The organism is Arenimonas sp., assembly GCF_047602345.1.
Taxonomy (GTDB): Bacteria; Pseudomonadota; Gammaproteobacteria; order Xanthomonadales; family Xanthomonadaceae; genus Arenimonas.
The window spans coordinates 55299-110673 of sequence record NZ_JASGHN010000001.1 but is presented as its reverse complement, the minus strand read 5'-3'; the positions used below and the strand labels follow the sequence as shown (position 1 = coordinate 110673).

The window sequence follows — 55375 nt, the reverse complement described above, 5'->3', positions numbered from 1 at the left end:
GAAGGGCAGCATGCGGTGCTGCGCGAGCGCGGCTGCGACCAGGGGCAGGGTTTCTGGCTGGGTCGGCCGATGTCCTCGGACGAATTCGCGAAAAGGCTGAGGGCGTGATGCGATCGTTTCCTGTCTCAGGCGCTGCGCGCGGGAGGCAGGATCATCGGCACGAACCAGTGCGGGCAAACGGAGAAGTTTGAGTGGCCAAGGCGAAAACGGCCTATGTCTGCGCCGAATGCGGCGCCGACCACAACAAGTGGCAGGGCCAGTGCGGCGAGTGCGGGGCCTGGAACACGCTTTCCGAGATCGTGGTCGAACCCGCGAATGCTGCCAAGACGAACGCACGCGCGACGGGCTATGCCGGTCGCGTCGATTCCGCGCGCATCGTCGACCTGAAGCAGGTGGGACAGGCGGAGGAAGTCCGCGTCGGCACCGGCATCGGCGAGCTCGACCGCGTGCTCGGCGGCGGATTGGTCGAAGGCTCGGTGGTGCTCGTCGGCGGCGACCCGGGCATCGGCAAGTCAACATTGCTGCTGCAGGCCTTGGCCTCGATGGGCAGGAAGCTGCCGGCGCTCTACGTCACCGGCGAAGAAAGCCTGGCGCAGGTCGCCGGGCGCGCGACCCGTCTCGGCCTCGATGTCGAAGGGCTGCAGGCATTGGCGGAAACCGGCGTCGAAAGGATCTTGGCGCAGGCAGCGCAGGCCAGGCCTAAGCTCATCGTCGCCGATTCGATCCAGACCCTATGGTCCGAATTGCTGACAGCGGCACCGGGTTCGGTGAGCCAGGTGAGGGAGAGCGCGGCGCGACTGGTGCGCTACGCGAAGGAAACCGGCACGTCGGTTTTCCTGGTGGGGCATGTGACGAAGGAGGGTGGTATCGCCGGACCTCGCGTTCTCGAGCACATGGTCGATGCCGTGCTGTATTTCGAAGGCGAGGCCGGTAGTCGATTCCGCGTGCTGCGCGCCTTCAAGAATCGGTTCGGCGCGGTGAACGAGCTCGGCGTTTTCGCGATGTCCGACAAGGGATTGAAAGAGGTGCCGAACCCTTCGGCGATTTTCCTTTCCGGCTCGAATGGACCCACGCCCGGCAGCGCGGTGATGGTCACGCGCGAGGGCACGCGGCCCCTGCTGGTGGAAGTGCAGGCTCTGGTCGATCAGAGCCCGCTGGCGAACCCGCGCCGCGTGACCCTGGGCCTGGAGCAGAATCGCCTGGCGATGCTGTTGGCGGTGCTGCACCGGCATGGCGGCGTCGGCGTGTACGACCAGGACGTGTTCGTGAACGTCGTCGGCGGCATCCGCGTGCAGGAGACGGCGGCCGATCTCCCGGTACTGCTGGCGGTGCTCAGCTCGCTGCGCGACCGTCCCTTGCCGGACAAGACCGTCGCGTTCGGCGAGGTCGGCTTGTCCGGCGAGATACGACCGGTACCCAACGGCGAGGAACGCCTGAAGGAAGCGGCGACGCATGGGTTCCGCCGCGCCATCGTTCCCAAGGCCAATGCGCCGAAGAAAGGGCGCATCGGCGAAATGGAAGTGATCGGCGTCGAGCGCTTGTCCGAAGCCTTGAACGCGCGCGAGGAATAGGCGCCTTACCTACCGGCCGTGCGGGCATCCCGCAGCGCGGCGGCCAACGCATTGGCTTTCGCCAGCGCATCGTCCGATCGCATCGGCAATTCGACGTCGGGCGCCAGCCCTTCGATCTCGTTGCGTCCGTTGTCGAGGTAACGCGCGCAGTTCGGCATTCTCGCGTCGAACGGGCTGGCGCGGAACTGCGTGCGCGTGCCGCCGTTGATGTAGCCGCAACCCGCGCCTGCCGTGCGTTCGCCGATCACCGTCGCGATGCCGTTCTGTTGCAACCAGGCGACGAAATCCTCGGATGCCGAGCCCGTATTGCCGTCGACCAGGATCGTTACCGGGCCGGTCCAGACCCCTTGGCCTTGCAGGGTCGCGCGTTCTCCGACGGGTTCCAGAACAGGGCAGGGCTTCTCTCCGCGCCAGACGCCGCTGCGATCGCAGCGCGCGTCGATGAGGCGCGCGTTCTGTCGCGACATCGGCTTGTCGGTCATCAGTACGATGGCTTCCGACACCCATTCGGTACCACCGCCGTTGCCGCTCAGGTCGATCAGCAGTCGCGTCGCGCCCTTCTCCTGCAGCGCTCTGATCTTCGTCGTCAGCTCCGCCTGCAAGCGGGCACGCACGGCCAATCGCAACGCATAGGAGCCAATGCCTGCTTTGAACGCTTGCGTGCATTCGCCGAGATAACGGTCTTCGCCGAACTGGGCGATGCGCAGCACGCCGATCCTGCCGATCAACGCGGTAGGGAAGTTGCCGCCGCTCACGGTCTGGAAACCCTCGATGCGATCGAAGGGGAAATCAAAGGCGTGATCCTCTTCTTCGTAGCCGGCAGCGGCACAATCGGCACCGGCAGGAGGATCGATGGACTCGCTGTCGTCCGTGGCTTCGGCGGCAAGGCTCGAGGCCGTCACCAGTTGCGCGTTTTCGTCTATCGGGCGATCGCCGATCTTCAGGCGGAAATGCGGATCCCTGAAGGCCTTGATGAAGCGGCGGATCGCCAGGAAGGCGCGGACACGGGAGTGCGCGTTGTCGATTGCCGCGCTGGTCTCGCGGTCGAGCCGGGGCAGGTCGAGCTTGCGTTGTTCGACGATCCAGTCGAGGTTGGCATAGCCCTGGGCCATGTCCTGCTTGAGGCGCGAATAGTCGGCTTGCCAGGCCTTGGCGTCGTACGTCAGTACGTCCCAGGCGACGACGAGGGCCAGCAGGGAGGCGAGGACGAAGAAAGATCGGCGCAGGAACTTGAACATCGCGATGGCCAGGTGGCTAGGTAGATGTCAACACTAGGCGCTCAGCGGCCTTAGCTGAATAGGCTGGACGTCATCGGGCCCTACGGCCTAGATGCCAGCGCATTACGACCCGCGGCGAAGCACCAGTTCCAGCACCGCCTGGCTGCCGAAGAAGGCCAAGGCCAGCAGTGTCATCGCGATCAGCGTCAGTTTCACCGCGCGTCGCCCGCGCCAACCGTAGCGCCAACGACCGAACAGCAGGACCAGGAGTACCAGCCAACTGAGGATCGACAGCACCGTCTTGTGCCAGAGGTGCTGCTGCAACAGGTCCTGGACGAACAGCACGCCGGTGATCAAGGCCAGCGTCAGCAAGACGAAGCCGGCGCCGAGCGAACGGAACAGCAGTATTTCCAGTTGCGTCAGCGGCGGCAATGCGCGAAGCCAACCGTGGATCTGGCGCTTGCGCAGCGCTTTTTCCTGGAACCACAACATCAAGGCGATCAGCGCCGAAACCGCCAATGTCGCGTACGCCAGCAGTGCGAGCAGCGCATGCAACTGCACGCGCCAATCGCTATCGGAGGGCGCGCCATGTCCGACGAAGTGATAGAGAAGGAGAAAGGCCGCTGCGAGCGGATAGGTGATGACGCCGAGTGCCGCGAGGCGTTGGCCTTGCGCGGCGATCGTGCTCAGTGCGGCCATGCCCAATCCGACCAGCGACAAAGCCGCGAAAAAATGCAGGTCGGGTGCATTGAGCCGCATCCAGCCCATGCCGTGCGTGGCGGCATGCAGGAACAGCGCGGGCAGCACCAGCCAGGCTTCCGGCCGATGCGACGGCAGGTCGCCGCGCAGCGCGCGCATCAAGCGCGCGCTCGCCGCGAGATAGGCGAGCGCGGCGAGCAGCGGGATCAGGCTGGCGGCTGAAAACGACGGCATGACGGCAGTTTGGCACAAAGGCGAAAAGATGAGAACGGTTCTCAAGTGAGGGCCGCTCTGGCCTGCGGCAGGCTATACTTCGCGCCCCGAAACGTCCCGCAGATTCCCTCATGTTCGAGTCGCTTACCCAGCGTCTTTCCGGCACCCTGCAACGCCTGCGCGGTCGCGGTCGCCTCAGCGAGGACAACATCCGCGAATCCCTGCGCGAAGTCCGTGTCGCGCTGCTCGAAGCTGACGTGGCCTTGCCGGTCGTCGTCGCCCTGATCGAGCGCATCAAGGCACGCGCGATCGGCCAGGAAGTCCTGCAAAGCCTCACGCCCGGTCAGGCGCTGATCAAGATCGTGCACGACGAGATGGCGGCGGTGATGGGTTCGCAGGCCAGCGACCTGAATCTCAACGTGCCGGCCCCCGCCATCGTGTTGATGGCCGGCCTGCAGGGCGCGGGCAAGACCACGACCGTCGGCAAACTCGCCAAGCACCTGAAGGAAAAGCGCAAGAAGAAGGTGATGGTGGTCAGCTGCGATGTCTATCGTCCCGCGGCGATCCAGCAGTTGGAGACCTTGGCCAAGCAGGTCGACGTGCTGTTCTTCGCGAGTTCGCCGAATCAAAGTCCGGTGGACATCGCGCGTGCGGCGATCGACGACGCGCGGCGTAGTTTCGTCGATGTGCTGCTGGTCGATACCGCCGGTCGCCTCGCCATCGACGAAGCGATGATGACCGAGATCAAGGCCCTGCACGGGGCGATTTCCCCGGTCGAAACCCTGTTCGTCGTCGATGCGATGACCGGCCAGGACGCGGCGAACACGGCCAAGGCCTTCAGCGAAGCCTTGCCGCTGACCGGCGTTGTGCTGACCAAGACCGATGGCGATGCCCGCGGCGGTGCGGCGCTGTCGGTGCGTTACATCACCGGCCAGCCGATCAAGTTCACCGGCGTCGGCGAAAAGCCCGATGGCCTCGACATCTTCCATCCCGATCGCGCCGCCAGCCGCATCCTCGACATGGGCGATGTGCTGTCCCTGGTCGAGCAGGTGCAGTCCCAGGTCGATCAGGACAAGGCGGCGAAGCTCGCCGAGAAGGTCAGCAAGGGCAAGCGCTTCGATCTCAACGACATGCGCGACCAGCTCGAGCAGATGCAGAACATGGGCGGCCTGGCCGGCCTGATGGACAAGCTGCCGGGCATGGGTCAGGTGCCCGACAGCGTGAAAGGCAAGGTCACCGGCAAGGAAGTGCCGCGCATGATCGCCATCATCAACTCGATGACCAAGAAGGAGCGCCGGAACCCGGCGGTCCTGAACGGCTCGCGCCGGGCCCGCATCGCCAAGGGCGCCGGCACCACCCCGGCCGAGGTCAACAAGCTGATCAAGCAGTACGACCAGATGGAAGGCATGATGCGCAAGCTCAGCCAGGGCGGCCTGAAGGGCATGATGCGGGGTATGAAAGGCCTGATGGGCGGGGGCGGCTTCCCCCCGGGCGGCGGCTTCCGCCGCTAGGTCAGGGCCGCCGGGCGGTTTTCTTAGGCCGCCCAAGCAGTTATACTCTCCAGCTCCCCGCGTGCCTCAGGCGCCGGACTTCACCCAGAACTACAGAGCAAACAGCAATGGTCAAGATTCGCCTGACCCGTGGTGGCGCCAAGAAGCGCCCCTTCTACCACATCATCGCCACCGATCATCGCAACAAGCGCGATGGCCGTTCGCTTGAGCGCCTCGGTTTCTACAACCCGGTCGCCAAGGGCAACGAAAAGCGCGTCGAACTGAATGTCGAGCGCGTGAAGCATTGGGTTTCCCAGGGCGCGCAGCTGAGCGACAAGGTCGGCACGTTGCTCAAGGAAGCCTCGAAGGCTTCGGCCTGACGTCCGTCCTCGCGCCCGTCGCGAGGAACCGCGCATGATCGATCAAGAGCGCCGAATCCTGCTGGGCAGGATCCTCGGCGCTTTTGGCGTTCGGGGCGAAGTGAAGATCGACAGTTTCACCGATCCCGCCCGCGCACTGCTGAAGTATCAGCCATGGGTGTTGTCGCATCGCGGCGTCGAGCGCGAAATCGGCCAGGCCAGCGGCCGCGAAACGCCGAAGGGCCTGATCGCCTTCCTTCCCGGAGTCGAAGACCGCGATGCTGCCGAAGCATTGCGCGGTGCGGAGCTATGGGTGCCGCGCAGTCGACTGCCCGCACCGAAGCCCGGCGAACACTACTGGGTGGATCTCGAAGGCCTCGACGTCGTCAATCGCGAGGGCTTTGCTTTCGGCAAGGTGTCGCATCTGTTCGACACCGGCGCCAACGACGTGCTGGTGGTGCAGGGCGAGCGCGAGCGCCTCATCCCGTACGTGCCTGAGCAGTTCGTGCTCGACGTCGATTTCGATGCCGGCAAGATCACCGTCGATTGGGATCCGGAGTTCTGATCGCATGCGCATCGACGTGCTCAGCCTGTTTCCCGACTTCATCCACCAGGCCGCGAAGGTCGGCGTGATCGGTCGTGCGCAGGAGCGCGGGCTGATCGAGGTGGAGGCCTGGAATCCGCGCGATTACGCTACCGACAATTATCGCCGCGTGGACGAGCGTCCCTTCGGCGGCGGGCCCGGCATGGTCATGCTGCCCGAGCCGCTGGGTGCCTGCCTCCGGGCGGCGCGCGCTGTGACCGATGCGCCGGCGAGGGTGATCTATCTCAGTCCACAGGGCGTTGCGCTGACGCAGGCGAAGGTCCGTGAGCTGGCTTCGCTGCCGCGGCTGATCCTCGTCTGCGGTCGTTACGAAGGGCTGGACGAGCGTTTCATCGAGCGTGAGATCGATGAAGAGATTTCGGTGGGCGATTACGTGCTGTCCGGCGGCGAACTGGCCGCGGCCGTGGTCATCGATGCGGTGGGCCGGGTCCAGGACGGTGCGCTGAACGATGCCGAATCCGCCACCCAGGACAGCTTCGAGAACGGTCTGCTCGACTGCCCCCATTACACCCGTTCCGAGTCCTGGGGTACGGAGGGCGTACCGCCGGTGCTGCTATCCGGAGACCACGCCCGGATCGCGCGCTGGCGTCGCCAGCAGAGCCTAGGCCGGACCTGGCTGCGACGGCCGGATCTGCTGGCCCGACTGGAACTGGACCGCCGGGACGCCGAGCTCTTGGCGGAATTCCAGGCCGACTGGCTGGCCAAGCAGACTGCCCCGGGGACCTAAACGCTTGAAACCCCTAGCCAATCCGGAACTCCGCCGGCTATAATCGCCAACTCACTGCCGCCCGGCAGCCCAAGAACTACAGATCGAAACGATCCGGTGCAACCATGAACAAGCTCCTCCAGCAATTCGAAGCCGACCAGATGACCCGCCAGCTGCCGGATTTCGGCCCGGGCGATACCGTCGTCGTCAACGTCAAGGTCAAGGAAGGCAATCGCGAGCGCGTGCAGGCGTACGAGGGCGTGGTCATCGCCAAGAAGAACGCCGGCCTGAACTCCGCTTTCACCGTGCGCAAGATTTCGCACGGCGTCGGCGTCGAGCGCGTCTTCCAGACCCACAGCGCCGTCATCGATTCCGTCAGCGTGAAGCGCCGCGGCGACGTGCGTCAGGGCAAGCTGTATTACCTGCGCGCCCTGGAAGGCAAGAAGGCCCGCATCAAGGAAGACCTGTCCGCCCGTTCGGCCGACTGATCGAGTCGCAGGATTCCATCGAAACGGCCGCGAAAGCGGCCGTTTTGCTTTCCGGGCGTAACCTAACGCTACATACCGCAAGACGTCCTACACATGCAGGCAGAGGAACAAGCGACCGTACGCATCGACATCTGGCTGTGGGCGGCGCGCTTCTACAAGACGCGCTCGCTGGCCAAGCAGGCGATCACCGGCAGCAAGGTCGAGGTGGACGGCCAGCCGGCGAAGCCCTCGCGCTCGCTGCGCGGCGGCGAAACCCTGCGCATCGCGCGCGGCGAGGAAACCTTCGAAGTGCTTGTGCTCGACTTGAGCGATACGCGTGGCCCGGCGAGCGTGGCGCAGAAGTTGTACCGCGAAAGCGAGGAGTCGATCGCGCGCCGTGCCGCCGAGCGCGAGCAGCGCAAGCTCGAACGTGCCGGTTACCGCGCGCCGCTGAGCAAGCCCGACAAGCGCGCACGCCGGCTTATCCAGGCCCTGGGCGACATCGACGCGTTCTAGACGAGGCGCTTCAGCCGGTACAGGGCCTCGAGCGCCTGTTTCGGCGTCAGTTCGTCGGGATCGATTTGCGTCAACGCTTGTTCCGCCTGCGATGGCGCCGAGAAAAGGCCGAACTGCTGCGGCTGGTCCAGCGCGACCGGCGCGAGTTCCATCGCGTGCGATGCGCCACGTTGCTCTAGTTCGGTCAGGGTTTTGCGCGCCTGGTTCACGACGGCACGGGGTAGGCCAGCCAGCGCCGCGACCTGCAGGCCGAAACTTCGATTGGCGGGGCCTTCCTTCACCGCATGCATGAAGACGAGCTGGTCGCCGTGTTCGATGGCGTCGAGGTGAACGTTGGCGATGCCGTTCGCCGGTTCCGCCAGCGCCGTCAGCTCGAAGTAGTGCGTGGCGAAAAGAGTGTAGGCACGATTGGCGTGCGCTAGATGGCGCGCACAGGCTTCGGCGAGCGCGAGGCCGTCGTAGGTCGAGGTGCCGCGCCCGATTTCGTCCATCAGCACCAGCGAATGTTCGGTCGCGTGGTGCAGGATGTAGCTGGTTTCGCTCATTTCGACCATGAAGGTCGACTGGCCGCGGGCCAAGTCATCGCCCGCGCCGATACGGGTGAGTATCCGGTCGATCGGTCCAATTTCGGCGTTGGCCGCGGGCACGAAGCTGCCGATGTGCGCGAGCAGCACGATCAGCGCGTTCTGTCGCATGTAGGTCGATTTGCCGCCCATGTTCGGACCGGTGATCACCAGCATGCGGCGATCGGGATCGAGCCGGAGGTCGTTGGGCTCGAAGGGCTCGCTGCGCACCGCTTCGACGACCGGATGGCGCCCGCGTTCGATGCGGATGCCGGGCGCGTCGCTCAGCGCCGGCCGCGACCAGTCCAACGCCTGTGCCCGCTGCGCGAAGCTGCCGAGCACGTCGATTTCCGACAAAGCCAGCGCGCAGCGCTTGAGCGCTTCCAGGCGCAGGTTCAGGACATCGAGCAACCCATCGTAAAGCTGCTTCTCGCGCGCCAGCGAACGTTCGCGCGCCGACAGCACTTTGTCTTCGAATGACTTCAGTTCCTCGGTGATGTAGCGTTCCGCCCCGGTCAGGGTCTGGCGACGGGTGTAATGCGCGGGCGCCCGTTCCGCCTGGCCCTTGCTGATCTCGATGTAATAGCCGTGTACGCGGTTGTAACCGACCTTCAGCGTCGGGATGCCGGTCGCCGCCTTCTCGCGTGCTTCGAGGTCGACCAGGAACTGGTCGGCGTTCTCCGACAGCGTGCGCAGCTCGTCGAGTTCGGCATCGAAACCGCCGGCGATCACGCCGCCGTCGCGCAACAGTACCGGGGGCTGCTCGTTCAGCGACCGACGCAGGAGGTCGGCGTTATCGCCGTGTTCGCCGAGCTCGTCCGACAGCGCCAGAACGCGGGGCGAATCCATCTCGGCCAGTTGCAGGCGGATGGCAGGCAGCGAAAGCAACGCGTCGCGCAGGGTAGACAGGTCGCGCGGGCGCGCCGAGCGCAGGGCTACGCGTGCCAGGATGCGCTCGATGTCGCCGATGCCGCGGAATGTTTCGCGCAGGATGCGGGCGTTGCCATCGTGGTCGATCAGCGTTTGCACCGCGTGCAGGCGTTGCCCGACGACGCGGCGATCGCGCAGCGGCCGGTTCAGCCAGCGTCGCAGCAGGCGCCCGCCCATCGGCGTGACGCTGGAATCGAGCACGCCGAGCAAGGTGTGTTCGATGCGTCCGTCGGTACGCGCGTCCAGCTCGAGATGACGGCGCGTCGCCGCGTTCAGCGCGATGGCCTCGTCGGCTGCTTCCACCGCGATCGCGCTCAGGTGCGGCAGTCGTTGCTTCTGCGTTTCCTCGACGTAACCGAGCAGGGCGCCGGCAGCGCCGATCGCCAGCGGCATGTCCTCGATGCCGAAGCCGCGCAGATCGTGCAGGCCGAAAAACTTCAATAGTTGGCGGCGGCAGGCTTCGGCGTCGAAATACCAGGGTGCGCGACGGCGCAGTCCTGTCAGCGTTCCGACGCATTCGGGCCAGCCGTCTTCGTCCGCGATCAGCGTCTCGGCCGGCGCAAGCCGGGCGAGCTCGGCGGCGAGAGCGTCTTCGCTGCCGACTTCGTTCACGAGGAAGCGGCCGGCGGCGAGGTCCGCCCACGCGAGGCCATAGCCATGCTTGCCGCGTGCGATCGACAGCAACAGCGTTTCGCGACGCTCGTCGAGCAGGGCTTCGTCGGTGACGGTGCCGGGCGTGACGATGCGCACGACCTTGCGTTCGACCAGTCCTTTCGCCAATGCCGGATCGCCGATCTGTTCGCAGATCGCGACCGATTCGCCCAGCGCGACGAGCCGCGCGAGGTAACCTTCGACCGCATGCACGGGCACGCCAGCCATCGGGATGGGTTGCCCTGCGGATGCCCCGCGCTGGGTCAGCGTGATGTCGAGCAGGCGCGCAGCCTTGCGCGCGTCGTCGTAGAACAGCTCGTAGAAGTCGCCCATGCGGAACAGCAGCAGGATGTCCGGATGCTCCGCCTTCGCGGCGAAGAACTGGCGCATCAGGGGCGTGTGCTGGGCGGAATCGCTGGACGACATCGTGACAGGCTGGGACGCGGCCCTATAGTCTAGCCGGCATGGACGAACTCTCCGCGCTGGCGACCGCCGATCACGACGACACCACCCTGCACCGGCTGGCGGAAGAAGTCGGCGAATCCCTGCGGCTGAAGCGCCAGACACTGTGTACGGCCGAAAGCTGCACCGGCGGCTGGATCGCCAAGATGATCACCGATATCCCGGGCTGCTCCGATTGGTTCGACAGCGGCATGGCGGCCTATAGCTACGAAGCCAAGCAGGCGCTGCTGGGCGTGCGCCCGGAGACGCTGATGCAGCATGGCGCGGTCAGTCGCGAGACGGTGCTCGAAATGGTCTCGGGCGCGCTGGTGACCTCGGGCGCCGGTGTCGCGGTCGCGGTGACCGGTATCGCCGGCCCGTCTGGCGGCATGCCCGACAAGCCCATCGGCACGGTCTGGATCGCCTGGAAGCGGCGCGGGGGTTACCCCTTGGCCCAGGTATTCCATTTCCCCGGCGATCGCGAAGCCGTTCGTCGGCAGACCGTCGCCGCCTCCCTGCTGGGCTTGCTCAAACTTGCCTGAGGCTTGCCATCGCCAATCGTTAGTAGTATTACTACTAACAACCCGGCGGGAGCAGCCCCATGAAGGTTTCGGATACGCAGCAGGCCATCCTGGATTTCATCGCGGCACGTATCGAAGCCGAGGGCGTGCCTCCTTCGCAGACTGAGATCGCCAATGCCCTGGGTTTCCGGGGCGTGCGCGCCGCTCAGTACCATCTGGACATCCTCGAGCAGGCGGGCCTGATCCGGCGCGTTCCCGGGCAGGCGCGGGGCATTCGCCTGTGTACGCCGCCAACCGAGTCGGCCGAGGACGTCGAGATTCCCGTTCCGTCGCGTCGCGATTCCATAGAAAACGAAGCGCTGCGCCTGCCGGTGCTGGGTCGCGTCGCGGCGGGTTTGCCGATCGGCGCCGATATCGGTTCCGACCAGGTCGTACTGCTCGATCGAAACTTTTTCTCGCCGGCGCCGGATTACCTGCTGAAGGTGAAGGGCGATTCGATGCGCGACGACGGTATTTTCGACGGCGACCTGATCGGCGTGCACCGTACGCCCGATGCGCATTCGGGGCAGATCGTGGTGGCGCGCATCGACGACGAGATCACTGTGAAGCTGCTCAAGGTCAGCAAAGGGCAGGTGCGGCTGTTGCCGCGCAATCCCGATTATTCCCCGATCGAGGTCGGTCCCGACCAGGACTTCGCCATCGAGGGCCTGTATTGCGGCCTCGTGCGGCCCAATCGTTGAACCATACGTGGATTTCCGACCCGCCCGCATGAAAGTTTCCGACCGTGATCCGCGCGATCAGCGACTGCCGAACGTTCTTGTCGCGACAGATATTCAAGACCTGGAATGCATCGTCTCAACCGGTGCGATCCGGGCCTCCTAAGCTCCCCGCCATTCCAACACCCTCCGAGGACATCCGCATGGACGACAACAAGAAGCGCGCTCTTACCGCAGCCCTGGGCCAGATCGAGAAGCAGTTCGGCAAGGGCGCCGTCATGCGCATGGGCGACCGCGTCGCCGAACCGACCGAAGTCGTCGGCACCGGCTCGCTGATGCTGGACATGGCCCTCGGGATCGGCGGGTTGCCGAAAGGTCGAGTGGTCGAGATCTACGGTCCGGAATCCTCCGGCAAGACCACGCTCACGCTGCAGGTCATCGCGCAGTGCCAGAAGGCCGGCGGCACGGCCGCTTTCGTCGATGCCGAACATGCGCTCGATCCGACCTACGCGCAGAAGCTCGGCGTCAAGGTCGACGATCTGCTGGTGTCGCAGCCCGACACCGGCGAGCAGGCGCTGGAGATCGCCGACATGCTCGTGCGTTCGAATGCCGTGGACGTGGTCGTCGTCGACTCCGTCGCCGCGCTGACCCCGAAAGCCGAAATCGAGGGCGAGATGGGCGAATTGCAGGTCGGCCTGCAGGCGCGATTGATGAGCCAGGCTTTGCGCAAGCTCACCGGCAACATCAATCGCTCCAACTGCATGGTCATCTTCATCAACCAGCTGCGCATGAAGATCGGCATGATGATGCCCGGCCAGAACCCGGAAACCACCACCGGCGGCAATGCGCTCAAGTTCTATGCTTCGGTGCGTCTGGATATCCGCCGCATCGGCTCGGTGAAGAAGGGCGATGAGATCATCGGCAACGAGACCAAGATCAAGGTCGTCAAGAACAAGCTGGCGCCGCCCTTCAAACAGGTGATCACCGAGATCCTGTATGGCGAAGGCATCTCCCGTGAAGGCGAACTGATCGATCTCGGCGTGGACCACAAGATCGTCGAAAAGTCCGGCGCCTGGTACAGCGCATTGGGCGAACGCATCGGGCAGGGCAAGGAAAGCGCCCGCCAATACCTCAAGGACAATCCGTCCGTGGCCGCGGAAATCGAATCTCGCCTGCGTGAGAAGCTGATGCCGGCCGCGTCGCGCCCGGCTGCGGCTGCCGATACCGCAGAAGCCTGATGTCCGAATCGGATGGGAGTTCCTCCAAGTCTCGGGCACCTCGTCGTCCCGAACCTTCCGCCTACCAGCGAGCCCTCGGGCTGCTGGTACGGCGGGAGCACTCCCGTCGCGAGCTAAAGCGGAAACTGGGGGCGCGCGGGATCAGTCAGGAGGAGACCGAAACCGCCCTGTCCGTGCTTGCCAAACAGGATTTCCAGAACGACCAGCGTTTCGCCGAGGCTTTGGTTCGCAGCCGGGCCCTGGCTGGCTATGGTCCTCTTAGGATTCGTGCGGAGCTGTCCAGCCACGGCATCGACCGCGGCAGTATCGAAACAGCCCTGGGATCGGTCGATCACGACTGGCTTGGCAGCGCGCGGGCGCTGGCACGGCGACGATTCTCTTCCTGTCACGACGATCCGGCCCAGCGGCGCAAGGCGGTAGATTTCCTGATGCGTCGTGGCTTCGACCAGGGTATGGCCAGGTCGGCTATCGGCTGGGCAGTGGCCGGGGACGATTCGGACGACTGAGCCAGCCCGATCTTGGGCCTGCGGGCGGCAATCTAGTACCCTAGAAGCCTTCGGATTCGATTGATGGCTCCAACTCCGACCCCATCGTTTGGGGGAGGGCTCCGGGCTGGAATCGGCGTCCGCTTCGTTCAGGCCAAAGATTCTTACCCATGACTGCCAGCGCCATCCGTTCGAGTGCGCAGATCCGCAAGGATTTCCTCGACTTCTTCGCTTCCAAGGGCCACACCATCGTGCCCTCCAGCCCGCTCGTTCCGGGCAACGACCCGACCCTGCTGTTCACCAACGCCGGCATGGTGCAGTTCAAGGACGTATTCCTCGGCGCGGAAAAACGCAGCTACAAGCGTGCGGTCAGCTCGCAGCGGTGCGTACGCGCTGGCGGCAAGCACAACGACCTCGACCAGGTGGGTTATACCGCGCGGCATCACACCTTTTTCGAGATGCTGGGCAACTTCAGCTTCGGCGACTATTTCAAGCACGACGCCATCGTCTTCGCCTGGGAGCTGCTGACCGGCATCTGGCAACTTCCGAAAGACAAGCTGCTCGTGACCGTCTATCACACGGACGACGAAGCCTTCGACATCTGGAACAAGGTGGTCGGTTTGCCGGCGGACCGCATCATCCGCATCGGCGACAACAAGGGCGCACCCTTCGCGTCCGATAATTTCTGGCAGATGGCCGATACCGGCCCCTGCGGCCCTTGTACCGAGATCTTCTTCGACCACGGCGCGCACATCCCGGGTGGGCCTCCGGGCTCGCCCGATGAAGACGGCGACCGTTTCATCGAGATATGGAACAACGTGTTCATGCAGTTCGATCGCCAGCCCGACGGCACGCTGTTGCCCTTGCCGGCGCCGTGCGTGGACACCGGTATGGGGCTGGAGCGCGTGTCGGCGGTGCTGCAACACGTGCACAGCAATTACGAGATCGACCTCTTCCAGCACCTGATCAAGGCCGCCGCGAGGCTCACGGAAACGCAGGACCTGGATAACAAGTCGCTGCGCGTGATCGCCGACCACATCCGTGCCTGTTCCTTTCTGATCGTCGACGGCGTACTGCCCTCGAACGAAGGGCGCGGTTACGTGTTGCGCCGGATCATTCGTCGTGCCGTACGCCATTTCTGGAAGCTCGGCAGCCTGAAGACCGATGGCCTTTTCTGGCGCATGGTGCAGCCCCTCGTCGAAATGATGGGCGAGGCCTACCCCGAATTGCGCGCGAAGCAAGCGCTCGTGGAGCAAGCGCTCAAGGCCGAGGAAGCGGCGTTCGCCGCTACCCTCGACGCCGGCATGATGCGATTGGAGTCGGCGCTCGCGGCCGGTGGCGGCAGGATCGACGGCGAGCAGCTTTTCCAGCTTCACGACACCTACGGATGCCCGCCCGACTTGATCGTCGACATCCTGCGCGAGAAGGGAACCTCCCTGGCCGACGGGGCGGAGAAGCAATACGAAGCGTTGATGGAACAGCAGCGCGAGCGCGCCCGCGCGGCCAGCAAGTTCGCTGGCGGCACCGCCTTGCCCGCCGACCTCGTGGCTTCCCTGCACGCCACCGAGTTCCTGGGCTACGAGACATTGGAGGCCGATGGTTGCCGTATCGTCGCCCTGCTCAGGGACGGCAAGCCCGTGCCGTCCATCGCGGCTGGCGATGAAGCCATCGTGGTGCTCGATCGCACGCCGTTCTATGCCGAGTCCGGCGGCCAGGTCGGCGACACCGGCGTGTTGCTCGATCCGGGCAGCGATCATTTCGATGTCGCCGATACGATCAAGCTGTCGGCGATCTTCCACGGCCATGCCGGGAAATTGACGCAGGGCGCGTTGAAGGTCGGCGACAAGATATCCGCGCGCGTGGACGGCTCGCGTCGACAGGCGACGGTGCTGAACCATTCGGCCACCCATTTGCTGCATGCGGCGCTGCGCAGCGTGCTCGGAGAGCACGTCACGCAGAAGGGTTCGCTGGTGGCGCCCGATCGTCTGCGTTTCGACTTCTCGCATTTCCAACCGATCAGTGCGGCGGAGCTGGCACGCATCGAGGCGATGGTGAACGACGAGATCCGCCGCAATGCCGAGGCCGAAGTGCATCACATGGGAATGCAAGAAGCGATCGATTTCGGCGCCATGGCGCTGTTCGGCGAAAAATACGGCGAACGCGTGCGCGTGTTGCGCATGGGCGAATTCTCCACGGAGCTGTGCGGCGGCACGCACGTGCACCACACCGGCGACATCGGCGTGTTCAAGATCCTGTCCGAAGGTGGCGTCGCGGCGGGCGTGCGACGCATCGAGGCCACGACTGGCGCCGGCGCGCTGGCTTATTTCAACGAGCAGGAGCGGCGCCTCGAGCAGGCGGCGGAGCTGATCGGCGCGCGCAGCGACGATGTCGTCGAGAAATTGCGGCAACTACTCGACCGCCAGAAGAAGCTCGAGCGCGAGATCGAGTCCTTCAAGGCCAAGGCCGCCGCGGGCGCGACATCCGATCTTGCCGGCGGCGCGATCGACCTCGGCGGCGTGAAACTGGTCGCTGCCCGGCTTGAGGGCCTGGACGCCAAGGCGCTGCGCGATGCCGTCGATACGCTGAAAAGCAGGCTGAGCGATGCCGTGATCCTGCTTGCCTCGGCGGAAGGCGGGAAAGCCTCCCTGATTGCCGGTGTCCAGGGTTCGGCCCTGGGCAAGGTCAAGGCGGGGGAATTGCTGTCGCATGTCGCCAACCAGATCGGCGGCAAGGGCGGCGGTCGGCCGGATATGGCGCAAGGGGGCGGACAGGACGGCCCAGCCTTGCTGGCAGCCCTGGACGGGGTGCGCGACTGGGTGGCCCAGCGCCTGCAATGACCCTGCGGCCGGGGATGGCCTCGTTGCGCCCCGGCAGGTGGAGTTCTAACATCAGCTGAACCGCGCCTGGGGCGCGGTCAGGCGCCGCGGCTGTTCGGCCCGCGGACCGGTGCACGGATGTATCGGGAGTTAGGCCATGCTGATTCTTACGCGGAGGGTGGGTGAGACCCTCATGATCGGTGACTCCGTCACGGTCACGGTGTTGGGCGTGAAGGGCAATCAGGTGCGGATCGGCATCACGGCGCCGAAAGACGTTGCCGTGCACAGAGAAGAGATTTTCCAACGCCTGCAGAAGGACGAGGCGGGTGCGGCCGCGCGGAGCGAAGGCAACGACGCTTTGCCGAAAGAGGATTGAGCGAGTATCCTAGCGCGCCTTCCGGTTGGCTTCGCGCGTTGGCGCAAGCACCGATGGATCGATTCTGGAGTGATGCCCGAGAGGCCGAAGGGGCTCCCCTGCTAAGGGAGTATAGGGTCAAAAGCTCTATCGAGGGTTCGAATCCCTCTCACTCCGCCAGAAAAGAAAACGCCCCTTGTGGGCGTTTTTCTTTTTCTGCAGAGAGGGGATGAGAACCCGAAGGTTCGACTGATCGGCAGGAATGCCGATCAGCACGGCGGAGCCGCCCCTAAGGGGCGAGGGCCAGGGATGGCCCGAGTGAATCCCTCTCACTCCGCCAGAAAAGAAAACGCCCCTTGTGGGCGTTTTTCTTTTCTGCAGAGAGGGGATGAGAACCCGAAGGTTCGACTGATCGGCAGGAATGCCGATCAGCACGGCGGAGCCGCCCCTAAGGGGCGAGGGCCAGGGATGGCCCGAGTGAATCCCTCTCACTCCGCCAGAAAAGAAAACGCCCCTTGTGGGCGTTTTTCTTTTCCGCGTCGTGCAATTGGAACCGGTGCATTCGAGGTCGTGCCGGATTGCGTGTGTGATGCCCGGCACAGCACCTGTGCGGCGACTCCACGGTGGCCACATGCTTCGCCCAGGAGATGCCTGCCCATGTTGACGCGAAAAACCGGCTCCTTCATAATTCCGCTTCTGCTGCGCCCGTAGCTCAGCTGGATAGAGCACCAGGCTACGAACTTGGTGGTCGGGAGTTCGAATCTCTCCGGGCGCGCCACTTTTGCTTCAGGCGAAACAAGACAGGTGCTTCGGCACCTTTTTTGTTCGCGGCGGTAGCGACGGATTTGCGGGGGTCGGCTTCGGCACCTTAAAGTATCTCCAAGGCGGTTCCGGCCAGCCTGGGCAGCTTCGGGGTATAGCGCAGTCTGGTAGCGCGCCTGCTTTGGGAGCAGGATGTCGGGGGTTCGAATCCCTCTACCCCGACCATCCCGGTCCGGCGCAGTCGCGGTTCCCGAGGCTTCCGTGCACAATCCCGGCCGAGCGCCCGTAGCTCAACCGGATAGAGCACCGGCCTTCTAAGCCGGCGGTTACAGGTTCGATTCCTGTCGGGCGCGCCAGACGCGGCGGCAGGACCAGGTTCCGGGGTCATGCCCTGGAACGACAAAATTGTGGTGGATGTAGCTCAGTCGGTTAGAGCATCGGATTGTGATTCCGAGGGTCGCGGGTTCGAGTCCCGTCTTCCACCCCAGCTACCGGTGCGGCATAATGCCGCGTCCGCTGCCGTAACGGCAGGAAAGAGATTGGGCCGTTAGCTCAGTTGGTAGAGCAGTTGACTCTTAATCAATAGGTCGAAGGTTCGAATCCTTCACGGCCCACCAACTCTTTTCTGTCCGATCGACACCCGCGCGGCCAAGCGAAAGTGGCGGAATTGGTAGACGCCCTGGATTTAGGTTCCAGTGGGGAAACCCGTGTGGGTTCGAGTCCCACCTTTCGCACCAGACGCTTGCGTCGGCGCGTGGGACGACTCGGCTCTACGCGGGTTTTTTATTTTGCGCGCCCGGCCGGCGCGCTCCCAGGAGTTGTTATGCAAGTTTCGCTCGAAAACATCGCCAACCTCGAACGCCGCATGACGGTGTCCCTGCCCGCCGAACGCCTCGACGGCGTCGTCGACAATCGCCTGCGCGAAATCGCCCGCACCGCCAACCTGAAGGGATTCCGTCCCGGCAAGGTACCGGCCAAGGTCATCGAACAGCGCTTCGGCGCGCAGGTTCGCGCCGAGGCTTTCGGCGAACTCGTGCGTGAGACCTTCGACCAGGCCGTGCGCCAGGAAAACCTGCAGCCGGCCACCAATCCCGATATCCGCCGCGAAGCCGAAGAGGCCAAGGGCGAGATCCGCTATACGGCGACTTTCGAAGTGGTTCCCGACTTCGGCACCATCGACGTGAGCAAGCTCAAGTTCGAGCGCGCCCATGCTACGGTCGAAGACAGCGATGTCGACAACATGATCGAAACGCTGCGCCAGCAGCGCCGCACCTGGAATCCGGTGGACCGCGGCGCCCAGGCCGGCGATTTCGTTCGCGTCGATACGCATGCCGAAACCGCCGTCCAGCGCATTCCTGCCGCTGGCGTCGAACAGGGCGCGACCGTGCTCGGTTCTAACGTTCTCTACCCGGAAATCGAAACCCAGCTCGTCGGCATGAGCGCCGGCGACGAGAAGACGATCGAAACCAACTTCCCGGGCGACTGGCGCGTACCGGCCCTGGCCGGCCATACCGCGAAGGTCACCGTGAAGGTCGTGCAGGTTTCCGAGCCGGTCGTTCCGGAAGTGGACGAGGCCTTCATCCGCAGCTTCGGCGTCAAGAGCGGCAAGCCGGAGCAGTTCCGCAAGGAAGTGCGCTCCAACCTCGAGCGCGAGCTCAAGGGCACCTTGATGAACAGGCTGCGCGTGGAAGTGGCGACCAAGCTGGTCGAGGCGCATGCCCACGTCGAACTGCCCCCGCGCATGGTCGAAGGCGAGGCTCGCGCTCTGGCCAACGCCGCCGCCGAACAGGCGCGTCAGCAGGGCCAGGACGTGAAGATGTTGCCGGACAATTTCCTGATTCCGGCGCGTAACCGCGTGGCCGCCGGCCTGCTCGTCGGCGAGATCGCCCGCCAGAACGACATCGCCCTGGACACGGGCCGCGTTCGCGAGACGATGAACCTGATCGCGTCGACCTACGAAGAGCCGGCTCAGGTCATTGAACTTTACCGGAACGATCCCAATCTCATGCGTGGCCTGCAGAATCGAGTGCTGGAAGAGCAGGTCATGGACTGGGTCGCCGAGCGCGCCGACGCCACCGATCGCAACCTCAGCTTCGCCGAGGTCATGCGTCCGGCCGGCTGATCAGCGAATCCGCAGGCCCGGCCATCCCGGGCCAGCATGCGTCAGGAGTTGAGATGAACGAAACCAAGGGTCTGAATCTGGTGCCGATGGTGGTCGAACAGACCAGCCGCGGCGAACGCGCGTTCGATATCTATTCGCGCCTCCTGAAGGAACGCGTCATCTTCCTCGTCGGGCCCATCGACGACTACATGGCCAATGTGGTGGTCGCCCAGCTGTTGTTCCTCGAAGCGGACAACCCCGAGAAGGACATCAGCCTGTACATCAATTCGCCGGGCGGCATCGTCACCGCCGGCCTGGCGATCTACGACACGCTGCGCTTCATCAAGCCCGATGTCAGCACCATCTGCGTCGGCCAGGCCTGCAGCATGGGTTCCTTCCTGCTGGCCGCCGGCGCGAAGGGCAAGCGCTACATCCTCCCGAACTCGCGCGTGATGATCCACCAGCCTTCCGGCGGCGCGCAGGGCCAGGCCACCGATATCGCGATCCAGGCCAAGGAAATCCTGTACCTGCGCGAAAGGCTGAACGCCGAGCTTGCCGCCAATACCGGCCAGCCGCTGGACAAGATCGAGCGCGATGTCGAGCGCGACTATTTCATGTCCGCCGAAGAAGCCCGGGCCTATGGCGTCGTCGACGCGGTCCTCGATCGCCGCCCCGAAGACAGCATCCAGGCCGCCTGATCACACCGTACGCAGGCCCGCACGGCGCCGTTCCTGCCCTGACCAGGGGTCGGGTGGGACGCCGGGCGGCCTGTGCTATCCTCGATTCGACCCCGTTTCAGGCCCCAAGGGCAGGGTAAACAAGCAATGACTGACGACCGTCAGAGCCGTTCCGGCGACAGCAGCAAGATCCTGTACTGCTCCTTCTGCGGCAAGAGCCAGCACGAAGTCCGCAAGTTGATCGCCGGCCCCAGCGTGTTCATCTGCGATGAATGCGTCGAGCTGTGCAACGACATCATCCGCGAGGAGCTCGAGGAAAAGGCGCACGCGGCGCGCAGCCACCTGCCGAAGCCGCGCGAGATCCTCGACGTGCTCGACCAGTACGTCATCGGCCAGCCGCGGGCGAAGAAAACGCTCTCCGTGGCCGTCTACAACCATTACAAGCGCATCGAGTCGCGTCTGAAGAACGACGACATCGAGCTGTCGAAGTCCAACATCCTGCTGATCGGTCCGACCGGTTCGGGCAAGACCTTGCTCGCCGAGACGCTGGCGCGCCTGCTCAACGTGCCGTTCACGATCGCCGACGCGACGACGCTGACCGAAGCCGGCTATGTCGGCGAGGACGTCGAGAACATCATCCAGAAGCTGTTGCAGAAGTGCGATTACGACGTCGAGAAGGCGCAGAACGGCATCGTCTACATCGACGAGATCGACAAGATCTCGCGCAAGAGCGAGAACCCGTCGATCACCCGCGACGTGTCCGGCGAAGGCGTGCAGCAGGCGCTGCTCAAGCTCATCGAGGGCACTGTCGCCTCGGTGCCGCCGCAGGGCGGACGCAAGCATCCGCAGCAGGAGTTCCTGCAGGTCGACACGCGCAACATGCTGTTCATCTGCGGCGGCGCGTTCGCCGGCCTGGACAAGATCGTCCAGCAGCGCAGCACCGAAGCCGGCGGCATCGGTTTCGGCGCCAAGGTCAAGAGCAGCGAACGCAAGGCTGATACCAGCAAGCTGTTGTTCGACGTCGAGCCCGAGGACCTGATCAAGTTCGGCCTCATCCCCGAGTTCGTCGGCCGCTTGCCCGTGGTCGCGACGCTGGAGGAACTCGACGAACAGGCCCTGGTGAAGATACTGACCGAGCCGAAGAACGCCATCAGCAAGCAGTTCCGCAAGCTGTTCGAGATGGAGAACGTCGATCTCGAGATCCGTCCGGATGCCTTGCTCGCCGTCGCCCGCAAGGCGATGAAGCGCAAGACCGGCGCGCGCGGCCTGCGCACGATCCTGGAGTCGGTGTTGCTCGACACCATGTTCGACTTGCCGTCGCTGGAGAACGTCAGCAAGGTCGTGGTGGACGAGTCGGTGATCAACCACCAGACCGAGCCCTACCTGATCTACAGCAACGCGCCGGCGCCGAAGGCCGCGTCCGGCGACTGAACGCCGGTGTGATGATTGCCTGAACGGGCCGGCTTGCCGGCCCGTTTCGTTTTTCCGCCGGTCGTCGTATCTTGCTTGCAAGCGCGTCGCGTCGCCCCCATGTGCGGGGAAAGGCCGGTTCAGGTCGCGGCGCGATGGGCGTGCCCCGATAATGTCGTTGTACGACGCCGGATACAGGAGCACTGATGGAAAGCGCCGCTTCCACCCCGAAACGAGTCGATTTGCCGGTATTGCCGCTGCGCGATGTCGTCGTCTATCCGCACATGGTCATCCCGTTGTTCGTCGGGCGCGATCGTTCGATCAAGGCCCTCGATCTGGCCATGGAAGCGGACAAGCAGATTCTGCTGGTGGCGCAGAAGAGTCCCGATGTCGACAACCCCGACAGCAAGGATCTCTACGCGGTCGGAACCCTGGCGACGGTCCTGCAGTTGCTCAAGCTGCCGGACGGCACGATCAAGGTGCTCGTCGAAGGCGTTTCGCGCGTGGCGATGGACGGCTACGGCGAGCGTGAGGAGGCGCTCACCGGTACCGGGCTCACGCTCGACTCGCGCTACGAACGCGACGAGCGCGAGATGGAAGTGGTGCTGCGCTCGTTGATGGGCCTGTTCGAGCAGTACGTGAAGACCAACCGGCGACTGCCGCCGGAATTGTTGTCGACGTTGTCCGGCATCGAAGACCCCAGCCGGGTCGCGGACACCATCGCGGCGCACCTCGGCGCGCGCCTGGCCGACAAGCAGAAGCTGCTCGAAGTGCTCGACGTCGGCGAGCGCCTGGAAATGCTGATCGGCCTGGTCGACGGCGAGATCGACGTGCAGCAGATCGAGAAGCGCATCCGCGGCCGGGTGAAGTCTCAGATGGAGCGCAGCCAACGCGAGTACTACCTAAACGAGCAGATGAAGGCCATCCAGAAGGAGCTCGGCGACCTGGACGAGGCGCCGAACGAACTGGACGAGCTGGCCAAGAAGATCGCCGCCGCCGGCATGCCGAAAGCGGTGGAAGCCAAGGCCCGTACCGAATTCAACAAGCTCAAGCAGATGTCGCCGATGTCGGCCGAAGCGACGGTCGTGCGCAATTACCTCGACTGGCTGCTGGGCGTGCCGTGGAAGAAGCGCAGCAAGGTGCGCAAGGATCTCAAGGCCGCCGAGCAGGTGCTGGACACCGACCATTACGGGCTCGAGAAGGTCAAGGAGCGCATCCTCGAATATCTCGCCGTGCAGTCGCGCGTGAAGCAGATGAAAGGCCCGATCCTTTGCCTGGTTGGACCGCCGGGCGTCGGCAAGACCTCGCTCGGCCAGAGCATCGCCAAGGCCACGAACCGCAAGTTCGTGCGCATGTCGCTTGGCGGCGTGCGCGACGAGGCCGAGATCCGCGGGCACCGGCGCACCTACATCGGTTCGATGCCCGGCCGCATCGTGCAGAACCTCAACAAGACCGGCAGCCGCAACCCGCTGTTCATGCTCGACGAAATCGACAAGATGAGCATGGACTTCCGCGGCGATCCGTCGTCGGCCTTGCTCGAGGTGCTCGATCCGGAACAGAACCACAGTTTCAACGATCATTACCTCGAGGTCGATCTGGACCTGTCGGAAGTGATGTTCGTGGCCACCTCCAATTCGCTGAACATCCCGGGCCCGCTGCTCGATCGCATGGAGGTGATCCGCATCCCGGGCTACACCGAAGAAGAAAAGCTCAATATCGCCCAACGCTATTTGTTGCCAAAACAACTGAAAGGCAACGGTCTGAAGGAGGGCGAGCTCGATATCCAGGAATCGGCGTTGCGCGACATCGTTCGCTACTACACGCGCGAATCCGGCGTGCGCAACCTCGAGCGCGAGATCGCCAAGATTTCGCGCAAGGTGGTCAAGGAGATAGCCCTGGCCGGCCCGCAGACGGGCAAGAAGGGCGGTAAGCCGCGCGCCATCCAGGTCACGTCCAAGAACCTCGACAAGTATCTCGGCGTGCAGCGTTTCGATTTCGGCCGCGCCGAAGCCGAGCACGAGATCGGCCTCGTCACAGGACTGGCCTGGACCGAGGTCGGCGGAGACCTGTTGCAGATCGAAGCCACCTTGCTCCCGGGCAAGGGTCAGCTGATCCTGACCGGGCAGCTGGGCGACGTGATGCAGGAATCGGTGAAGGCGGCTTACAGCGTCGTGCGCGCGCGCAGCGAGCGCCTGGGCATCAATGCGCAGTTCCACGAGAAGTACGACACCCACGTGCATGTGCCCGAAGGCGCCACGCCGAAGGACGGCCCCAGCGCCGGCATCGCGATGGTCACGGCCTTGGTGTCGGTGTTGTCCGGCGTGCCGGTACGCTCCGACGTCGCCATGACCGGCGAGATCACCCTGCGCGGCCGGGTGCTGCCCATCGGCGGTCTCAAGGAAAAGCTGTTGGCGGCGCTGCGCGGCGGCATCAAGACCGTGATCATTCCCGAAGAGAACCGCAAGGATCTTGCCGACATTCCGAAGAACGTCACGCAAGGCCTTGAGATCGTTCCGGTGAAGTGGATCGATCAAGTCCTGGACATCGCGTTGATCCATCCGCTCGCTCCGCATGGCGAAACCAAAGCGCCCGGCGTTGAGACCACGCCCTCGGTTTCGGAACAGAACGACAACCTGCGGGCGCATTGAACAACGCGAGAAAAACGCCGGAAAGCCGCTGGTGGCGCGGCTTTCCGGTTGCGCGCCGATATGCGCGCTGGTATAAAGTTTTCAACCGATGGCGCTGCCCGCAGCAGCGCCGAGGTACAGGAGGAGCGATCCGCGCGCAGCGCGGCATCGAATACACGAACCGCGGATACCCCATCCGCCCAGGGAGTCACGAATGAACAAAAACGAACTTGTCAGCGCCGTCGCCGATGCCGCCGAACTGTCCAAGGCCGACGCCGGACGCGCCATCGATGCGGCGATCGAAGTCATCAAGAAGTCCTTGAAGAAAGGCGACGACGTCACCCTGGTGGGTTTCGGTACCTTCACGGTTCGCAAGCGCGCCGCCCGCGACGGTCGTAACCCCCAGACCGGCGAGACCATCAAGATCAAGGCCTCCAAGAACCCCGTGTTCAAGGCTGGCAAAGCCCTCAAGGATGCCGTAAACTAGTCGTCTCCCTGGGGTGCTTAGCTCAGCGGTAGAGCGTCTCCCTTACACGGAGAGGGTCGGGGGTTCGAAACCCTCAGCACCCACCAAGCACCCCTGGTAAAGAAACGCGGAGTGGTAGTTCAGTCGGTTAGAATGCTGGCCTGTCACGCCGGAGGTCGCGGGTTCGAGTCCCGTCCACTCCGCCATACCCCGAGGGCGCCCTAGCAGGCGCCCTTGTTTTTTACGGCCCGTCCGTCGGCACCGATCACACTGGCGAAAAAACTATGCTGCAGAGCATTCGCGAAAAAACCTCAGGCTGGATCGCCACCATCATCCTCGGGCTGATCATCCTGACGATGGCCTTTTTCGGCATCGAGACTTACCTCACGCCGGACGTCGAAAACTATGCCGCACGCATCGAGGGCCCGGCGAAGTTCCTCAGCTTCGGCAAGCAGACCAAGGACGTCGGCACGAACGAGTTCCGCGCCCGGTTCGACGCGATGCGTGCGCGCGAGCGCCAGTCCCAGGGCGAGAATTTCAACGCGGCCGAATTCGAGACGGTGGAGAACAAGCGCCGCATCCTCGACATGCTGATCGACGAAGCCCTGCTGGCGATGGTCGCCGAGCGCGACGGCATCGTGGTTCCGGACTCGGTGGTGCAGAAGGAGATCATGGGCATCGAATCCTTCCAGACCAACGGCAAGTTCGACGCCACCCAATACCAGCTGGCCTTGCAGATGCAGCAGCCGCCGGTGACGCCGCAACAGTTCCAGCAGCAGGTGCGCGAAGGCCTGCAGAAGGAACTGCTTCCCCGCCAGATTTCCGAGTCGGCGGTCGCCGGCGAGAAGGAGCTCGCGGAGTTCATCCGCCTCAGCGGCCAGAAGCGCGATGCGCGCGCGCTGGAAGTGCCGGTAGCCACGATTCCGCCGATGCCGCCGACCGACGCCGAGATCAAGGCCTGGTACGACGGTCATGCCGCCAAGTACCGCAGCGAGGAAAGCGTCGCCATCGAGTACGTGGAGCTGGATGCCGCCAACGTGGCGGTCGACGTGGTCGCCGACGAGAAGGCTCTGCTGGCGCGCTACGAAAGCGAGAAATCGCGATTCGGCGGATCGGAAGAACGTTATGTCGCCCACATCCTGGTCAAGGTCGACCCCAAGGCACCGGCTTCAGCCTGGGACGCGGCGCAGGCGAAAGCGCGCGACATCGCATCCAAGGCCCGTCTGCCGGGCGCCGATTTCGCCGCGCTGGCGCGCCAGTACTCCGACGACCTGGGTTCGAAGGACGGTGGTGGCGACCTTGGGCTGGTACAGAAGGACACCTTCGGCCAGGCTTTCGACAAAGCGGTTTTCGGCATGCAGCAAGGGCAGGTCAGCGATCCGGTGCGCATGCCCGAGGGCTGGAGCGTGATCCAGCTGCGCGAACTCAAGAGCACCGGCGCCGGCAAGAGTTTCGCCGAAGTCCGCGCGCAGCTCGAATCGGAATATCTCGAGGGCGAACGCGAGCGTCGCTTCAACGAAATCAGCGGCAAGCTCGTCGATGCCGTCTACGCCAACCCCGAGTCGCTGGCGACGGCGGCCAAGTCGGTGGGGCTGAGCGTGCAGCGCACGGGATCGTTCACCAGCAATCGCGGCGACGGCATTGCCGCGCTCGAACCGGTTCGCAAGGCCGCGTTCGCGGACGAGCAGAAGAACGAGCGCCAGGTCAGCGACCCGGTGGAGATTTCGCCGAACCACATCGTCGTGTTGCATGTGATCGAGCACAAGCCGTCGGCGGCCACGCCTTTGGCCCAGGTTCGCGATCGCGTGATCGGCGACGTCAATGCCGATCGCATCGCCAAGGCGACCAAGGCCAATGCCGAGGCGCTGTTGGCGCGCTTGAAGAAGGGCGAGAGCATGGACGCCCTGGCTGCCGAGCTCGGCGGCAAAGTATTCGAAATGCCGGGTCTGATGCGGCAGGCTGCCGCAACGCAACTGCCGCCGGCCCTGGTCGCGGAAGTTTTCCGCGTGGCGGCACCGAAGGGCGACCAGCTCGATGCGGGAATGGCCAAGTACGCGCCCGACCGCTACGCGCTGATCACGGTGACGAAGGTGACCGATGGCAACGTCAGCGAGCTCGACGCCGCCACTCGCGCGCGCGTGCTGGAACAGTTCGCCCAGGCGCGCGGTTTGGTCGACTTGCGCGCTTACGTGAAGTCACTGCGCAAGCAGTACACGATCAAGGTCGCCGAAGACAGGCTTTGAGTCTTGGCGCGACGACGAAAAAGGCCCGGTTTCCCGGGCCTTTTTCTTTGCGGCTTGGAGCGCGGCGTTCAGACGCCTTCGATGCCCGTCATTCCCAGCACGTTGTAACCGGCATCGACGTAGGTGACTTCGCCGGTGACGCCGGCGGCGAGGTCCGAGCAGAGGAAGGCCGCGACATTGCCGACGTCCTCGATCGTCACGCTGCGGCGCAGCGGCGCGTACTCTTCGACATGCGTCAGCATCTTGCGGAAGTTCGAGATGCCCGCCGCCGCCAGCGTCTTGATCGGCCCGGCCGAAATGGCATTGACGCGCGTGCCTTCCGGGCCGAGGTTCAGCGCCAAGTAGCGCACGCTGGCCTCGAGCGCCGCCTTGGCCACGCCCATCACGTTGTAGTTGGCCAGCGCGCGTTCCGCGCCCAGGTAGCTGAGCGTCAGGATGCTGCCGTTGCGACCTTGCATCATCGGGCGCGCGGCTTTCGCCAGGGCGGAAAGCGAGTAGGCCGAGATGTCGTGGGCGATACGGAAGTTCTCCCGGTTCAGGCCGGCCAGGTACTCGCCTTCGATGGCTTCGCGCGGCGCGAAGCCGATCGAATGCACGAGGATATCCAAGCCATCCCAGCGTCGGCCGAGGTCGGCGAAGCATTCGTCGATCTCGGCGTCGTTGGCGACGTCGAGCGGCAAGACGATGTCCGAGCCGTATTCGGCCGCGGCTTCCTGCACGCGCGACTTGAGTTTTTCGTTCTGATAGGTGAACGCCAGTTCGGCGCCTTCGCGACGCATCGCTTCGGCGATGCCGTTGGCGATCGAACGCTGGCTGGCGATGCCGGTGATCAGGGCGCGCTTGCCGCTCAGGAATCCCATGTCTTCTCCTTCGGGCCAGCGCCCTGTTGCCAATGCGAGTACTACGGCATCCGCCGCAGGACGGCTAGTTTGCCTGCTGCCCGTCCGTACCGCCAAGCATGGCTCAGGGCGAAACGAACAGTTGCTGGCCGGGACGCAGGACCGACCGGCGACCGAGCCGATTGATCTGGCGCAGGACGTCGATGCTCAGGCCATAGCGTTTGGCGATGGACCATAGCGTCTCTCCCGATCCGACTCGGTGCATACGTCGCTCGTCGACGGCAGGTTCCGGCGTGGGGTCCGAGGGCGCAGCGTCAGCCGCCAGCTGCGCCATGTCCGAACCCTGCGGCATGGGAAGAATGGCGGCCTGCATGCTTGCCGGCATCAGGATCAGGCGGGGTGCGCCAGCCACGAAGCGGCCGTGCTTGTGGCCGGGGTTGAGGCGACGCAAGCGGTCGTCGTCGAGGCCGCTCCCTGTCGCGAGCCGTTTCATCGAGTCGATGTCTTCGCCGACCAGGATGGGGGCAAGGCGATCGATCTGCGAATGCACGGGGAACGGCACCGTTTCGCGGCCGCGGCCACCCAGCAGGCAGGAGAGGGCCTGCAGCTTGTGCACATAGTTGTAGGTGATCGGCGACAGGCCGCGCGGCAGTCGTTTGGCGGCGGACACTTCGCGGTTGCCGTCGCGGCGGAACGAATTGATCAGGCGGTATTCGCCGGCGTTGTAAGCCATCACGGTGGCCTGCCACTCGCCGAACATGCCGTGCAGGGTTTCGAGATAGGAGAGCGCGGCGCGGGTGGATTCCACTGGCGACAGGCGCCCGTCGTAACCGTTGCGGATCGTTACCCCGTGGTTGCGCGCAGTGCTCGCGATCATCTGCCACATCCCGGCCGGACCGCCGATGCCGATCGCGTTGGGTTGGTACCAGCTTTCTATGATCGGAATCAGGGCGAATTCGCCGGGCAGATCCTGGCGCTCGATTTCCGAAAGCACGAACTCGAGCAGCGGCATGATCTGGGTGACGTGGTCGGCGAACGCGCGCGGGTTGTGCGCGTACTTCTTCTGCCAGGCCAATGCGTCGGGACCGGCATCGCAATCGGAAGGATCCAGACGCGCGGAGAGTCGGGCGAGCACGGCGCCGACGCGCAAATCGTCCGGCACCAGCGCCTGCGCAAGCTCGACCGGCGCTGGTTGCGCGGCCGCGTCCGTCTTCGGAGTGGCCATCGGCGGCGCATCGGTGGCGACCGGCGTTTCCGGCGCAGTCGCTGGTTCGCTGGAGGTAAGCGCCGGATCCTGGGCGAGCGCCGCCCCTGACAGCAACAGGCCGAGCGAAAGTGTGAGCGGACGTAGTCGGATCATGCGCGGAATCCGTCCTTCCAGGCGCGCAGTTCGGCAAACGCTTCAAGCCGCGAATCCAGCTTCCTGCCGCAATGCCGCTCGATGCTGGCGCGGAGCCCGGGCTCGTCGGTGCGCAGGAAGGGATTGCAGGCGCGTTCGATCCCGACCGTGCTCGGTAACGAAGGCCGCGCGGCGGCACGCAGCCCGCCCACGTGTTCCAGATAGCGATCGCGTGCCGGATTGTCCGGTTCGGCGGCTCGCGCGAATCGGCCGTTGGCCTCGGTGTATTCGTGCGTGCAGCAGACGAGGGTGTCGTCGGGCAATGCGCTCAGGCGGTCCAGCGAGCCGAGCATCTGCGCCGGCGTGCCTTCGAACAGTCGACCGCAGCCCAGGCTGAACAGCGTGTCGCCGCAGAACAGCCACTCGTCGGCTCGGAAGGCGATGTGGCTGCGGGTATGGCCGGGAACGTCGAAGACGTCGAAACTCAGATCCAATGCCTCCACCACCACGGTATCGCCCGCGCCGACGCGACGCGTTGCGATCGGGATGCGGGCGTCGTCCGGCGCGTAGCAGGGCAGGTCGCCCGTCGCCATCAGTCGTTCCAGGCCGCCGATATGGTCCGGATGGTGGTGCGTCACGAGGATGGCGACCGGCCGCAGCCCGGCCTGCATCTCGCGCAGGACCACCTCGGCATCGCCGGGGTCGACCACGACGGCCCGCCCGTCGCCGGTGGCCAGGGTCCAGATGTAGTTGTCTTCGAACGCCGGCAGCGGGCGCAGGGAAAGCATCTGAGCAGGTGACCTGTCTGGCGGTTTGCCGCAGAATCGCGACCATGCCCGCCGTTCCTGCCCCCCGTCAACCCGAGCATCGCCTCTGCGAATGGTTCAGGAATCGTGTCGGGCGCGGCCTGCTGGCCCGGGCACAGCGCGAGAGCGTGCCCGAACTGACGCGAGTATTCGGAAGTACCGGCCTGTACTTGCGCCCGATTCCCGAGGTGGCGGTGGAGCTGTCGGGCAATATGCTGGCCCGCGTCGTCAGCCTGTACCGGAACGAGGATGGCTTCGCCGGTCAATTGCGCTGCGATGACGCCGAGCTGCCCATCGCCAGCCATAGCGTGTCCCTGGTGTATGCGTTGTTCGTGCTGGAGACATCCCCGCAGCCGACGGCCCTGGTCGAGGAAATCGCCCGTTGTCTCAAGCCCGAGGGCATGGCCCTGGTCCTGAGCCTGAATCCCTGGTCCCTGAGTCGATGGCGTTGGCTGGGCCGAGACGTGCGGCATTTCGGCGGCGCCCGCCTCGATCGCCTGGCCCATGAGGCCGGGCTGGACGTGGTGCGTCGCAAGCCGGTCGGCCCGATCTGGCTCGGCGGCGACGGAGCGAGCGACAACGATGCGCGCGATGGCGGCTGGTTCGGCGGATTGCGTTCGGCTCGTCTCAGCGTCTGGCGACGGCGAGAAAGCCCACTGACGCCGCTGCGCAAACCCGCGTCGGTCGTCAGCCTGCGCCCCGGCGTAACGACGGGAGCCCTGCGCTCTTGAAGCAGGTGGAGATCCACACCGACGGCGCCTGCCTCGGCAACCCTGGCCCCGGCGGCTGGGGCGCGCTGTTGCGTTATGGCAAGACGGAACGGGAGATCTCCGGCGGCGAAGCACATACGACGAACAACCGCATGGAACTGATGGCGGCGATCATGGCGCTGGAAGCGTTGAAGAGTGCCTGCCGAGTGGTGCTGCATACCGATTCGAAATACGTCCAGCAGGGCATCGGCGAATGGCTGCCGAACTGGTTGCGACGGAACTGGAAAACATCGGGAGGCGATCCGGTGAAGAACCAGGACCTGTGGATGCGCCTGCACGCGGCGGCAGCGCGCCATCAGGTGGATTGGCGTTGGGTCAAAGGCCATGCCGGTCATGCCGACAACGAGCGCGTGGATGCATTGGCGCGACAGGCGGCCGAGGCGATGCGCGAAAAGGAGATGGGCTGATGCGGCAGGTGGTTCTCGACACGGAAACGACCGGACTTTCATGGGAACGCGGCAATCGCGTCGTCGAGATCGGTTGCATCGAACTGCTGGAGCGTCGGCCGACCGGTCGGCATTTCCATCGTTACCTCAACCCTGACCGCGAGATGGAGGCGGGCGCCCAGGAAGTGACCGGCCTGACGCGCGAATTCCTGTCGGACAAGCCTCGTTTCCCGCAAGTGGTCGACGAATTCCTCGAATTCATCCGCGGGGCCGAGTTGATCATCCACAACGCCGAGTTCGACGTCGGCTTCCTCGACAACGAACTGTCCCTGGCCGGCCCGCACTACGGGCGCATCCGCGAGCATTCGGGCGTGCTCGATACCTTGCCCCTGGCGCGCGAGCGTTATCCGGGGCAGCGCAACTCCCTCGATGCGCTGTGCAAGCGACTGGGCGTGGACAACGCGCATCGCAAGCTGCACGGCGCCCTGCTCGACGCCGAGCTGCTGGCCGAGGTCTATCTGTCCATGACGGCCGGGCAGGGCGACCTGGGTCTGAGCATGGCGGCGGCGCAGGCGAAAGCGCAGCGCGAAGCGACGCCCACCATCGCGCTGCAGTCCGGCACGCCGGCCAGCCGACGCGTACTCCGAGCCGATGCCGGCGAGCTGGCGGCGCATGCGGCCAGGCTCGAGCAGATCCGCAAGAAGGCCGGCGGCCGCCTGTTGTGGCCGACGGAAGACATCGCGCCCGGCGGATGAGCAGCCCTGGGCCGCATTGTGGATAATCGGACCTGCGCCTTGGCTGCGAGACTTGCGTGAACGCGACCGTCCTCCTCACCGCCGTCGACATCAATATCCCCGGATACCGCATCCTGCGTCCGATCGGTGAAGGCGGCATGGCATCGGTGTTCCTCGCCGTGCAGGAATCGCTCGATCGCGAAGTCGCGCTGAAGGTGATGTCGCCGGCGTTGGCCGCCAACAGCGAGTTCGCCAGCCGGTTCCTGACCGAAGGCAAGATCACCGCCAAGCTGCAGCATCCGAACCTGGTGACGGTGTACGACATCGGCGCGCACGCCGGCGTGTATTACCTCGCCGCGGAATTCATTCCCGGCGGCACGCTAAAGGATCGCGTCGACGAGGGCGGCCTGAGCCTGGCGGAAGTGCTCGACATCATCGCCGACATCGCGCTCGGCCTCGATTTCGCCCACCAGAAGGGCTTCGTGCATCGCGACGTCAAGCCGGGCAACGTGCTGTTCCGCAACGACGGCCGCGTGGTGCTGGCCGACTTCGGCATCGCCAAGGCCATGGACGGAAGCAACAGCTCGACCGTCGCCGGCGCGTCGATTGGCACGCCCGATTACATGAGCCCGGAGCAGGCGCGCGGCGAGTCCGTGGATGGCCGCTCCGATCTGTACAGCCTCGGCACCGTGCTCTACGAACTGCTCGTGGGGAATCCGCCGTACCAGGCCAGCGATCCGTTCACTGTGGCCTTGATGCACGTGACGCATCCTGTCCCGACGCTGCCGGAGGAGTACTCCATCCTGCAGCCGCTGTTGAACGGCATGATGGCCAAGCAGCCGGCCGAGCGTTACAACACCGGCGCGGCCTTGGTCGAGGCCATCCACAAGCTCGTGGCCGAGGCGCCGGAGACGGCGAAGCTGCATCAGTCGAGCGCGCGCAAGGCGGGCAGCGCCCAACGCATCGCCGGCGGTGCCGGCGCCACGCAGCAGCGCACGCGCATCAATGTGAGCAAAGGGCAGGAAGCGCCTTCGCGCAAGGGCCTCTATGCCGTCGCCTCGCTGGCCGCCGTCGCGTTGCTGGCGGTAGCTGCCTGGAAGTTCTGGCCTGCGGCCGATGTCGACACGAATGCGACGAACGCCAACGGCACCAACGGCACGCAGCCTACCGTGACGCTGACGCCGGCCGGCGGCGACGACCAGGGCAGCATCCTGTCGACGACGTTGCCGGTGACGGACGCGGCGGCGGCCATGTCGTCGGAGGACATCGAGACCGCCTTGACCCAGGCTGACAACTACCTCGATTACGGCACGAACAAGGATCCGGGCCGGCAGTTGACCTTCCCCGAGGACGACAGCGCACTCGGCCTGTATCGCAAGGTGCTCGCCGCGCAGCCGGACAACGCGCGCGCGAAGGCGGGCGTTGGCGCGATCGTTTCGTTCTTCCGCAAGATGAGCCATCGCGCCTGCAGTGCGCAGTTGTGGACGCAATGCCAAATCGCGGCGCAGAGCGGACTGGACGTCGATCCCGCCGATGAAACCCTGATCCGACTGCATGCCGCGGCCGAGGCGGGTCAACGCGGCGAGACGCCGGGCATTCCGGCGCTGCCCAAGGACTGAATTCGCGAGGTTCCGCTTCGCCGCATCGGCGAAGCGCGATCAGACGCGGCGCAACAGCACCACGGTGACGTTGTCGGAACCGCCGCCGTCGAGCGCGGCCGAGACGAGATGGTCCACGCATTCCTGCGCCGACAGTTCCGGTTGCGAAAGCAGCGAGCCGATCGTCGCATCGTCCACTTCTTCGGTCAGACCGTCGCTGCACAGCAAGATCTGGAAGCCCGGACGCAGTTCGCCCGAAATGGTTTCCACCTTCAGTGATTCCGGATCGGTGACGCCCAGCGCCTGCGTGACGACATTGCGGTGCGGATGCGTGCGCGCCTGTTCCGGCGTGATCGCGCCTTGATCGATCAGCTCCTGCACATAGCTGTGGTCGGAGGAGAGTTGGCGCAGCTGGCCGTTCCACAGGTAGGCGCGGCTGTCGCCGACCCAGGCCAGTTCGAAGCGGTTGTCGTTGGTGCGCAGCGCGACCATCGTCGTGCCCATCGGCAGGCCTTCGGCACGTCGGCGCGATTGCCGGATGATCTCTTCGTCCGCGCTGCGGATGGAATCGACCAGCGTGCGTCCGGATTTCACCTCGCGCACGACCGTGTCGCGCGCCAAGGCGCTGGCCACCTCACCGAACTCATGGCCGCCCATGCCGTCGGCAACGAGCCACAGACCCAGCTCGGTGTCGCCGTAGTAGGTGTCCTCGTTCAGCTCGCGGCGCAGGCCGACATGGCTGAGGTGGCCGAATTCGATCATGGATGGAACCTGTCTCGCCCTGGCAGGGGGAGGCCCCCGCGACTTGTTCGCATCATTAACCGCCGCCCGGCTCCCCGCAAGGGTGGCCGGGCGGCGCGTCGATGGTCCGTTTCCGGGCTGGTCGCCATCAGAACTCGAGGCGCAGGCCGAGCGCCAGTCGGTTCTGCGTGATCCGGTCCTGGAACGAACGCTCGAACATGAAGAAGCCCGAGCGGCCCTTGGTCAGCACGAAGGACATGCCGAAGCCGAGGCGCAGATAGTCCGTATCCAGGCTATCGCCGGTGACCGTGAAGGGCGTTTCGCTCGGGTCGAACAGGAAGTGCGCCGTGACCTGCGACGGGTCGTCCTTGAACTCGTGCTGCCATTCCAGTTGCACGTGCGGGATCATCACGCCCCAACTGGTGCTGTGCGCATAGGTCAGCTTGCCGCCGAGCACGCCGCTGAAGGAAGTGAGTTCGCGCGCATCCACCACCAGCGCCAGTCCGCTGCCCGGGCCCGCATCGGTTTCCTCGACCATTTCGTCGAACTCGAGGCGGGTATAGAGCAGGCGCAGGTAAGGACCGAAGCCCCAGCCGTTCTTGTTGAAGTCGCGGCCGACGGTGGCGGCGAAGGTCAAGCTGTCGCCATCGGATTCGCTGCGCGCGTGCTGGTCGATGACCGTGATCGTGCCGCCCGGCCCGGTCAGGGTGTAGTTGATCCAGCGTTCGGCCTCGTAGGTATTGCGGCCCCAGCTCAACACGGCATCGGTGTACCAGCTGTCGGCCTTGTACCAGGTGCCGAACAACGACACGCTGTAGCCGTGCGTATCCAGCTCGCCCTCGCGGCCGAGCAGGTCGTCGGTCTGCTTCGTGTAGCCGATCGTGCCGCCGAAGATGATGCTGTCGGACTTGCGGTAGTCGAAGCCGATCGTCAGGCCGGTGATGTCGGAGTCGTAACCCGGCGTCACGTCGCCCGGCTTGGTGTCGACGCGGCCGATGGAGCCGGCCGCGAAGAAGCCCCAACGCGTGAACCCGGCGGCGGACGCCGAATCCGGGTTGTCGCCCTCAGCCAGCCCTTGCAGGAGTGAACCGATCGGCAGGCTGCCGCTGGTGTTGGTGAACGCCAGGCCGCCGAAGCTCGTGCGCTGCGTACCGCTACGCAGGGCAGCGATACGCACCTTGATGTTGTCGAACTGCGCGCGCGCCGCGATCAGACCGGCTTCCGATTGCACCAGGGCGATATCGGCATACAGCTCGTTCAGTGCGTCGAGCACGCCCTGCGGATCGCTGCCGGAGGCGGTGATCAGTTCCTGGCATTGCTGCCACAGGTCGTACTGGCCATCGCTGGGATCGACGGTCGCCGTCGCTGCGGCGAAACCGTCGGTCGAGGGCGGTCCACCCGAGCCGCCACCGCCACCACCGCCGCCGTACTCGGCGCCGAGTTCGGGACAGAAGCTGTCGATGGCTTCGGCGATGGCGCGCTGGGTCGGCGACATGCCGGGCAGGTCCGCCAGTTTCAGCGTGCTGGCGTTGAACAGCACGTACACCGACGAATCGTCGCTGCGCGCCGCTTTCACCGTCACGGAACCGGACGAGCCTAGCGTCAAGGTGCTGTCCGCGTGGCCGCTTCCGTCCGTGGTGGTGGAGGTGTCGGACAGGCTGCCGCCACCGGTGACGATGGACCAGGTCACGCCGGTTCCCGGCGCAGCCACGTTGTTGTTGCGCGCCTCGACCACGAAGGGGCTGGCCAGCGTCGCGTTCGGCGAGCCTTCCTGGCCGTTGCCGCTGACGATGACGAGCTGTCGGGTCAGCGTGGCGGTCAGGTTGAAGTCGACGTATTGGCCGGTGTCGTCGGCGCGGGTGGCGCGCACGACGATCGGACCGGCGGTCGCGCCCAGCGTCACCTGCGTATTGCTCAGGCCAGCCGCGTTCGTCGTGGTGCTGGGCGCCGGGAAGGACGCCGAGCCGGACACCACGCTCCAGTCGATCTGAACGCCCGAGGCGCCGGTCGCGTTGTCGATGGCACGCACGAACAAGGGCTGCGGCAGGTTCTGGCCGGTCGGAGCGCTCTGATTGTTGCCGGAGACGATGACCAGGTCGCGCGTCAGCGTGGAGTTCAGGTTGAACTCGACGAACTTGCTCGTGTCGTCGTTGCGCGTCGCACGCACCACCACCGGGCCCGGCGTGGCGCCCATGGTGACGGCGACGGTCGCGTTGCCGGCGCCATCGGTGACTGCGCCGGTCGGCGAGAGGCTGGCCGAGCCGGACATGATGGCCCAGGTGATGCCGACGCCCGGCGTCGGAATGCCGTTGTTCTGGGCCTGCGCGACGAGCGGATCGTCCAGCGGTTGGTTGGTCGCACCGGTCTGTCCGTCGCCGCTGACGATGACGATCGTGCGGTTGATCACGGTGACAGTGAAGGTGACCATCGACGGAGCGAAGCAGCTGAAGCAGTTCGTGCTGGCCTGTACCTGATATTCGCCAGGCACGCTGGCGCTGAAATCGGCCGTGGCGATGCCGCCGCTGGTCTGCGAACTGTTGTCGATGCTGCCGTCGCCGCCCGGCGGGCTGCTGCTGATGTTCCAGAACACGTAGCTGCCGTCGGGCGCCAGCAGGCTGGGACTGCGATAGGTCACGCTCAAGGGCAGCGGCGTCGACGGCAACGTTTCGAGCGACAGGTCGTTCGCGCTCAGGCTGGTCGCTTCGACCGTCACCGAATAATCGATGTCCGGCGGCGGACAGGTCGTCGACGTCGCGGTGATGATGATGCAGTTCACTTCCGCGCGCAGCGCATAGGTACCCGGCGTGCTGCTGAAGAAGTTGTAGCTGACCTCGCCGTTGACGTCCGGCGTATCGGTGGCGAGCAGGATCGGCGTGCCGGTAACGTTGTAGAAGCTCACCGTCTCGGTCGCGGGGTTGTTGTTGTAAAGCGACTTCGCTCCGATCGTGACCTGCTGCAGGTCGGTCGTGACGACGGTCGTCGGCGTCGTGGCATGGAAATCGTAGAGATCGCTGCTTTCGTCGAAATAGGTCAGGAAGGTCGAGCCGCCGAAGCAGCCAACCAGGCAGTCGGCCTGAATGGCCAGATCGCCGCCCGGCAAGGTGCCCGTCGTCGACGTGAAGCTGAAGCTGGAACCGCCGGGTCCTGACCAGTTGAAGGTGGTCACGGGGCCGCCGCCGTTGTTCAGCGTGCCGCCGCCCGTCGTGTCGCCGGTGATGCTGACCGTGCCCGAGATCGTACCGGCGCAACTGGTACCGCTATCGTCGACGATGGTGAAGCTGTGATTGTAGGTGGCGCCCGGCGCCCCCTGCTGGAACTGGGTGCTGGTGTGCTGCAGGTAGCAACCGAAGGATGCCTGAGCACTGCCGGACCATGCGCCGAGCAGGAGCAGGACGCACAGGGCGGACGCCCGTGCGGCCAGGGAACGCCCGTGGCCGAAAATCGCTGCGGCCTTCGTTATGACGGCGGACTGGAAGCTCATCGCTTTTCCCCTGGATTCCGGTTATATATTCCTCACCGAGTATAGCGGCATGCGCGCCGCTGCAAACGGTTCAGCGCATGCCGTGACACTCCCTTGGAGCTGCGCCCAATGTCATCGTCCAACCGCTGTCCTGTAACGTCCCGATTCAGCGTTCTAGCCTCCGCTCTCGTGGTGGTGCTTGCCGGTATCCCGGCAGAGGCGCCACGCGCCGCCGTGAAGAACGCCGAGGACCTGCTCATCGTCGACTGCCTGTTGCCCGGACAGGTCCGTTCGCTCGGCCGCCAGGCGACGTACCTCACCGCACGGCGTCCGATTCGCACGACCCAGGCCGATTGCCAGATCCGCGGTGGCGAATACGTCTCCGAGGATCGTGCGAATTACCAGACCGCGTTGAAGGTCTGGATGGACCAGGCGATGGCCGGTAGCGCCGAAGCGCAGAACAACGTGGGCGAGATCTATTCGAAAGGTCTCGGCACGGCGCCGGATTACGGCATGGCTTTCCAGTGGTTCAAGAAAGCCGCCGACCAGGGCTACAACCGCGCCAAGATCAATCTCGGCTTCCTGTACGAGGAAGGCCTGGGCGTGCAACAGGACCAGGCCATGGCCTTGAACCTGTACCGCGAGGGTTCCGGCATCCAGGACGAATTGCTGTACGCGTCCGAAGTCGAGATCCAGCTCAAGGCCAAGGACGACACGATCGGCACGCTGCAGGGCCAGGTGCAGGACGAGCGCGAGCGTTCGCAGGAACTGCAGCAGCAGGTGAAGCAGTTGCAGCAGCAGCTCGCCGAGAAGCGCAGCGCTTTGCAGGCTTCGCAACGCCAGTTGCAGGAAACCGAAGGCAAGCTCGCCCAGGCCAAGCAGGGCCAGGATCGCGAACTCGTGCGCCTGCTCGAGAACCAGGTGTTGGCGCAGCAACAGCAGATCACCGGCCAGCGCGACCAGATCGTCGCGCTCGAACAGCGCACGGGCAGCAGCAGCGGCGCGTTGATGGCCAGCGCACCGGTCAAGCTCGACATCCTCAGCCCGACCTTCGTCGCCGTGCGCGGCCGCAACACCGCCGTCGTGCGCGGTTCCGGCAAGCACCGCCTCGTCGGTCGCGTCAGCCAGCCGAAGGCGATCAAGCAGGTCACCGTCAACGGCAAGCCGGTCGACATCGCCGCGAACGGCAGCTTCAATGCGGACATCGACGTCGCAGCCGCGGGTTCGCCGGTCAAGGTCGTCGCGGTGGACAACCGCGGCGCCAGCGCGCAGCTCGATTTCAGCGTGATCCCGCAGGCCGGCGGCGCCACGACGTCGACGACGGCGGCCACGCCCAGCGGTACGCTGCCGGGTGACGTGAAGCTTGGCCGTTATTACGCGGTGGTGATCGGCAACAACACCTACCGCAACGCCGGATACGAGGGGCTGAAGACCGCCGCCACCGACGCGACGGCCGTGTCCAATGTCCTGCGCTCGCGCTATGGTTTCCAGACCACTTTGCTGTTGAATGCGTCGAAGCTGGAAATCCTGACCGCGCTCAACGAAATGCGCGAGAAGGTCGGTCCGCAGGACAATCTGCTGATCTATTACGCGGGTCATGGCGAAATCGACGCCGCCGGCAAGCAGGGCTACTGGGTGCCGAGCGACGGCGCGCCGGGAAACAGCAAGAGCTGGATCTCGAACTCGGCCGTCAGCGACATCCTCAATGCCGCCCAGGCCAAGCATGTCCTCGTCGTCGCCGACTCCTGCTACTCCGGCACGATGACCCGCGCTTCGGCGCCGAGCTTCGACGCCAATTCGATGCCGGCCGACAAGTGGACGCCGTGGGTGAAGGCCATGAACAACGGTCGCTCGCGCCTGGCGATGACTTCGGGCGGCGTGATGCCGGTCCCGGACGCCGGCGCCGGCAACCACAGCTTCTTCGCCAAGGCCTTCCTGAACGTCCTGCAGGACAACAACAAGCTGGTCGAAGCGCAGCGCGTGTTCCGCGAGGTGTCCACCTCGGTCGCCCTGAACGCGACCAACTCGCCCCTGGCCCAGGTGCCGCAGTACGCCCCGATCCGCTTCGCCGGCCACGAGAGCGGCGGCTTCTTCTTCCAGCCCGCCAAGGGCTGAGGAGACAGGGCTGGTCCCGGACGGCTGGGGCCGCGTATAATGCGCGGCTCAGCCGTGCGGTCCCGACCGCACCACGCTTCCGGAGAGGTGGCAGAGCGGTTGAATGTACCTGACTCGAAATCAGGCGTACGTTAATAGCGTACCGAGGGTTCGAATCCCTCCCTCTCCGCCAGAAAAAAGAAAACGCCCCTCGGGGGCGTTTTTCTTTTTCACCGCATCCGATCCAGGGCGAAGCAGATACCGGCAAGACTCCTGAGGTCCTGCGCATTGTGCGTGGCGACACGACGCAGGTTCGCGGCCGAACCGCCTCTCAGATAGCTGGTCCACGCACGCGGCGCTTCCGAGCCCGGCAGATCGTCCTCGCGCAATACGCCGAGCAGTTGCCGCTCGACCGTGCCGAGACGGCAGTTCTCCCAGGCCCCGCGCCAGCGACGGCGCACCGGATGCAACAGGTCGATATGGGCGCGATCGCGTAGCGGATCGGGAAGCCGCGCGAGGCGATAGCGCGTCGACAGCAACGGTCTGTCGTAGCTCTTGCCGTTGTAGCTGACGAGCGCAGTCTGCGGGCCGATCCAGTCGGCGAATGTCTGCAGCATCGATGTTTCGGCGGCCATGGTCGTGGTCAACAGTTGCCGCAACCTCAGCCGGTCGTCCTGTACGTCCAGCGCACCGATCATGAACGCACGCGTCCCCGTGCCGCCGGCCAGGCCGGTGGTTTCTGTATCGAAGAACAGCAGGTCGCTGGTCCGGAATCGACCCATTCGGGCGAAATCGGCGTCGATCTCGTCGGGGAGTTCGGGCGCTTCATGGAACTGTTCCAGGAAACGCAGGCCAGGCGAGATCTGATCGCCTGTCAGCCAACGATCGGGCGCGACTCGAGCGGGTGCCTTGGCTCGTGCACGGATGCCCAGCAGCCGGCGCAGCTCATCCGGAACAGGGCTGGGCGCCATCACTGGCGTTGCGCTTCCCGCGTCCTGCCTGAGAAGCCTGAGCCGATCGATCGCGGCGCTCATGCGTCGGCCAGCATGCGCAGAACTTCCAGCGCCAGTTGGCGCGGCGAACGCGTCGCGCTTTCATCCGAGGACAATACCGGGCCGACGCAGGCGGGACAGCCGACACGGCAGTCGCATCCAGCCACCAGGTCCAGCGCTTTGATCGCGAGTTCGGCGCGGCGTTCGAACAGCGGCTCGGATAATCCGATACCGCCCGGATAAGCATCGTAGAGATAGATCGTGGGGACGAAGCGATCCGTCTCACGGGGTTCCATGCCGCCGCCTTCGGCGCGTCGCAATTGCGCGCGGCCGGACGCATCGGACGACACGAACCAGGCGCCATCGCCGCTGCCGACGGCCTTCTGCAGATCGCGCGATTCCGCCATGACGGTCAGCGTGGCGACCAGGTGCAGGGCATGACCTGCTCCGAGGAATCCGTGCAGCGCGTCCTGGCGCGAGGCGAATCGCGCCTCCAGCGCGGCCTGCGGAAGTTGCCACCACACCGCGGTCGTATGCAGTTCCTGGTCAGGCAGGTTCACCGGTCCGTAGCCGATGTTCTCGTGCGTGTAGTAGCGGATCTTCTTGTAGCCCGATACGCGCCGGACCACGTGCACCTCGCCGTGATGCGTGCTGCCTTCGTTCGCCGGCGTGCTTGCGAATTCGGCCAGCACCTTGAGTCTGGCGTAGTCGATCGCGTCGGTGTAGTAGTCCGCATTCGTGCGCGTGACGAATGCCTTGCGTCCGGCCCAGTCGAGCCTTTCGACCTGGTAGGGCACCGACTGCACCATGTGGATCGCCCCCTCGTACAGGGTCAGGGCCGCGGCGCTGTAGTCCACTTCGGCCAGGATGGTCTGGCGTCCTTCGCCGCGATCGACGACGAGGAAATTGCCGTCGGCCACCGAGCGCAGTCCGACCGCATTGGCCGGATAGCTGTCGGCGATCCATTCCCAACGCTCCGCCTCGCGGTGCACGACATCGGTCTCGCCCAGCAGTTCGAGGTAAGGCGCCGCATCGACCTGGCCGAAAGTCTCTCCACGCAGGAACGGCAGTTCGAACGCCGCGCAGCGGATGTGGTCGAGCAGGATCAGAGGCTGGTCTGCGTGCAAGCGTGCATGTTCCGGCGGTGAACCGCTGAAAAACTCCGGATTGCGTACGAGGTACTGGTCCAGTGGGTCGCTGCTCGCCACCATCACGCCCAGCGAGGCCTGCTGTCGTCGACCGGCGCGTCCCAGGCGCTGCCATGTGGCGGCGATCGATCCCGGATAGCCGTTGCAGACCACGATATCGAGGCTGCCGATATCCACGCCGAGTTCCAACGCCGAAGTGCTGACGATGCCATCGATCGTTCCGGCCCGCATGTCCTTTTCGGCAGCACGCCGTTCGTTCGGCAGGTAGCCGCCGCGGTAGGCGCGGATGCGCGCCGGCTTGCGCGGGTCGTGGTCGAACACGTCCTTCAGGTATTTCGTCAGGACCTCCACCATCGTTCGCGACTGCGCGAAGACCAGTGTCTTCTGCCCGGACTTGATCGCCTGTCGTGCGATGCGGTTGGACTGCGAGCGCGCCGAGGCGCGCAGGCCGAGATCCGGATTCACGACCGGCGGATTCCACAGCAGCACCGTTTTCGCTCCGCGCGGAGCGCCGTTTTCGCTGATGGCCGTGACCGGTGCGCCGATCAGGGCCTCGGCGTGCTCCTTCGGGTTGCCGATCGTGGCCGAGCACAGGATGAACTGCGGTGCGACCCCGTAGAAGGCGCAGATGCGCTTGAGCCGGCGAATCACATTGGCCACATGCGAGCCGAACACGCCGCGATAGGTGTGAACTTCGTCGATGACGATGTAGCGCAGATTCTCGAAGAACTGCGCCCATTTCGTGTGATGCGGAAGGATGGCCTGGTGCAGCATGTCCGGGTTGCTGACGACGATGTCGCCATGCAGGCGGATCGCCTGCCGCGCGTCGCCGGGCGTATCGCCGTCGAAGGTGCAGGCGCGCAGGCCGAGCGCGCCCGCCTTGTTCAGCTCGAGCAGCTCGGCGACCTGATCCTGCGCCAGCGCCTTGGTTGGAAACAGGTACAACGCCTTGCTGCGTTCGCGCATCGCTGCCGTCACCACGGGCAGCGTGTAGCAGAGCGTCTTGCCAGAGGCCGTTGGCGTTACGACGACAAAATGTTCGCCCCGTTGCGCCGCTTCCCAACTTTGCGCCTGGTGACTGTAGAGACTGCGGATCCCGCGTTCTCGCAGGGCGATCGCCAAGGCTGTCGGCACTGCCGCTGGCAGCGGCGCGTGAATGGCCGGGCAAGCAGGTATGTCGATGCGGCCGGTGATTCGGTCCGCGTACTTTCGCGCGAGCCGCGTCACCAGCGGATTGTCGGCGGAAAGTTCGTGTTCGGAGGCAAGCGAGGGCAGGGCGTTCATGCAGCCGGTGTTCCGGTAAAGGCAGCCCAGCAAGCCGTGGGCCCGTCTCAGCGCATGAGAATCGTCGCATCGCGCCCCAACGCGAACGATTTTCGTTGCCGGGGTCGGAGCGTGCATGACCATGGTCATGCTCAGCGGCGAGGATCGATTGCGCTGTCCTGTTCGCGCGTCATTGCGCGTTCTTTCTTGCCAAGGGAAAGGGAGCACAGAGGAAACCATGTCGATGGCATTGAACCAGGCGATCGCCGACAGGTTGGCGGGAGAAAAGGCCGATTTCGACCTTCGCCTCGTCGCCTTCGCGGCGGACATGGGAAGCCATGAATCCTCGTGGCGCAACCCGCGCAACTTCGATCGCATCGTGGACCTGTGCCTGGGCAAGATGGACAGCGTGTTCGCCATCGCCGCCGACGAGTTCGAGGACTGGCGCCGGACGGCGCTGAACGATTCCCAGGCCTACCGGCTCGGATGCGATTTCATCAACGCCGTCGAAACGCAACTTTGGGACATCGAGCGCGCGGCGGCGGATTTCTGCCTGAACGAAAAGGGCGTGCGCGACGCGCGCATCAGCCGCAAGCATGCCAGCCTGATGTCGGCCGCGGTCGCGGCGGCCGATGGCTCTCGCTGCGATCAGCTCGCGCTGGCCGGTTGACCGCCGAAGAACCTCACGTGGGATCGCGTTCGCGCAGCTGAAAGACGTTGCCTTCGGGATCGATCGCGTTGCGGGCCCGGAATCCCCGGCCCGGCCATTGTTCCGGAAGCACCTCGCCGCCAAGGCGCGCGGCCACTTCCCGCGCGGCTTCGATGCTGGCAACGGTGAAGAAGAACTTCAGCGCGGTGTTTTCGCGACGTTGCGGCGGCGACGAGATCGACACGCTCGATGCGTATTGCGGCGGCATCGCGTGCAGCACGAGTTGCATTCCCGGCGATTGCAACACCACCAGCTCGGCACTGACATGCAGGCGTTGCATCCCCAGCAATGTCTCGTAGAAGTCCGCGAGGCGGAACACGTCCTTGGCGTAGATGAAAAGACCGGCGTGTGCGGGGCCCGACATGGGATTTCCTGCGGTTGGCGATGCGGCGAATTGTCCTTCATTCCGCCCGTCGCTGAACATTCTTCCGTGCAATGCCCCCGATGGGCGAACGCCGAAGCCAATGTTTGCGGCGCGGTGCCGCACTGGCGACCATGGCACGCGGTTTGCGTCGCAATGGTGCCGGGCATTCCGTCCGGCGAAGCCGAGGAGAACGCAATGGGCACGCAACCGAACCACCCTGGCGACAAGGCCGACATCCGCCCTGCCGGCAATCCGGGTTACAACCCGTCACAGCCGAACCCGGGCGACGCCGACGATCGGATCCGCAAACCGGACCGCCAGGAACCGGAGGTCGCGGACGACGAAGAAGAAGAGGAAGAGTAATCCGTCGTTTCGCTTCGACAGGAAGGGCCGCATTGGCGGCCCTTCTTCTTTCGCCGGTATCGCATCGGACTCGCCAAGCCCGGGGTCCGACGCCATACTCCCGGCATGACCCGACGCAAGAACGCATCGCGCAAGCCCCTTCGCCCGATCGAGGCGGCGCTGCCGCCGCTTGAGGAGCGGAAGGATCGCTGGCCGGCGCTTACCGGCTTGCGCGGGTTGGCGGCGCTGGCGGTGCTTTTCTTCCATGCCTACACGCTTGCCGGCACGCCTGCGAACTTGCCGCAGCCATTCGCCTGGGTGACCCGGATGGGTTGGAGCGGCGTCGACGTGTTTTTCACGCTATCGGCTTTCCTGCTGACCGTGCCTTTGCTGGAGGCGCGTCGCGAGACCGCGCCTGCGGGGGCAGACTTGCGTTCCTATGCGATGCGCAGGGTGCTGCGCATCGTGCCCGCCTATTACTTCCAGATGTTTTGCCTGCTGGCCCTGGCCTGGTTCGGAATACGCAACGAAGCCGCCTGGACGTCGCCGGGGCTTGGCGAACTGTTCGCCCATTCTGTTTTCTGGCTCAATGCCTGGCCGTTCGTCGCGCCGCATATCTCCCCCTGGTGGACGCTTCCGGTCGAGATGGGTTTCTATCTGCTGCTGCCCTGGCTCGCGACCTTGCTGCGACCGGGGCGCCTGCGCTGGATCGTCTTGTTGATGCTGGCCAGCCTCGCCTATCGCTTTGCGCTGATGCATGCGGGATTGTCGCGACAGCATGAAGTGATGTGGGTCGAGCATCTGCCTGGTCGATTGCACCAGTTCCTGCTTGGCATGCTCGCTGCCTATGTGTTGGTGCATCGGCGCGAAATCATCGCGCGTTGGTCGGCAGCGCGCGCCGATGCGCTCGCCGCGATGTCGATGCTGCTGTTCCTCGCGCTCCCCGCCCTGGGCTATTTCGCCGATGGTCGTGCTTTCGCCGGCGCGCCGGTCGCCAGCCCATTGCTGTTGTGCTGGCATCTTTTCGCCGGCCTGCTGGTCGCGCTGCTGATCCTGGCCTTGACGGCGGGAGCGACCTGGACCGGAAAGGCATTGGCTTCGGCGCCTATGCAGTTCTTCGGCTGGATCAGCTACAGCCTGTACCTGTGGCATTACCCGGTGCTGCTGGCCGTGCGCGAAGCGCAAGGCGGTTTCGTGGCGGTGAAGGCCGATTTCTTTCCTTTCCTGTTCCTCGGGCTCCTGTTCTCAGTAGCGGCCGCCGGCGCATCCTGGTGGATGATCGAACGGCCTACCCAGCGCTGGGCACGAAGGGCTACCATGCGCACCTGATCCGGTGCCCAGTTGCAGGCCATTCCATGTCCGAAATCCTCGTCCCTGTCTCCTTCGGCGAACTGCTCGACAAGATCGCCATCCTCGACATCAAGTCCGAGCGCATGAGCGATCCGGTCAAGCTGGAGAACGTGCGCAAGGAACGCGACGCCCTGCGCGCGACCTGGTCGGCGCATGCGGCCTCGGCCACCGACATCAGCGACCTGCGCGCCGCCCTGAAAGCGGTCAACGAACGACTCTGGGTGATCGAGGACGACATCCGCATCAAGGAGAAGGCACAGGCCTTCGACCAGGAATTCATCCGGCTCGCGCGCGCCGTCTATTTCGAGAACGACGAACGCGCTCGCATCAAGAAGGACATCAATCTTGCGTTGGGCTCGGCCTACGTAGAGGAAAAGTCCTATCAGGACTACCGCAGCGGCGCGCCGGCGCCCTAGTCCGAAGGCGGCAACTGCGCGCGGAACGCATCGAAGCGTTCGATCACCTCTTCGACGCCGATCAGGTCCATCACGCCCGGGAACTCGACCCGCTTGCCCCAGGGCAATTCGCTGGCGGGCTTGCCCATGAACTTGCGCGAGGCCTCGTCGTAGTGGTTCATCGACCAGCGCAGGTCGGAGTAGGGGCCGCAGCGTTCGCGATCCGTGCAGGCGAACAGGCCGAGCACTTTCGTCCCCATCGCGTTGGCCATGTGGGCGGGTCCGGAATCGGGCGACAGCACCAACGTCGCGCGTTCGAGCAAGGCCAGCAGCTGTTTCAGCGTGTCCTTCCCGATCAGGTCGATGACGGGCGATTTCGTCGCCGCAAGGATCGCGTCGCCGGTGTCGCGTTCGAGTTGGCTGCGTCCGCCGCAGAGCGCGATGCGCCAGCCCTGCGCAGCCGCGTGATCGGCGACCGCCGCGTAGCGCGCGGGCGCCCAGTTGCGCAGCGCATGGCTGGAACAGGGCGAAACCAGCAGCGTGGGTTGTTCGCCGGGCAGTTGTTCGTCCGCCCAGGTCCGCGCGTCCTGAGGCACCGGCAGGTTCCACTCCACGCGGTCCTGCATCAGGCCCAGCGGTTCGCAGAACTTGCCGAAGGCATCGAGCACGTGGTGGCCACCCGGCGCGATGCGCTCGTTGATGAACAGTCCATGGCCTTCCTTGCTGCGGGCGCGGTCGTAGCCGATGCGACGCTCGGCCGGAATCAGTGCCGACAGCAGGTTCGCGCGCAGGGCGAGCTGCATCTGCAGCAGCACGTCGAAGCGCCGACCGGCAAGCCGGCGACGCAGATCGCGCAGGCCGGCCCAGCCGGACTTCTTGTCGAAGACGATGAATTCGACGCCTTCCAATCCCTCCAGCAGCTTGGCCTCGCCCTTGCCGATGATCCAGGTGATCGGCAGCGACGGCCAGGCGCGTTGCAAGGTGCGCACCAGCGGCACCATGTGGGTGGCGTCGCCGAGCGCCGACAGGCGCAGGATGCACAGGGAACGCGGCGCGGCAGGTGGATTCACTTGCTAGACTTCGCTCGATGGACGAAAGGTCGACCCCCGGCGAGCGCCGACAGCCGTTCCGCGATGCAGGCGGAGACGGGGCGATTGTGTTCGACCCGCGCAGGCTGTCGCAAGCGAGCCCCGAGCTTTTCGAACCCGCGCATTACGCCGCCGAGGCGCAGCCCGTGCAGGGGCAGGGCGGGCGCGGCGCCGCCTGGTTCGTGCGCGGGGTATTCGGTGCTGGCGTGCTGCGTCGATACCGACGCGGGGGTTGGGCCGCCTACGTGAGCGACGACGCTTATTGGTGGCGTGGAGAGACCGAGGTGCGCAGTCTGCGGGAATTCGCGTTGTTGCAGCGCTTGCGCGACAAGGGGCTGCCCGTGCCTGCGCCGATCGCAGCCATGTATCTTCGACGCGGACCGCTGTACCGGACCGCGATCCTGGTCGAGCGCATTCCCGATGTCCGCTCCTTCGTCGACTGCGTGCAGGCGGACGCCGCGGCCGCGCCCTGGGGTGCGGTAGGCGCCGCGATCGGCCATTGCCATCGCGCCGGCGCTCGCCACGCCGATCTCAATGCGCACAACGTGCTGGTCGATCAGGCCCGCAAACCCTGGCTGATCGATTGGGACAAGGGAACCATGGAAAGCGCCCCGGGCGATTGGTGCATCGACGTACTGAACCGACTCGAGCGCTCGCTGCGCAAGCGCGTCGCCGGGTTGCGCGAAGGCGCGATCGAACAGGGCATGCAGACCCTGCGCAAGGCGCATGCATTGGAGCTGGGAGCATGAGCTGGTCGCTGCGATTCCTCGGCGTGGGTAATGCGCAGGCGGCGCCGCTCCTCGGTTCGGCCTCCTGCGTGCTCGAACGGGACGGCGCCCCCTTCCTGATGGTCGATTGCGGGGTCGAGGCGCTGACGCATTACCTTTCGCGTTACGGCGCACACCCCGATGCGCTGTTCATCACCCATGTGCACATGGACCATGTGGCAGGACTGGAGCGATTGTTCTTCGCCAGCTATTTCGACCCGTCGCGGCGCGGTCGCGTGCGCCTGTATGTACCTGCGAACATCGTTCCCTACTTGCAGCAACGCCTGGCCGAGTACCCGGGCGTCGTGGCCGAAGACGGCGCCAACTGGTGGGATGCGTTCCAACTCGTGCCGGTGACGCGCGGATTCTGGCATCGCGGCCGCTGGTTCGATGTTTTCCCGGTGCGGCATCATTTGCCCGATACCGCCTTCGGCCTGCGCCTTCAGGGTAGTTTCGTCTGGACCGGCGATACGCGCCCGATACCCGAAATGCTTGCCAAGTACGCCGGCGACGGCGAACTGGTGGCGCACGACTGCGCCCTGCACGGCAATCCTTCGCACAGCGGCATCGACGATCTCGAGCGCGAGTACCCACCGGAATTGCTCGGCCGCTGCCTGCTCTACCACTACGAATCGCTGGCGGCGCGAGAAGCGCTGCGCACGCGCGGACACCGCGTCGCGGAAGCCGGCGATGCGATCGCGCTGGCCGATCCGACTGGCCCGCAGGTGGCCGGACAATGAATGCCGCGATGCCGGTTCGCGAAACGCACTCGCCGCTGGACGCGCTGTCGCGGCCGTTGCGCGACCTGCGCGTTTCCGTCATCGAGACCTGCAATTATCGTTGCCCTTACTGCATGCCGGAAGGACTGACGCCGGACGATGCCACGCTCGATCGCGCGCGTCGACTGGATTTCCAGCAGATCGAAACGGCCGTGCGCGCTTTCGCCCGGCTCGGCGTGCGCAAGATCCGCTTGACCGGCGGCGAACCCTTGCTGCGGAAGGACCTTCCGGAACTGGTGCGGCGCTTGGCGCGCGTTCCCGGTATCGAAGACCTGGCATTGACCACGAATGGTTCCCTGCTGGCGACGCAGGCGGCTGCCTTGCGCGCGGCAGGCCTGCACCGCCTGACGGTGAGCTTGGATGCGCTCGATGCCGATGTGTTTCGCGCCATGTCGGGCGGTCGCGGCGATGTTCGCCAGGTGCTGGACGGCCTGGCGGCGGCGGAGTCCGCCGGTTTCGGCCGGATCAAGCTCAACACGGTCGTGCAGCGCGGCGTGAACGAAGACCAGGCGCTGGCGCTTGTCGAACGTTTCCGCGGCACGCCGCATACGCTGCGCTTCATCGAATACATGGACGTGGGTACCTGCAACGGCTGGCGCCGCGACCAGGTGGTCCCATCGGCGGAACTGCGCGACCGGATCGCAATGCGCTGGCCCTTGTCGCCGGTGGCGCCGTCCTATCGCGGCGAAGTCGCATCGCGCTACCGATTCGTCGACGGGCAGGGCGAGATCGGTTTCGTCAGTTCCGTCAGCGCGCCTTTTTGCGGCGATTGCCATCGCGCGCGGCTATCGGCGGACGGGCAGCTGTTCACCTGCCTGTTCGCGGCGCGCGGACATGATTTGAGCGAGGGCATCGCACAGGGCGAGGCGGCGTTGTCGGACCGCATCGCATCGATCTGGGCGCGGCGCGCCGACCGTTACAGCGAGGAACGCGCCGGGCTGGCGAGCGAGCGCAAGCGCATCGAAATGTTCTTCATCGGCGGCTGAACTGCGCCGGCGGACGTAAGGCAGGAGAGCGGCATGAAAGGGAAATCGCGACTTACCCACGTGGATAAGGCCGGACGTCCGGCGATGGTCGACGTTTCATCGAAACCGGTCACCGTGCGCGAGGCGAGGGCGGAATGTCGCGTCAGGTTCCCGGCGAAAGTCGCTGCGGTGCTGCGCGAATCCGAGCTGAAAACCGCCAAGGGCGCGGTGATCGATACCGCGATCATCGCCGGCACGATGGCGGTCAAGCGCACGCATGAGCTGATCCCGTTCTGTCATCCGCTGCCGATAGATGGTTGCCGTTTCGACGTGGCTTGGGCCGGCGGCAACACGCTGCGCATCGAATGCACGGTGAAGACCGCACATCGCACTGGGGTGGAGATGGAAGCGATGACTGGCGCGAGCATCGCCGCGCTGACCGTGTACGACATGTGCAAGGCGCTGTCGCATGCCATCGTGGTCGGGCCGGCCAAGTTGCTGGGCAAGCGCGGCGGCAAGCGCGACGTCGGCGATATCTGAAAGGGTGGCAGCCCCGCCGGCGGGTCTCGGCTCCCGAATCGGTCGACCGTTGCTGGCTGCCTGCGATGAAGGCCGGACAGGGCGACAGGAGCCGGCGAAGTTTCGCCAACGATCGCGAAAGGAATTCGAAGAGGGTGGCAGCCCCGCCGGCTGGTCTCGGCACCCGAATCGGTCAATACCGTTGCTGCCTTCCGGCCCTGGCGGGGTTTTCGACCTATCGTCGCGAGGGGCCGACGGGGCCACCATAGAAACGAAAGCGCGGCGTGGCCGCGCTACGTACGAACTGGCGATTTGGCGGAGAGAGGGAGATTGACTCGGCACATCCTGTGCCTCGCCCTGCGGGCGGCTTCGCCGTCCGGATCGGCAATCTTGCCGATCCGTCGAACCCTCGGGGGTTCTCACCCCCTCTTTCCACTTGCAGGCGAAAGCTATCGCGAGCGGAAAGTCTTCGACAACTCAAAACTGGCGGAGAGAGGGGGATTCGAACCCCCGAAGCGCGGTTTAGACGCTTACACACTTTCCAGGCGTGCTCCTTCAACCACTCGGACACCTCTCCGCGCCTGTCGCACGATCTCGAATCAAGCGGCATAACCGCCTGAATCGAACGCGAAATTCTACCTGAGCGGCCGGGGGCGGACAACCTGAACCTTCCTGGCGCTTGGCCGGGGGCGGGGCGGTAGGCACAATGACCGGGTTCCGTCTGAGCACCCCCATGTCCTATCTGGTCCTTGCCCGTAAATGGCGCCCCCGGCGCTTTGCCGAACTGGTGGGGCAGGAACACGTGGTGCGTGCGCTGACCAATGCCCTCGACACGGGCCGCGTCCACCATGCCTTCCTGTTCACCGGTACGCGCGGCGTCGGCAAGACCACGATCGCCCGCATCTTCGCCAAGAGCCTGAACTGCGATCGCGGTACATCGGCCGAGCCCTGCGGTGAGTGCGCCGCCTGCCTGGATATCGACGCCGGGCGCTTCGTCGATCTGCTCGAGATCGACGCCGCCAGCAACACCGGCGTGGACGACGTCCGCGCGCTGATCGAGAACGCGCAGTACATGCCGGCACGCGGGCGCACCAAGGTCTACCTCATCGACGAAGTGCACATGCTGTCGAAGAGTGCGTTCAACGCGTTGCTCAAGACGCTGGAAGAGCCGCCCGGTCACGTCAAGTTCCTGCTCGCCACCACCGACCCGCAGAAGCTTCCGGTCACCGTCCTGTCGCGTTGCCTGCAGTTCAACCTGCGTCGGCTCGAACAGGGTCAGATCGCCGGACAGATGCAGCGCATCCTCGAAGCCGAAGGCATCGCTTCCGAGCCGGGTGCGATCGGCTTGCTGGCGCGCGCGGCCGATGGCAGCCTACGTGACGGCTTGTCCCTGCTCGACCAGGCTATCGCCTATACGGGCGGAAAGCTCGACGAGTCCGCCGTCAACGCCATGCTCGGCACCGTCGAGCGCGCACAGGTCGGCGCTTTGATCGAAGCCCTGGCCGAAGGCGATGGCGCGCGATTGATCGCCGAAGTGGAAGCGATGGCGCAGTTTTCGCCCGATTTCGCCCAGGTGCTGGAAGACCTGGCCAGCGAACTGCATCGCATCCAGTTGCATCAGCTGGTGCCCGGTTTCGAGAGCGAAGGTTCGCGCGTGGATGCAGCAGGTCTTGCCTCCCGTCTCGCGCCGGAATTGGTGCAGCTCTGGTACCAGATGGCGGTTGGCGGGCGCCGCGATATCGGTTTCGCGCCGAGTCCGCGTGCAGGATTCGAGATGGCCCTGCTGCGCATGCTTGCGTTCAGGCCCAGCGGTTCGGGCACGGGCGAGACAGCGTCGTCGCCGCGATCTTCGCAAGCTGCGATCGGCGCGCCGCGATCCACCGTCGCGCCGTCGGCGATGCCGCTTGCGGCGCCTACCGCATCGCCCTCGCCCGTGGCGCCGTCGATCGCCCGCGCCGCAGAGCCGGTGCGCGAGGCCGTTACGGCCGCGGCGACACCGGCGGAGGATGCGATCGCGCGCATGCCCTTGCGCAACGCGGAGGACTGGCTCGTTCTGATCGGCAATGCCGGACTGAAAGGACCGGTGCGTGAACTCGCTTCGCATAGTGGCTTTTGCGCCTACGCCGATGGCGTCCTCAGCCTGAGCTTGCCCGACGCCTTCGAGCACCTGCGCTCCGACAACCTGCTGAAGCGCCTTTCGCAGGATCTGGCGTCGGCGCTCGGCGCCGCGCCGAAAATCCGTTTCGAAAAGATCGCGGCCAACGGCGAGACCTTGCACGACCGCAACCAGCGCCAGCGCAGCGAACGCCAGAGCGGCGCCGAGAGCTCCTTCATGGCCGATCCGATCGTGGCGCAACTCATCGGGCAGGGCGGCAAGGTCGTGCCCGATTCGATCAAACCCCTGGACCAAGCGAGCGAAAGATGAAAGGCAATATCGCGCAGATGATGCAGCAGGCGCAGCGCATGCAGGAGAACCTCAAGCGCGCCGAACTGGAACTGGCCCAACTCGAAGTCACCGGTCAGTCCGGTGGCGGCATGGTGAGCGTCACGATGACCGGCAAGATGGAGACGCGCCGCGTGCACATCGACCCTTCGGTGCTGGCCGACGCCGAGATGCTCGAGGATCTGATGGCGGCCGCATTCAACGATGCCGTCGGCAAGGCGAATGCCGAAAGCGCCAGGCGCATGTCGGCCGCCACCGCAGGCATGCCCTTGCCGCCGGGAATGAAGCTGCCGGGGCTTTTTTAAGACGGATGATGTGGCGTCCTGCCGCCACATTCGTGCGTCGGGAGAAAAGCGTGGTTTTCTCCCGACGCCGGCGCGCGCCTGAGGCGCACGCCGGGCGCGCATCCGTGTGCGCCCGATCTTCGGCCGACCTCTGCCATTGCGCGGGGCATGCGTAATGTCATCCCTTTTGGAACAGCTGATCGATGCGCTGCGCTGCCTACCAGGCGTGGGGCAGAAGTCCGCGCAGCGCATGGCCTACCACCTGCTCGAACGCAATCGCGAGGGCGGGCAACGTCTTTCCGATGCGCTGAAAGAAGCGATCGAGCGCATCGGTCATTGCGGCCAGTGCCGCGACTTCAGCGAAACACCTCTGTGCCCGACCTGCGCCAGCGCATCGCGCGAACGCAGCCTGCTGTGCGCGGTCGAGAGCCCGGCCGACCGTCTCGTCATCGAACAGGCCACCGGCTATCGCGGCCTGTATTTCGTCCTGCAGGGGCGCCTGTCGCCGCTCGATGGCATCGGTCCGCGCGAACTCGGCCTGGACCAGCTTGCTGCGCGACTGGCCGAAGGCGAAGCGAAGGAACTGATCATCGCCACCAATCCGACCGTCGAGGGCGAGGCGACAGCGCACTACCTCGCGCAATTGGCGCGTCAGGCCGGTGTACGGCCGAGCCGGCTGGCGCATGGCGTGCCCCTCGGTGGCGAGCTGGAATACGTCGATCGCGGGACCTTGGCGCATGCCTTCGGTTCGCGCCTGGAAGTCGAGTCCTGAGATGCCGCGTTTTGTTTGAAGGGAGTCTGCGATGAGTCCGATCCTGTTGCTGGCCCTGGCCGCCCCGTCCGCGCTGCCCGAAGGCGGTCGGATCGCCGAGCAGGACGCCTGCTTCACCATCAGCACGATCCGCGACGGCAAGAGCACCGATGTCGGGCAGGTCAGGCAGACCGTGCGACGCGTGCGCACGGACGGCAAGGACGAACTGCATGTGCTTATCCACCAGCAGGCGCCCGGCGGTTTCGACATGCGCGACAGCTTCGTGCTCGACGGCAAGACGCTGCGGCCGATCCATTTCGAGAATCGGCGCCGGGGCGAGACGCATGTCGTGCTCGACTATTCCGACGGCGTCGTGGCCGGTCGCCGCGTCGAAAAGGACGGACGCACGACTGTGGTCCATGTGCCGCTGCCGCAGCCGGTATGGGAAGGCAATCTGTTCGGTGTCATGTTCGCCGCGCTGCCGCTGGAACCGAAGGGCGAGTATCGCGTGCCGTTCTACCAGTACGACAAGGGCCTCGGTGAGTTCCGCGTGCGGGTGAAGGGTAGCGAGTCGGTGTCGACGCCGGATGGTCCCGTCGATGCCTGGGTGCTCGATGCCGGGACGGACGAGCTGCGCCGGGTCGAATACCTGATCGCGCGCGACGATCCGCGCGAACTCGGCTACCGCACCGAAGGTTTCGCCCAAAGGCTGGGCGGCGACTGTTCGAAGATTCCGCCGGCGGAGGCTGGCGCGAAACCGGACAAGGCCGAATAATCGCGACTGGCAATGGAGGAATCCGCATGAGCGACAGCATCTTCTCCCGCATCATCCGTCGCGAGATTCCCGCCGACATCGTTTACGAGGACGAAAGGCTGATCGCCTTCAAGGACATTTCGCCGCAGGCGCCGGTGCATGTCCTGTTCGTGCCGAAGCAGCACTATTCGACCCTCAACGACGTACCCGCGAGCGAGGCGGAGCTGCTCGGCCGCATGATGCTGGCCGCGGCGGACTACGCCAAGACGCAGGGCTTCGCCGATCGCGGCTATCGCCTGGTGATGAACTGCAATCGCGAGGGCGGGCAAACGGTGTTCCATATCCACCTGCATCTGCTGGCGGGTCGGACGATGGATGGCGGTTTCGGCTGACGCAGGCGAGCGGAGGCGCTCATGGGCGCGAGGCTGTTGGCAATTCATCCGGTACTGGCGGCCAGGGACGTACGGCAGTCGTTGCGCTTCTATGCGCTGCTCGGTTTCGAAGAGATATTCGCCGATTCGGCGTCGTCTCCGCGCTACGCCGTGGTTCGGCGCGACGGGCTGGAACTGCACCTGCAATGGGCGGATCCACAGCAATGGGCGTATCCGACCGATCGCGCCGCCTGCCGTTTCTACGTGCACGACGTCGAGGCCATGTACGAAGAGTTCGCCGCCAGCGGCGCAGCGACGGCGGAAAGCGCCGATGGCAGTCCCTGGGCCCTGCCGGCCGACACGCCATGGGGAACGCGTGAGTTCCATCTGCGCGATCCCGCCGGCAACAGCCTGCAGTTCTATCGCGCGTTGTAGTCGCGCACGGCAGTTCTTCGCGGCCGGAGCCGTTCAGGCGCGGAA

At 65.2% G+C, this 55375-nt stretch carries 52 protein-coding genes, 11 tRNA genes and 1 other RNA gene (2 of these 64 only partly in view); 49 read left to right on the top strand and 15 right to left on the bottom strand.

What is annotated here, in order from left to right; all coding sequences use genetic code 11:
* Both QM707_RS00595 and radA read left to right on the top strand, forming a co-directional pair.
* Positions 1-108, top strand: partial view of a putative bifunctional diguanylate cyclase/phosphodiesterase gene (locus QM707_RS00595; RefSeq protein ID WP_414999932.1) — the 3' portion only. It extends 2001 nt beyond the left edge of the window; the window shows 108 of its 2109 coding nt (coding positions 2002-2109); the start codon falls outside the window, past its left edge; the stop codon is at positions 106-108.
* 83 nt (positions 109-191) lie between these two features.
* A complete protein-coding gene (gene radA, locus QM707_RS00590; protein ID WP_414999931.1) occupies positions 192-1571 on the top strand; it encodes a DNA repair protein RadA in 1380 nt (459 codons plus the stop codon).
* Between the two features lie 5 nt (positions 1572-1576).
* On the opposite strand, the gene QM707_RS00585 is transcribed toward radA, so the two are convergent.
* Positions 1577-2809, bottom strand: coding sequence for a S41 family peptidase (locus QM707_RS00585; protein WP_414999930.1), 1233 nt, complete (start codon positions 2807-2809; stop codon positions 1577-1579).
* Positions 2810-2911: 102 nt separating this feature from the next.
* Positions 2912-3721, bottom strand: a complete 810-nt coding sequence (locus tag QM707_RS00580; RefSeq protein WP_414999929.1) for an inner membrane protein YpjD — start codon at positions 3719-3721, stop codon at positions 2912-2914.
* Between the two features lie 110 nt (positions 3722-3831).
* Between QM707_RS00580 and ffh the strand changes: the two genes are divergently transcribed.
* The 6 genes from ffh to QM707_RS00550 all read left to right on the top strand — a co-directional run bounded on the left by ffh (position 3832) and on the right by QM707_RS00550 (position 7842).
* Positions 3832-5211 (top strand): signal recognition particle protein, encoded by a 1380-nt coding sequence (gene ffh, locus QM707_RS00575; RefSeq protein ID WP_414999928.1) that lies wholly within the window; start codon positions 3832-3834, stop codon positions 5209-5211.
* A 107-nt stretch (positions 5212-5318) separates the two neighbouring features.
* On the top strand, positions 5319-5570 hold the full coding sequence (gene rpsP / locus QM707_RS00570; protein WP_414999927.1) for a 30S ribosomal protein S16: 252 nt from the start codon (positions 5319-5321) through the stop codon (positions 5568-5570).
* Between the two features lie 34 nt (positions 5571-5604).
* Positions 5605-6114, top strand: a complete 510-nt coding sequence (rimM, locus tag QM707_RS00565) for a ribosome maturation factor RimM (protein WP_414999926.1) — start codon at positions 5605-5607, stop codon at positions 6112-6114.
* Between the two features lie 4 nt (positions 6115-6118).
* Positions 6119-6880: a tRNA (guanosine(37)-N1)-methyltransferase TrmD gene (trmD, locus tag QM707_RS00560; RefSeq protein WP_414999925.1), complete on the top strand. Its 762-nt coding sequence runs from the start codon at positions 6119-6121 to the stop codon at positions 6878-6880.
* Positions 6881-6984: 104 nt separating this feature from the next.
* Positions 6985-7347 (top strand): 50S ribosomal protein L19, encoded by a 363-nt coding sequence (gene rplS, locus QM707_RS00555; protein ID WP_414999924.1) that lies wholly within the window; start codon positions 6985-6987, stop codon positions 7345-7347.
* A 93-nt stretch (positions 7348-7440) separates the two neighbouring features.
* Positions 7441-7842 (top strand): RNA-binding S4 domain-containing protein, encoded by a 402-nt coding sequence (locus QM707_RS00550; protein ID WP_414999923.1) that lies wholly within the window; start codon positions 7441-7443, stop codon positions 7840-7842.
* Here the strand turns inward: QM707_RS00550 and mutS are convergent.
* A complete protein-coding gene (mutS, locus tag QM707_RS00545; RefSeq protein WP_414999922.1) occupies positions 7839-10412 on the bottom strand; it encodes a DNA mismatch repair protein MutS in 2574 nt (857 codons plus the stop codon). The genes QM707_RS00550 and mutS overlap by 4 nt on opposite strands.
* Positions 10413-10450: 38 nt before the next feature.
* Here mutS and QM707_RS00540 point away from each other — a divergent pair, with 38 nt between their 5' ends.
* From QM707_RS00540 to QM707_RS00440, 21 genes are all read left to right on the top strand, one after another.
* Entirely contained in the window at positions 10451-10969 is a 519-nt protein-coding gene (locus QM707_RS00540) for a CinA family protein (RefSeq protein WP_414999921.1), read from the top strand.
* 59 nt (positions 10970-11028) lie between these two features.
* Entirely contained in the window at positions 11029-11688 is a 660-nt protein-coding gene (gene lexA / locus QM707_RS00535; RefSeq protein WP_414999920.1) for a transcriptional repressor LexA, read from the top strand.
* Between the two features lie 179 nt (positions 11689-11867).
* Complete coding sequence (recA, locus tag QM707_RS00530) at positions 11868-12902, top strand: recombinase RecA (protein WP_414999919.1); 1035 nt, start codon at positions 11868-11870, stop codon at positions 12900-12902.
* The gene (locus QM707_RS00525) at positions 12902-13408 is read left to right on the top strand and encodes a regulatory protein RecX (protein ID WP_414999918.1); all 507 of its coding nucleotides are present in this window, start codon (positions 12902-12904) and stop codon (positions 13406-13408) included. Before recA ends, QM707_RS00525 begins: the two co-directional genes overlap by 1 nt.
* A gap of 149 nt (positions 13409-13557) precedes the next feature.
* Complete coding sequence (alaS, locus tag QM707_RS00520; RefSeq protein WP_414999917.1) at positions 13558-16224, top strand: alanine--tRNA ligase; 2667 nt, start codon at positions 13558-13560, stop codon at positions 16222-16224.
* 136 nt (positions 16225-16360) lie between these two features.
* Complete coding sequence (gene csrA, locus QM707_RS00515; RefSeq protein WP_414999916.1) at positions 16361-16579, top strand: carbon storage regulator CsrA; 219 nt, start codon at positions 16361-16363, stop codon at positions 16577-16579.
* A 66-nt stretch (positions 16580-16645) separates the two neighbouring features.
* Positions 16646-16738 (top strand) — tRNA-Ser (locus QM707_RS00510).
* Between the two features lie 521 nt (positions 16739-17259).
* Positions 17260-17336 (top strand) — tRNA-Arg (locus QM707_RS00505).
* A gap of 132 nt (positions 17337-17468) precedes the next feature.
* Positions 17469-17545, top strand: a tRNA-Pro gene (locus QM707_RS00500).
* Between the two features lie 54 nt (positions 17546-17599).
* A tRNA-Arg gene (locus QM707_RS00495) sits at positions 17600-17676 on the top strand.
* A 54-nt stretch (positions 17677-17730) separates the two neighbouring features.
* Positions 17731-17807: transfer RNA gene (locus tag QM707_RS00490), tRNA-His, on the top strand.
* Positions 17808-17861: 54 nt separating this feature from the next.
* Positions 17862-17937: transfer RNA gene (locus QM707_RS00485), tRNA-Lys, on the top strand.
* 35 nt (positions 17938-17972) lie between these two features.
* Positions 17973-18057 (top strand) — tRNA-Leu (locus QM707_RS00480).
* Between the two features lie 86 nt (positions 18058-18143).
* Positions 18144-19442 (top strand): trigger factor, encoded by a 1299-nt coding sequence (gene tig, locus QM707_RS00475; protein WP_414999915.1) that lies wholly within the window; start codon positions 18144-18146, stop codon positions 19440-19442.
* Between the two features lie 53 nt (positions 19443-19495).
* Positions 19496-20119 (top strand): ATP-dependent Clp endopeptidase proteolytic subunit ClpP, encoded by a 624-nt coding sequence (gene clpP / locus QM707_RS00470; RefSeq protein WP_414999914.1) that lies wholly within the window; start codon positions 19496-19498, stop codon positions 20117-20119.
* 126 nt (positions 20120-20245) lie between these two features.
* A complete protein-coding gene (gene clpX / locus QM707_RS00465) occupies positions 20246-21529 on the top strand; it encodes an ATP-dependent Clp protease ATP-binding subunit ClpX (RefSeq protein WP_414999913.1) in 1284 nt (427 codons plus the stop codon).
* A 185-nt stretch (positions 21530-21714) separates the two neighbouring features.
* The gene (lon, locus tag QM707_RS00460; protein WP_414999912.1) at positions 21715-24156 is read left to right on the top strand and encodes an endopeptidase La; all 2442 of its coding nucleotides are present in this window, start codon (positions 21715-21717) and stop codon (positions 24154-24156) included.
* A gap of 88 nt (positions 24157-24244) precedes the next feature.
* Positions 24245-24622 carry an HU family DNA-binding protein gene (locus QM707_RS00455; RefSeq protein ID WP_414999911.1) on the top strand — a complete coding sequence of 126 codons (378 nt, stop codon included), beginning with the start codon at positions 24245-24247 and terminating at the stop codon, positions 24620-24622.
* Positions 24623-24633: 11 nt separating this feature from the next.
* Positions 24634-24708, top strand: a tRNA-Val gene (locus QM707_RS00450).
* A gap of 22 nt (positions 24709-24730) precedes the next feature.
* A tRNA-Asp gene (locus tag QM707_RS00445) sits at positions 24731-24807 on the top strand.
* Between the two features lie 78 nt (positions 24808-24885).
* On the top strand, positions 24886-26844 hold the full coding sequence (locus QM707_RS00440; RefSeq protein WP_414999910.1) for a SurA N-terminal domain-containing protein: 1959 nt from the start codon (positions 24886-24888) through the stop codon (positions 26842-26844).
* 68 nt (positions 26845-26912) lie between these two features.
* Here QM707_RS00440 and QM707_RS00435 read toward each other — a convergent pair whose 3' ends face one another.
* The 3 genes from QM707_RS00435 to gloB form a co-directional block, all read right to left on the bottom strand.
* The gene (locus tag QM707_RS00435; RefSeq protein WP_414999909.1) at positions 26913-27704 is read right to left on the bottom strand and encodes an enoyl-ACP reductase; all 792 of its coding nucleotides are present in this window, start codon (positions 27702-27704) and stop codon (positions 26913-26915) included.
* 103 nt (positions 27705-27807) lie between these two features.
* Positions 27808-29043, bottom strand: coding sequence for a transglycosylase SLT domain-containing protein (locus QM707_RS00430; RefSeq protein ID WP_414999908.1), 1236 nt, complete (start codon positions 29041-29043; stop codon positions 27808-27810).
* The gene (gene gloB / locus QM707_RS00425) at positions 29040-29810 is read right to left on the bottom strand and encodes a hydroxyacylglutathione hydrolase (RefSeq protein WP_414999907.1); all 771 of its coding nucleotides are present in this window, start codon (positions 29808-29810) and stop codon (positions 29040-29042) included. The genes QM707_RS00430 and gloB overlap by 4 nt, the downstream gene beginning before the upstream one ends.
* Before the next feature lie 44 nt (positions 29811-29854).
* Between gloB and QM707_RS00420 the strand changes: the two genes are divergently transcribed.
* The 4 genes from QM707_RS00420 to QM707_RS00405 are packed head-to-tail and all read left to right on the top strand — an operon-like array spanning position 29855 to position 33337.
* Positions 29855-30559: a class I SAM-dependent methyltransferase gene (locus QM707_RS00420; protein WP_414999906.1), complete on the top strand. Its 705-nt coding sequence runs from the start codon at positions 29855-29857 to the stop codon at positions 30557-30559.
* Positions 30556-31005, top strand: a complete 450-nt coding sequence (rnhA, locus tag QM707_RS00415) for a ribonuclease HI (RefSeq protein WP_414999905.1) — start codon at positions 30556-30558, stop codon at positions 31003-31005. The genes QM707_RS00420 and rnhA overlap by 4 nt, the downstream gene beginning before the upstream one ends.
* On the top strand, positions 31005-31739 hold the full coding sequence (gene dnaQ / locus QM707_RS00410; RefSeq protein WP_414999904.1) for a DNA polymerase III subunit epsilon: 735 nt from the start codon (positions 31005-31007) through the stop codon (positions 31737-31739). The genes rnhA and dnaQ overlap by 1 nt, the downstream gene beginning before the upstream one ends.
* A 56-nt stretch (positions 31740-31795) precedes the next feature.
* On the top strand, positions 31796-33337 hold the full coding sequence (locus tag QM707_RS00405; RefSeq protein WP_414999903.1) for a serine/threonine-protein kinase: 1542 nt from the start codon (positions 31796-31798) through the stop codon (positions 33335-33337).
* 39 nt (positions 33338-33376) lie between these two features.
* Here the strand turns inward: QM707_RS00405 and QM707_RS00400 are convergent, their stop codons facing one another.
* Positions 33377-34078: a PP2C family protein-serine/threonine phosphatase gene (locus QM707_RS00400; protein WP_414999902.1), complete on the bottom strand. Its 702-nt coding sequence runs from the start codon at positions 34076-34078 to the stop codon at positions 33377-33379.
* A 127-nt stretch (positions 34079-34205) separates the two neighbouring features.
* Positions 34206-37538: an autotransporter domain-containing protein gene (locus tag QM707_RS00395; RefSeq protein ID WP_414999901.1), complete on the bottom strand. Its 3333-nt coding sequence runs from the start codon at positions 37536-37538 to the stop codon at positions 34206-34208.
* Positions 37539-37751: 213 nt separating this feature from the next.
* Here QM707_RS00395 and QM707_RS00390 point away from each other — a divergent pair, with 213 nt between their 5' ends.
* Together QM707_RS00390 and QM707_RS00385 are read left to right on the top strand one after the other, a co-directional pair.
* Positions 37752-39632 carry a caspase family protein gene (locus QM707_RS00390; RefSeq protein ID WP_414999900.1) on the top strand — a complete coding sequence of 627 codons (1881 nt, stop codon included), beginning with the start codon at positions 37752-37754 and terminating at the stop codon, positions 39630-39632.
* An 81-nt stretch (positions 39633-39713) separates the two neighbouring features.
* A tRNA-Ser gene (locus QM707_RS00385) sits at positions 39714-39804 on the top strand.
* A 37-nt stretch (positions 39805-39841) separates the two neighbouring features.
* Here the strand turns inward: QM707_RS00385 and QM707_RS00380 are convergent.
* Together QM707_RS00380 and QM707_RS00375 are read right to left on the bottom strand one after the other, a co-directional pair.
* Positions 39842-40582 carry a ribonuclease H-like domain-containing protein gene (locus tag QM707_RS00380; RefSeq protein ID WP_414999899.1) on the bottom strand — a complete coding sequence of 247 codons (741 nt, stop codon included), beginning with the start codon at positions 40580-40582 and terminating at the stop codon, positions 39842-39844.
* 59 nt (positions 40583-40641) lie between these two features.
* Positions 40642-43035 carry a DEAD/DEAH box helicase gene (locus QM707_RS00375; RefSeq protein WP_414999898.1) on the bottom strand — a complete coding sequence of 798 codons (2394 nt, stop codon included), beginning with the start codon at positions 43033-43035 and terminating at the stop codon, positions 40642-40644.
* 217 nt (positions 43036-43252) lie between these two features.
* Here QM707_RS00375 and QM707_RS00370 point away from each other — a divergent pair, with 217 nt between their 5' ends.
* On the top strand, positions 43253-43684 hold the full coding sequence (locus QM707_RS00370) for a hypothetical protein (protein WP_414999897.1): 432 nt from the start codon (positions 43253-43255) through the stop codon (positions 43682-43684).
* A 13-nt stretch (positions 43685-43697) separates the two neighbouring features.
* Here the strand turns inward: QM707_RS00370 and QM707_RS00365 are convergent, their stop codons facing one another.
* Positions 43698-44147, bottom strand: a complete 450-nt coding sequence (locus QM707_RS00365; RefSeq protein WP_414999896.1) for a VOC family protein — start codon at positions 44145-44147, stop codon at positions 43698-43700.
* 93 nt (positions 44148-44240) lie between these two features.
* On the opposite strand from QM707_RS00365, the gene QM707_RS00360 reads away from it, so the two are divergent.
* From QM707_RS00360 to QM707_RS00350, 3 genes are all read left to right on the top strand, one after another.
* Positions 44241-44450, top strand: coding sequence for a hypothetical protein (locus QM707_RS00360; protein WP_414999895.1), 210 nt, complete (start codon positions 44241-44243; stop codon positions 44448-44450).
* 105 nt (positions 44451-44555) lie between these two features.
* On the top strand, positions 44556-45758 hold the full coding sequence (locus tag QM707_RS00355) for an acyltransferase family protein (protein ID WP_414999894.1): 1203 nt from the start codon (positions 44556-44558) through the stop codon (positions 45756-45758).
* A gap of 26 nt (positions 45759-45784) precedes the next feature.
* Positions 45785-46195: a DUF6165 family protein gene (locus QM707_RS00350; protein WP_414999893.1), complete on the top strand. Its 411-nt coding sequence runs from the start codon at positions 45785-45787 to the stop codon at positions 46193-46195.
* Here QM707_RS00350 and QM707_RS00345 read toward each other — a convergent pair.
* Positions 46192-47175, bottom strand: coding sequence for a glycosyltransferase family 9 protein (locus QM707_RS00345; protein ID WP_414999968.1), 984 nt, complete (start codon positions 47173-47175; stop codon positions 46192-46194). The two genes, QM707_RS00350 and QM707_RS00345, sit on opposite strands and share 4 nt — an antisense overlap.
* 86 nt (positions 47176-47261) lie before the next feature.
* On the opposite strand from QM707_RS00345, the gene QM707_RS00340 reads away from it, so the two are divergent.
* From QM707_RS00340 to moaC, 4 genes are read left to right on the top strand one after another with little or no spacing between them, the layout of a single operon-like run.
* Positions 47262-48011 carry a 3-deoxy-D-manno-octulosonic acid kinase gene (locus tag QM707_RS00340; protein ID WP_414999892.1) on the top strand — a complete coding sequence of 250 codons (750 nt, stop codon included), beginning with the start codon at positions 47262-47264 and terminating at the stop codon, positions 48009-48011.
* Complete coding sequence (locus tag QM707_RS00335; protein ID WP_414999891.1) at positions 48008-48769, top strand: MBL fold metallo-hydrolase; 762 nt, start codon at positions 48008-48010, stop codon at positions 48767-48769. The genes QM707_RS00340 and QM707_RS00335 overlap by 4 nt, the downstream gene beginning before the upstream one ends.
* Complete coding sequence (gene moaA, locus QM707_RS00330; RefSeq protein ID WP_414999890.1) at positions 48766-49794, top strand: GTP 3',8-cyclase MoaA; 1029 nt, start codon at positions 48766-48768, stop codon at positions 49792-49794. The genes QM707_RS00335 and moaA overlap by 4 nt, the downstream gene beginning before the upstream one ends.
* Before the next feature lie 33 nt (positions 49795-49827).
* Complete coding sequence (gene moaC, locus QM707_RS00325) at positions 49828-50313, top strand: cyclic pyranopterin monophosphate synthase MoaC (protein WP_414999889.1); 486 nt, start codon at positions 49828-49830, stop codon at positions 50311-50313.
* Between the two features lie 140 nt (positions 50314-50453).
* Here the strand turns inward: moaC and ffs are convergent.
* Together ffs and QM707_RS00315 are read right to left on the bottom strand one after the other, a co-directional pair.
* Positions 50454-50550, bottom strand: an RNA gene (gene ffs / locus QM707_RS00320) — signal recognition particle sRNA small type.
* A 226-nt stretch (positions 50551-50776) separates the two neighbouring features.
* A tRNA-Ser gene (locus QM707_RS00315) sits at positions 50777-50869 on the bottom strand.
* A gap of 156 nt (positions 50870-51025) precedes the next feature.
* On the opposite strand from QM707_RS00315, the gene dnaX reads away from it, so the two are divergent.
* The 6 genes from dnaX to QM707_RS00285 all read left to right on the top strand — a co-directional run bounded on the left by dnaX (position 51026) and on the right by QM707_RS00285 (position 55330).
* Positions 51026-52717 carry a DNA polymerase III subunit gamma/tau gene (dnaX, locus tag QM707_RS00310; RefSeq protein ID WP_414999888.1) on the top strand — a complete coding sequence of 564 codons (1692 nt, stop codon included), beginning with the start codon at positions 51026-51028 and terminating at the stop codon, positions 52715-52717.
* Positions 52714-53040, top strand: coding sequence for a YbaB/EbfC family nucleoid-associated protein (locus QM707_RS00305; protein WP_414999887.1), 327 nt, complete (start codon positions 52714-52716; stop codon positions 53038-53040). The genes dnaX and QM707_RS00305 overlap by 4 nt, the downstream gene beginning before the upstream one ends.
* 154 nt (positions 53041-53194) lie before the next feature.
* Positions 53195-53791 (top strand): recombination mediator RecR, encoded by a 597-nt coding sequence (gene recR, locus QM707_RS00300; RefSeq protein WP_414999886.1) that lies wholly within the window; start codon positions 53195-53197, stop codon positions 53789-53791.
* A 31-nt stretch (positions 53792-53822) separates the two neighbouring features.
* The gene (locus QM707_RS00295) at positions 53823-54545 is read left to right on the top strand and encodes a hypothetical protein (RefSeq protein ID WP_414999885.1); all 723 of its coding nucleotides are present in this window, start codon (positions 53823-53825) and stop codon (positions 54543-54545) included.
* Positions 54546-54571: 26 nt separating this feature from the next.
* On the top strand, positions 54572-54916 hold the full coding sequence (locus QM707_RS00290) for a histidine triad nucleotide-binding protein (protein WP_414999884.1): 345 nt from the start codon (positions 54572-54574) through the stop codon (positions 54914-54916).
* 21 nt (positions 54917-54937) lie between these two features.
* The gene (locus tag QM707_RS00285) at positions 54938-55330 is read left to right on the top strand and encodes a bleomycin resistance protein (protein WP_414999883.1); all 393 of its coding nucleotides are present in this window, start codon (positions 54938-54940) and stop codon (positions 55328-55330) included.
* A gap of 33 nt (positions 55331-55363) precedes the next feature.
* On the opposite strand, the gene QM707_RS00280 is transcribed toward QM707_RS00285, so the two are convergent.
* A protein-coding gene (locus tag QM707_RS00280) for a transglutaminase TgpA family protein (protein ID WP_414999882.1) crosses the window boundary here: on the bottom strand, positions 55364-55375 show its 3' portion. Its footprint extends 1917 nt past the window's final position; 12 of the gene's 1929 nt are visible here — the last part of the coding sequence; its start codon lies beyond the right edge, outside the window; the stop codon is at positions 55364-55366.

What these genes read in the sequence shown, in the direction of transcription:
- QM707_RS00370 (WP_414999897.1), top strand. Translation starts at nt 43,253, where the DNA reads ATGTCGATGGCATTGAACCAGGCGATCGCCGACAGGTTGGCGGGAGAA.
- QM707_RS00340 (WP_414999892.1), top strand. Translation starts at nt 47,262, where the DNA reads ATGGACGAAAGGTCGACCCCCGGCGAGCGCCGACAGCCGTTCCGCGAT.
- gloB (WP_414999907.1), bottom strand. Translation starts at nt 29,810, where the DNA reads ATGCTTTCCCTGCGCCCGCTGCCGGCGTTCGAAGACAACTACATCTGG.
- recR (WP_414999886.1), top strand. Translation starts at nt 53,195, where the DNA reads ATGTCATCCCTTTTGGAACAGCTGATCGATGCGCTGCGCTGCCTACCA.
- QM707_RS00440 (WP_414999910.1), top strand. Translation starts at nt 24,886, where the DNA reads ATGCTGCAGAGCATTCGCGAAAAAACCTCAGGCTGGATCGCCACCATC.
- QM707_RS00580 (WP_414999929.1), bottom strand. Translation starts at nt 3,721, where the DNA reads ATGCCGTCGTTTTCAGCCGCCAGCCTGATCCCGCTGCTCGCCGCGCTC.
- QM707_RS00540 (WP_414999921.1), top strand. Translation starts at nt 10,451, where the DNA reads ATGGACGAACTCTCCGCGCTGGCGACCGCCGATCACGACGACACCACC.
- QM707_RS00355 (WP_414999894.1), top strand. Translation starts at nt 44,556, where the DNA reads ATGACCCGACGCAAGAACGCATCGCGCAAGCCCCTTCGCCCGATCGAG.
- moaC (WP_414999889.1), top strand. Translation starts at nt 49,828, where the DNA reads ATGAAAGGGAAATCGCGACTTACCCACGTGGATAAGGCCGGACGTCCG.
- alaS (WP_414999917.1), top strand. Translation starts at nt 13,558, where the DNA reads ATGACTGCCAGCGCCATCCGTTCGAGTGCGCAGATCCGCAAGGATTTC.
- QM707_RS00395 (WP_414999901.1), bottom strand. Translation starts at nt 37,538, where the DNA reads ATGAGCTTCCAGTCCGCCGTCATAACGAAGGCCGCAGCGATTTTCGGC.
- QM707_RS00290 (WP_414999884.1), top strand. Translation starts at nt 54,572, where the DNA reads ATGAGCGACAGCATCTTCTCCCGCATCATCCGTCGCGAGATTCCCGCC.
- QM707_RS00375 (WP_414999898.1), bottom strand. Translation starts at nt 43,035, where the DNA reads ATGAACGCCCTGCCCTCGCTTGCCTCCGAACACGAACTTTCCGCCGAC.
- recA (WP_414999919.1), top strand. Translation starts at nt 11,868, where the DNA reads ATGGACGACAACAAGAAGCGCGCTCTTACCGCAGCCCTGGGCCAGATC.
- lon (WP_414999912.1), top strand. Translation starts at nt 21,715, where the DNA reads ATGGAAAGCGCCGCTTCCACCCCGAAACGAGTCGATTTGCCGGTATTG.
- QM707_RS00360 (WP_414999895.1), top strand. Translation starts at nt 44,241, where the DNA reads ATGGTGCCGGGCATTCCGTCCGGCGAAGCCGAGGAGAACGCAATGGGC.
- QM707_RS00550 (WP_414999923.1), top strand. Translation starts at nt 7,441, where the DNA reads ATGCAGGCAGAGGAACAAGCGACCGTACGCATCGACATCTGGCTGTGG.
- dnaX (WP_414999888.1), top strand. Translation starts at nt 51,026, where the DNA reads ATGTCCTATCTGGTCCTTGCCCGTAAATGGCGCCCCCGGCGCTTTGCC.
- QM707_RS00365 (WP_414999896.1), bottom strand. Translation starts at nt 44,147, where the DNA reads ATGTTCAGCGACGGGCGGAATGAAGGACAATTCGCCGCATCGCCAACC.
- rpsP (WP_414999927.1), top strand. Translation starts at nt 5,319, where the DNA reads ATGGTCAAGATTCGCCTGACCCGTGGTGGCGCCAAGAAGCGCCCCTTC.
- rplS (WP_414999924.1), top strand. Translation starts at nt 6,985, where the DNA reads ATGAACAAGCTCCTCCAGCAATTCGAAGCCGACCAGATGACCCGCCAG.
- QM707_RS00305 (WP_414999887.1), top strand. Translation starts at nt 52,714, where the DNA reads ATGAAAGGCAATATCGCGCAGATGATGCAGCAGGCGCAGCGCATGCAG.
- trmD (WP_414999925.1), top strand. Translation starts at nt 6,119, where the DNA reads ATGCGCATCGACGTGCTCAGCCTGTTTCCCGACTTCATCCACCAGGCC.
- QM707_RS00345 (WP_414999968.1), bottom strand. Translation starts at nt 47,175, where the DNA reads ATGGTGCCGCTGGTGCGCACCTTGCAACGCGCCTGGCCGTCGCTGCCG.
- rimM (WP_414999926.1), top strand. Translation starts at nt 5,605, where the DNA reads ATGATCGATCAAGAGCGCCGAATCCTGCTGGGCAGGATCCTCGGCGCT.
- dnaQ (WP_414999904.1), top strand. Translation starts at nt 31,005, where the DNA reads ATGCGGCAGGTGGTTCTCGACACGGAAACGACCGGACTTTCATGGGAA.
- ffh (WP_414999928.1), top strand. Translation starts at nt 3,832, where the DNA reads ATGTTCGAGTCGCTTACCCAGCGTCTTTCCGGCACCCTGCAACGCCTG.
- QM707_RS00295 (WP_414999885.1), top strand. Translation starts at nt 53,823, where the DNA reads ATGAGTCCGATCCTGTTGCTGGCCCTGGCCGCCCCGTCCGCGCTGCCC.
- QM707_RS00420 (WP_414999906.1), top strand. Translation starts at nt 29,855, where the DNA reads ATGCCCGCCGTTCCTGCCCCCCGTCAACCCGAGCATCGCCTCTGCGAA.
- QM707_RS00380 (WP_414999899.1), bottom strand. Translation starts at nt 40,582, where the DNA reads ATGGCGCCCAGCCCTGTTCCGGATGAGCTGCGCCGGCTGCTGGGCATC.
- QM707_RS00335 (WP_414999891.1), top strand. Translation starts at nt 48,008, where the DNA reads ATGAGCTGGTCGCTGCGATTCCTCGGCGTGGGTAATGCGCAGGCGGCG.
- clpX (WP_414999913.1), top strand. Translation starts at nt 20,246, where the DNA reads ATGACTGACGACCGTCAGAGCCGTTCCGGCGACAGCAGCAAGATCCTG.
- QM707_RS00455 (WP_414999911.1), top strand. Translation starts at nt 24,245, where the DNA reads ATGGCGCTGCCCGCAGCAGCGCCGAGGTACAGGAGGAGCGATCCGCGC.
- QM707_RS00285 (WP_414999883.1), top strand. Translation starts at nt 54,938, where the DNA reads ATGGGCGCGAGGCTGTTGGCAATTCATCCGGTACTGGCGGCCAGGGAC.
- tig (WP_414999915.1), top strand. Translation starts at nt 18,144, where the DNA reads ATGCAAGTTTCGCTCGAAAACATCGCCAACCTCGAACGCCGCATGACG.
- moaA (WP_414999890.1), top strand. Translation starts at nt 48,766, where the DNA reads ATGAATGCCGCGATGCCGGTTCGCGAAACGCACTCGCCGCTGGACGCG.
- QM707_RS00585 (WP_414999930.1), bottom strand. Translation starts at nt 2,809, where the DNA reads ATGTTCAAGTTCCTGCGCCGATCTTTCTTCGTCCTCGCCTCCCTGCTG.
- lexA (WP_414999920.1), top strand. Translation starts at nt 11,029, where the DNA reads ATGAAGGTTTCGGATACGCAGCAGGCCATCCTGGATTTCATCGCGGCA.
- QM707_RS00400 (WP_414999902.1), bottom strand. Translation starts at nt 34,078, where the DNA reads ATGATCGAATTCGGCCACCTCAGCCATGTCGGCCTGCGCCGCGAGCTG.
- QM707_RS00435 (WP_414999909.1), bottom strand. Translation starts at nt 27,704, where the DNA reads ATGGGATTCCTGAGCGGCAAGCGCGCCCTGATCACCGGCATCGCCAGC.
- QM707_RS00525 (WP_414999918.1), top strand. Translation starts at nt 12,902, where the DNA reads ATGTCCGAATCGGATGGGAGTTCCTCCAAGTCTCGGGCACCTCGTCGT.
- QM707_RS00350 (WP_414999893.1), top strand. Translation starts at nt 45,785, where the DNA reads ATGTCCGAAATCCTCGTCCCTGTCTCCTTCGGCGAACTGCTCGACAAG.
- csrA (WP_414999916.1), top strand. Translation starts at nt 16,361, where the DNA reads ATGCTGATTCTTACGCGGAGGGTGGGTGAGACCCTCATGATCGGTGAC.
- QM707_RS00430 (WP_414999908.1), bottom strand. Translation starts at nt 29,043, where the DNA reads ATGATCCGACTACGTCCGCTCACACTTTCGCTCGGCCTGTTGCTGTCA.
- clpP (WP_414999914.1), top strand. Translation starts at nt 19,496, where the DNA reads ATGAACGAAACCAAGGGTCTGAATCTGGTGCCGATGGTGGTCGAACAG.
- mutS (WP_414999922.1), bottom strand. Translation starts at nt 10,412, where the DNA reads ATGTCGTCCAGCGATTCCGCCCAGCACACGCCCCTGATGCGCCAGTTC.